Below are 56,636 nucleotides of genomic sequence, written 5' to 3'. Positions count from 1 at the left end.
AGCTCCCACTGGTAGGGCCGTGCGAAGCGCCACAGGCGCAGCAGCGCCCAGGTGGATGGCGGGGTCTCGAGGTCGCGGCTGCACTGGGGGCAGACGTCCTCGCCGGGGGGCAGCGGGGCCTTGCAGGTGGGGCAGACATCGTCGTCGGCCGGCACGGCGGCCTGGCCGGTGGCGAGCAGCGCGCGGCGGGCTTCGAACTGATCGGCCAGCCGCAGGGCGTCGGGATTGTAACCAAGCGTGTAGCGCCAGCTCCCCAGCCGGGCGCGGCCGTCGGCCAGTTCCAGCGAGCCAACCCCGGCGTGGTCGCCATGGGTCAGCGTCAAGGCAGGCGTAATTTCCCAGTCGACGATGTTTTTTTCACCGCCCCCCCGGGCAATCAGCCGGCGGTCGGTCACAACCAGCCACCCTTGGGTAAAATGCAGCCTTGCGTCCAGGTCCAGGTCAAGGCCAGCCAGCACGGTTTCACCGGGCTGCAGGCTCGTGCCGATCTCGGCGCCCCAACGACCTTGCGGGCCGGAGGGGATTGGGACGGACGGGGAGGATTGGGTCATTATTGGCGCGAAATGCGTCCGCGGTGAGTCCACAACAGGGTAGACACGGACATAACTTGAAACAATTTAGGCGGGAAGCCGGCTGGCGGCCCGCGATTTTGCCCGCAAGTATACATAACGCAAACAAACGGGGCGCCTGGTGCGCTGCACAACGTCTTCCGGACTACAGGGGTCAACCCTGATGCCGTTGAAACGTTACTGAAAGGTTAGGCTCCCATTTCTCGGGCATTCGCCCACTGCCTCAAGCTAAATCAATGAAAAAGAAGGACATTGAGATTTTCGATGTCATGTCGCTGCGCGGCCCGAATATGTGGACATATCGGCCAGTGCTGGAGGCATGGGTTGATATCGGCGAACTGGAGGATTTCCCCTCCAACAAGATCCCGGGGTTCTACGAGCGCCTGTCGGCCTGGCTCCCGTCGCTGATCGAGCATCGCTGCAGCATTGGCGAGCGCGGCGGCTTCCTGCAGCGGCTCAAGGAAGGGACGTGGCCCGGCCACATCCTCGAGCACGTGACGCTTGAGCTGCAGAACCTGGCCGGCATGCCGGGCGGCTTCGGCAAGGCCCGCGAGACCCCCGTGCGGGGCGTCTACAAGGTGATCGTCCGGGCCTGGCACGAGGAGGTGACGCGCGCCGCGCTGTTCACCGCCCGTGATCTGGTCATGGCCGCCATCGAGGACCGCCCGTTCGACGTACCCGACGCCGTGGACAACCTGCGCCGCCTGGTCGACGAACATTGCCTCGGCCCGAGCACCGCGTGCATCGTCGATGCCGCCGATGACCGCGACATCCCCTCCATCCGACTCTCCGACGGCAATCTGGTTCAACTTGGCTACGGGGCGCGCCAGCGCCGCATCTGGACCGCCGAGACCGACCGGACCAGCGCCATCGGCGAATCGATCTCGCGCGACAAGGACCTGACCAAGACGCTGCTGGAATCCTGCGGCGTGCCGGTACCGGAAGGCCGCATGGTCGAGAGCCCCGAGGACGCCTGGGACGCCGCCGAGCGCATCGGCGTGCCGGTGGTGGTCAAGCCGTACGACGGCAACCATGGCCGCGGCGTGTTCACCAACCTGATGACGCGCGAGGAAGTGGAAACCGCCTACTCGGTGGCCATCGACGAAGGCAACGGCGTGATCGTCGAGCGCTTCGTGCCGGGCAACGAACACCGCCTGCTGGTGGTGGGCGGCCGGCTCGTGGCGGCGGCGATGGGCGAGACGGCCAGCGTCGTGGGCGACGGCACCTCGACCATCGACGAACTGATCGATTCGCAGATCAACTCCGATCCGCGCCGGGGCAGCACCGAGGACCATCCGCTGAACCGCGTGCGGCTCGATTCCGCCGCACGGCTGGAACTGAAGCGCCAGGGCCTGGTAGATGGCGATTCCGTGGCACCCGCCGGCAAGACCATCCTGATCCAGCGCAACGGCAACGTCGCCTTCGACGTGACCGACCGCGTGCACCCGAGCGTGGCCGCGCATGCCGCGCTGGCCGCGCGCGTGGTGGGGCTGGACATTGCCGGGGTGGACCTCGTGGCCGAGGACATCTCGCGTCCGCTGGCCGACCAGCGCGGCGCCATCGTCGAGGTGAACGCCGGCCCGGGCCTGCTGATGCACATCAAGCCGGCCGACGGCACGCCGCGCCCCGTGGGCCCCGCCATCATCGACCATCTGTTCCCCGCCGCGAAGGATGGCAGCGCCGATGACGGCCGCATCCCCGTGGTCGGCATCACCGGTAACAACGGCAAGACCGTGGTGGCCAAGCTCGTGGCGCGCCTGCTGCAACTTTCGGGCAAGCACACCGGGCTGGCCTGCAGCGACGGCCTGTTCCTGGACCGCCGCCAGGTGGAGACCGGCGACCGCGCCAACTGGGAAGCCGGCCATCGCATCCTGATGAACCGCGCCGTGGAAGCGGCCGTGTTCGAGAACGACAGCGGCATGATCCTGTCGCAGGGCCTGCCGTACGACCGTTGCCAGGTTGGCGTGGTGACCAACTTCGCCCAGCCGGACCACCTCGGCGACTACTACGTCGAGGACGAGGACCGCATGTACAACGTGTTGCGCACCCAGGTGGACGTGGTGCTCAACAACGGCGTGGCGGTGCTCAACGCCGGCGATGCGCGGCTGGTGGAGATGGCCGAGCTGTGCGATGGCGATGTGATCTTCTTCGGCCTCACCGCCGACCTGCCGGCGATTGCCGCGCACCGGGCGGCGGGCAAGCGAGCGGTGTTCGTACGCGAAGGCAAGGTCGTGATGGCCACCGGCCAGAGCGAGATGCCGCTGACCGATGTGTCGGCCATTCCGCTGACCTACGCGGGCCGCGTGGCGTTCCAGATCGAGAACGTGCTGGCGGCCGTGGCCACGGGCTGGGCGCTGGGCATTTCCAACGACCTGATCCGCGCCGGCGTGGTGACGTTCGACGTTGGCCAGGTCGACGTGCCGGGCCGCTTCACGCTGTTCGAACGCCAGGGCGCCACGGTGATCGTCGATGACGCGCACAACGCGCCCGCGCTGACGGCGCTGGCCGCCGCGCTCGACCGCTTCCCCGCCGAGCGCCGCATGCTGGTGTTCGGCGCCGGCGTGCAGCGCCGGGACGAGGACCTCGTCAGCCACGGCAAGATCATCGGTGCCGCGTTCGACCGCGTGTTCCTCTGCGAGGACCAGAGCGTGAAGCGCGACCTGCCCGATGCCGAGGCCCGCGCGCTGGTCAAGAAGGGGCTGTACGAAGGCCGCCGCGTGACCAAGATCATCGACGAAGGCGCCCGCCGCGCCGCCATCGAGACCGCGCTCTCGCAACTGGTGGCCGGCGACCTGCTGGTCATCCAGTGCGACGAGGGCTCGCCCGAGGGCACTGTCGAGCAGGTACACCAGTGGGTCGGCCGTAGCGGCCGCCGCGCCTGATGGCTCGGCCAGAAAAATAACGGAAATACTATGGAAGTCTCCCGTATCCGGGCCCTGCGCGGCCCGAATCTCTGGTGCCGCCACACTGGCATCGAGGCCATCGTGGCCTGCTCGGACACCTCGCACCTGCTGGCCGACCTGCCCGGCTTCGAAGACCGCCTGCGCGCGCGCTTCCCGGCCATCGGCCCGCTCCGTCCTGACGACGAGGCCGGTACGCCGTCGATGGCCCACGCGCTGGAAGCCGCCGCACTCGGCCTGCAGGCCTCCGCCGGCTGCCCGGTCACCTTCAGCAACACCGCGCCCACCGTGGAGCCCGGCACGTATCAGGTAGTGGTGCAGTACAGCGAGGAGGAAGTCGGCCGGCTCGCCTTCGAACTCGCTGAACAGCTATGCCTGGCGGCCCGCGACGACAAGCCCTTCGACCTCGACGACGCGCTGCACCGCCTGCGCGAATTGGACGAGGACGTGCGGCTGGGGCCGAGCACCGGCTCCATCGTCTACGCCGCCGTGGCGCGTGGCATTCCGTATCGCCGCCTCACGCAGGGGTCGATGGTCCAGTTCGGCTGGGGCAGCAAGCAGCGCCGCATCCAGGCCGCCGAGACCGACATGACCAGCGCCGTGGCGGAGTCCATCGCGCAGGACAAGGACCTGACCAAGAGTCTGCTGCACGCCGCCGGCGTGCCGGTGCCGCTGGGCCGCTCGGTGCGCAGCGCCGAGGAAGCCTGGGCCGCCGCGCAGGCCATCAACGGGCCGGTGGTGGTCAAGCCGCGCGACGGCAACCAGGGCAAGGGCGTGGCGGTGCGCATCCGCACGCGCGAAGAAGTGATGACGGCCTACGAAGTGGCGGCCGACATCTCCTCGGACGTGCTCGTGGAACGCTACATCCCCGGTCACGATTTCCGCCTGCTGGTGGTGGGCAAGCACCTGGTGGCCGCCGCGCGCCGCGATCCGCCGCAGGTGATTGGCGATGGCGTGCACACCGTGCGCCAGCTCGTGGAGGAAGTGAACCGCGACCCGCGCCGGGGCGAGGGCCATGCCACGTCACTGACCAAGATCCGCTTCGACGATATCGCGCTGGCAACGCTGGCCAAGCAGCACCTGACCGCCGACTCGGTGCCCGCCAACGGCACGCGCGTGGTGCTGCGCAATAACGCCAATCTGTCGACGGGCGGCAGCGCCACCGACGTGACCGACGACGTCCACCCGGACATCGCCGCGCGCGCCGTGGCCGCAGCCCAGATGGTGGGCCTCGACATCTGCGGCGTGGACGCCGTGTGCGAGACCATGCTCAAGCCGTTCGAGGAACAGGCCGGCGGCATCGTCGAAGTCAACGCCGCGCCGGGCCTGCGCATGCACCTGCAGCCGTCGTTCGGCAAGGGCCGCGCCGTGGGCGAGGCCATCGTCTCAACCATGTTCGCCGATGGCGACGATGGCCGTATTCCCGTGGTGGCGGTGTCCGGCACCAACGGCAAGACCACCACCGTGCGCCTGATCACCCACCTGCTGGCCACGAGCGGCCTGCGCATGGGCATGACCGGCACCGATGGCGTGTATATCCGGGGCGAGCGCATCGACACCGGCGACTGCAGCGGTCCGCGCAGCGCGCGCAACGTGCTGCTGCATCCGGACGTCGACGCCGCCGTGTTCGAGACCGCGCGCGGCGGCCTGCTGCGCGAGGGCCTGGCCTTCGACCGCTGCGACGTGGCCGTGGTGACCAATGTGGGCGAAGGCGACCACCTGGGGCTGTCCTATATCAGCACCGTGGAAGACCTGGCCGTGCTCAAGAGCGTGATCGTCCAGAACGTGGCGCCGCATGGCATGGCTGTGCTGAACGCCGCGGATCCGATGGTGACGCGCATGGCCGACGCCTGCCCCGGCACGGTGACGTTCTTCGCGCAGGATGCCGGGCTGCCGACGATGGCGCTGCATCGCGCACAGGGCAAGCGCGTGGTGTTCGTCGAGGGCGACGAGATCGTGGCGTGCGAGGGCGAGACCCAGGTGCGCATCGCGCTGGCGGACATCCCGCTGACGCGCAACGGCAGCATCGGCTTCCAGGTGGAAAACGCGATGTCATCGATCGCCGCCGCCTGGGCGCTGGGCGTGGACTGGGCCGTGATCCGTCGCGGGCTGGCTACCTTCGTCAACGACGCCGCCACGGCGCCGGGCCGCTTCAACGTGTTCGACTACCGGGGCGCCACCCTGATCGCCGACTACGGCCACAATCCGGATGCCATCCAGGCATTGTGCAATGCGGTGGAATCCATGAAGGGCGACCGCCGCGTGGTGGTGATCAGCGGCGCGGGCGATCGTCGCGACGTGGACATCCGCCGGCAAACCCAGATCCTGGGCGGCGTGTTCGACGAGGTGGTGCTGTATCAGGACCAGTGCCAGCGCGGCCGCGAGGACGGCGAGGTACTGGCGCTGCTGCGCGAAGGGCTGGAAGGCGCACAGCGCACCCAGCACGTGGAGGAGATCCGGGGCGAGTTCCTGGCGATCGACACCGCGCTGGGGCACCTGAAGCCGGGCGACCTGTGCCTGATCCTGGTGGATCAGGTGGAAGAGGCACTCGGGCACATCGCCCAGCGCATCGCGGAACAGTAACGCGCACCTTTGTGCGTCCGTGCGAAGGCCGGCTCCCAGGAGCCGGCCTTTTTTCTTGTGCGTCCACTTGCATCGAAACGGTTGCAGGTGCCACATTACTGTCACCATCGCTCCGATGACCGCCCTGCCCCGCCGGTCTCATCCAGAGGAGGCTTGCCATGCAATCGCCGCAGACCGTAGTGGTCACCTACATCGCCGCCACACCCGAGCAGGTCTGGTCCGCGCTGACGGAGCCCGCGCAGAGCGAACAGTATTTCTTCGGGCGGCGCGTGGAGTCTGACTGGCAGGTGGGCAGCCCGTTCGTGCTGCGCATGGACGACGGCCGGGTGGATTCGCAGGGCGTGGTGCTGCTGGCCGAGCCGCCCTACCGGCTCTCGGTGACGTGGCGCGTGGAGTGGCTCGAGGCCTTCCGCGAGTTACCCGAGGTGGTGGTCACTTGGCAGGTGGATGCGCTGGGGCAGGCGGTGCGGCTGACCGTGAGCGAGACCCATCGCGAGCCGGTGGACGAGCAGATCCTGCAAGGTGGCCGCAACGGCTGGCCGATGATCCTCGCCGGACTCAAGACGCTGCTGGAGACGGGGCAGCCCCTCCAGGTCGAGGTCCCCAAGCCGCCACCGGCGCCCTCCTCCGCCGCCTAGCCCCTCGCCTTCAGTGCCGACCCGGCAGCGAGAGCCGGCGCTCCAGCACGCGCTGCAACACCGATAGCCCGGTACTCAGGATCCAGTAGATGACCGCCACCGCCAGGTAGAGCGGCAGCGGCTGGTAGGTGGCGGCGATGATTTCCTGCGCGGTGCGCAGCAACTCGGTCACGGTGATCACCGACACCAGCGAGGTGTCCTTGATCAGGCTGATCAGGCTGTTGGACAGGCTCGGCACGGCCAGCCGCAGCGCCTGCGGCCCGACGATGTAGCGCAGCGTCTGGATGGGCGTCAGGCCCAGGCTGTAGGCCGCCATCCACTGCCCGCGCGCAATCCCGAGGATGGCGCCGCGCATGCTTTCCGACAGATAGGCGCCCACGTTGAGGCTCAGGGTCAGCACGCCGGCCGGGGTCGGCTCGAGCGCAATGCCCACGCTCGGCAGCCCGTAATAGACCACGAAGATCTGCACCAGCAGCGGCGTGCCGCGCATGATGCTGACGTACACGCGCGCCACCATTTTGAGAATCGGCGCATGGCTAATGCCCATCAGCGCGACCACAATGCCAATCACCAGGCCGAACGCCATCGACAGCACGGCGAACTTCAGCGTGAGCAGGGCGCCCTGCAACAGCACGGGCAGCGAATCCATCACGAGGGCGAGGGCGGACATGGCGGGAGCAGGTCAGGAATCCGGAATGCCGGGATCATACGTGATCCGGCCGCGGAAAAAAAAGGCCGACTCTCGGGAGCCGGCCTTGCTGGTACGGGCTGGGAGCGGGTTGGCCCGGCGGGGGGCGCAACCCTGTCCGCTTACTTCGGCGCCTTGGTCACATCCGAGCCGAACCACTTGGTCGACAGCTTCACCAGCGTGCCGTCCTTGCGCAGGTCTTCCAGCGCCTTGTCGATGGCCTGGGCGAACTTCGGATTGTCCTTGCGGAACGGGATGGCGACCTCGGTATTGGCGCCGGGCACCACGGCGCCCGGGCGCAGCGGCAGGTTGGCGTTCTTGATCAGGTAGTTGACCATCAGCCTGTCATTGAGCGCCGCGTCGATCCGCTGCGAGGCCAGGTCGCGCAGGTACTCAGGCGCGCCGGGATAGGTCTTCACGTCGATGCCGGCCACCGATTTGGCCAGTTCGTTGTAGTTGCTGCCCAGGCTGACGCCCAGCTTGTGGCTCTTCAGGTCGTCCAGCGACTTGAACTCGCGCTTGTCGTCCTTGCGCTGGATCAACTGGGCTGCCGAATAGACGTAGGGCGTGGAGAAATCGAGGGTCTGCTTGCGCTGCGGCGTGACCGCGACCTGGTTGACGATGATGTCGAACTTACCCGCCTGCAGGCCGGCGATGATCGCGCTCCATTCGGTGGTCACGAACTCCGGCTTCACGCCGAGCTTGCCGGCGATGGCGCGCGCCACGTCCACGTCGAAGCCCTCGAGTTCGTTCTTCGCGCCGCGATAACCGAACGGCGGGTACGTGCCTTCCACGCCAATCTTGAGCACGCCGGCTTGCTTGACCGTGTCGAGCAGATCGGCGGCGCTGGCGGCCGTGGCCGTGAAACCGGCAACGCCAGCCAGCAGCGCGGAAGCCAACAGGGATTTGAGCAAGCCAGTACGAATCGAGCGCATAAATTCTCCAGTGTGAGAGGCGGATCAGGCCGGCTGCCCCTTTTGGGGGCGAACCGGAGGCTCCTAAGAGCCTATAACGGGCTCCACACTACCGCAAACACTATCAAACGCGAAATAACGATTCATTATGGCTATATAACCGATCCGCCACCGCACCCAGGGGCCGGGCGGGGCGGACCGCGGCGCCGCCAGTCCCTCCCTGCTTACTGGAACGCCTTGTCGTTCGGCGCCGCGAACAGCGCCTTCATGTCCGGCGACAGCGGGTAGTTCATATTGATGTTGCGCGGCGGAATCGGCGACTGGAACCACTTCGTGTACAGCTTGTCGGCGCGGCCGCTCAGCATCAGGTCCGACACCACGCCATCGGCCAGCTTCTTGAACGAGGCGTCGTCCTTGCGGAACATGCACGCGTAGTTCTCGGTCTGGAGCGGCTCGCCGGCCACGACCCATTCGCTCGCGTTCTTGGCCTTGGTGCGCTCGCCGTACAGCAGCGGCTCGTCCATCACGAAGGCTACCGCACGGCCCGTCTCCAGGATCAGGAACGCCTGGCCATGGTCCTTGGCGCTGGTCAGGTTCATGTTCATGCCCTGCTCGCCGTTCATCTTGACCAGCAGGCGCTCGCCCGTGGTGCCGGCCGTGGTGACCACGTTGCGGCCCTTGAGCTGGGCGAAGTCGGTCACGCCCGAGTCCTTCTTGGTCAGCATCTTGATACCGTAGACGAACAGGCTGTTCGAGAAGGCCACCTGCTTCTGGCGCTCGAGATTGTTGGTCGTGCTGCCGCATTCGATGTCGATCGTACCGTTCTGCATCAGCGGGATGCGGTTCTGCGAGGTGATCGGCGTCAGCTTGACCTGCAGGTTCGGCATGTTCAGCGTCGTCTTGATCTTGTCGACGATCTGCAACAGGATCTCGTGCGAGTAGCCCATGACCTCCTTGCCGTCCGTGTACGAGAACGGAATCGACGACTCGCGGTAGCCGAGCGAGATCACGCCGGTGTCCTTGATCTTCTTGAGCGTATCGCCATCGGCGGCGTGCGCGCCGGCGGCAGCGCAGGCCAGCACGGCGGCGGCCAGCAGGCGGGTGGACAGGCAGGTAGGGGTCAGACGGACACGCAGTGACTTCATGGTTTTCGCTCCTTGATGGGGCTTGGTTTAATCAGCTCGAGGCAATCCCACTTCCGTACTACAAACTTCAACACCCGTTGGGCGCCGGTCAGGCCCGCGCCGCACTGAAATCTTCTGCGCCGATGGCCGGCGCGCGGCCGGCCAACTGGTCCGCCAGCATCCCCGCGCTGCCCATCGCCAGCGTGAACCCGAGCGCGCCATGGCCCAGGTTCAGCCACAGGCCCGGCAGGCGCGACGGGCCGACCAGCGGCAGGCCGTCCGGCGTGGCCGGGCGCAGGCCCGCCCAGGGCTGCAGGGCATCGAGGCCGGCGCCATTGGCCACGCCGCCAAACACGGCGCGGGTCTGGGCGACCAGTGTCTGCGCGCGCTCGCGGTCGATGGTCGGCCCGCCGCGCACCAGATCCGCCATGCCGGCCACGCGCAGCGTATTGCCGATGCGCGCGTAGACGATCTTGTTGGCGAAGTCCGTCACGCTGATATGCGGCGCCCGGGCGCCATCGGCGATCGGCACCGTGATGCTGTAGCCCTTGAGCGGCCACAGCATCGGCCGTACGCCGAGCGGACGCAGCAGCGGCACGCTGCCGATGCCGCCCGCGACGATCACCGCGTCCGCGCGCACCTCGTCATCGGTCGTCCTCACGCCCACCACCTGGACGCCCGATGTCATCAATCCAGTGACACGTGTGCCAAACCGCATCGACACATTGCCCTTCCCTTGCAACAGATGGGCCAGCGAGAGGCAAAAGCGATGACAATCGCCCACTTCTTCGCTCGGCGTGTAGATGGCGCCGGCGATGTCGCCCCGGATGCCGGCCAGCGCGGGCTCCAGCGCCACCGTGGCGTCGCGGTCCAGCGCCTGCTGCTCGCAGCCCAGGCTGGCCTGGTAGTCCAGCAGCCGGCAGGCCGATGCATAGGCGGCTTCGTTGCGATGCACCACCAGCTTGCCGCGCCGCGCGAAATCGAAGCCGCCGCCCTCGCCGCGTGCCTCCGGGCCTTCCACGAAGGCCTGCATCAGGTCCCGCGAATAAAAGGCCAGCCGCAGCAGCTTGCGCGTGGTCGCCTCGCTGGTGGCGGCGTTGCACGCCTGCACGAAGGCCAGCAGCCAGCGCCACTGGGCGGGATCGGCGGTCGGACGGAAGCGCATCGGCGAATCGCGGTCCAGCAACCAGCCCGGCACCTTCGACAGCACGCCCGGCCCGGCCAGCGGCGCCACATAGCTGTAGCTCAGCTGCCCGCCGTTGGCGAAGCTCGTCTCCTCGCCCGGCCCCTCGTGGCGCTCCAGTACGGTGACCTCGTGGCCGTCCTGGGCCAGCCGCCATGCGGTGGTCATGCCGACCACCCCTGCTCCCACAATCGCTATGCGCATCGAACCTGCCTTGCCATCCATATCGAAACGATGGGCCAGAGCGTAGTCCACCGCGCGCGGCTTGCCCAATGCCAATACGTGCCAGAATATGTCCCTAGGCTATGGATGCCGGCCACCCGGGCTTACCCGTAGTGCACGGCCGTCCTGGCCGGTTTCCGCCGCACCTTTCCGGACAATATCCAGCACCACAACGATGCGCCTGCGCCAGATCGAAGTCTTCCGCGCCGTCATGCTGACCGGCACCGTCAGCGAGGCCGCGCGCCTGCTCCACGTCTCCCAGCCCGTGGTGACGCGGGTATTGCAGCACGCCGAGGCCTCGCTGGGCTTTCGTTTGTTCGAGCGCGTGCGCGGCCGGCTGCAGCCCACGCCCGAGGCGACCGCGCTCTATGGGGATGTCGAAAGGCTATATGGGGAGATCGAGCGCGTGCGGCGCGTGTCCGAGAGCCTGCGCCACAAGGGCGCCGGCCGGCTGCGCGTGGCCGCCACGCCGAGCCTGGCCAACCCGCTGCTGGTGCCGGCCGTGCGGCGCTTCTGCGCGCGGCATCCGGAAACGCAGGTCCAGGTGCTGACGCACCATACCAACGAGATCGTGGACGCGCTGCTGGCCAACCAGATCGACGTGGGTTTCGCCTTTTCGCCGCCCCGGCACGAGGCCATCTCCTCGGAGCCGGTGGCCGCCGGCCGGATGCTGCTTGCCGTGCCGCGCACGCTGCCGCTGCCGGCCGGGGGGCGGCGCGGGGCGGTGTCGATGCACAAGCTGATGGACCGCCCCTTCGTCGGCTACGACGACGACACCTCGCTGGGCCTGCTGGTGCGGCAGACGCTGGCGCGCCACGCGCTGGAGCCGCATTCCACGCTGGAGGTGCAGACCTACTCGCTGGCGCTGGCACTCGTCGATGCGGGGCTCGGCCTGACCGTGCTCGACCAGTACACGGCCCTGAGCGCCAATCCGGCCAATGTGGCACTGCACGATATCGAGCCGATGCTGCCTTTCGAGATCCAGCTGCTGCGCGCGAGCCACCGGGGTGCCTCCAGCCTCGTGGACGACATGCGCACCCAGTTCACGGCCGCCGCCGCCGAGCTGGCGGCCACCCTGCCCCACCGGCTCGAAGCCCCGCGCGTGCAGTTCGACGCGCCCGAGAAATGAGCCGCGCCGCCCTCAGAAACGCCGCATTGACAGACCTGCGCGGCGTACACCATCATCAACCCGCCCCGACAGGCGCGTGAAACCCCCATGTTCGTCCTGACCCTGATTCTCCTCGTCCTGATAAGCGCGTTCTTCTCGATTTCGGAGATCGCGCTGACGGCCGCCCGGCGCACCAAGCTCCAGGTCCTGGCCGAGCGCGGCGACCGCCGCGCCACCAAGGTGCTGCGGCTCAAGGAAGAGCCCGGCAACTTCTTCACCATCGTGCAGATCGGCGTGAACAGCGTGGCCATCCTCGCCGGTATCCTGGGCGAGAAACACGTCTCCGACCTCGTCTTCGCCGCGCTGACCCCCTATATGAGCGCCACCCACGCGCTGCGCGTGGCCAATATCGGCTCCTTCCTGGTGGTGACGCTGCTGTTCATCCAGTTCGCGGACCTGATCCCGAAGCGCATCGCCATGACCTTCCCCGAGCGCTGCGCGGTGGTGGTCATTGAGCCGATTCTCACGCTGCTGCGCGTGCTGAAGCCGGTGGTGTGGATCTTCAACGCGGCGGCGGACGCGATGCTGAAGCTGCTCGGCATCCCGACCAAGCCGGTGGACCAGATCACCACCGAGGACATCGCCGCGATGGTCGATGCCGGCGCCGAGGCCGGCGTGCTCCACAAGCACGAGCTGCACCTGATCGAAAACGTGTTCGAACTCGACTCGAAGGGCATCACGGCGATCATGACCCCGCGTGACGACGTGATCTTCCTGACGCTGGACGAGACCGCCGACAGCGTGCGCCGCAAGCTGGTCAGCCAGCCGCACGCGCAATACCCGGTCTGCGGTCACGACCTGGACGACGTGCTGGGCTACATCGACTCGAAGGACATCCTGCAACGGCTGCTGGCCGACGAGAGCGCCACGGTGCTCGGCAACATCGGCCGGCATCACGACAAGAACGTGCTGGTGATTCCGGACACGCTGACGCTGTCCGAGTCCCTGACGCGGTTCCGCGAGATGCACGAGAGCTTTGCGGTGGTGATGAACGAGTACGGGCTCGTGGTGGGCATCGTCACGCTCGACGACATCGTCGGCGCGCTAATGGGGGACATCCTGTATTCGGCCGAGGACGAGCAGATCGTGCGGCGCGACGAGACGTCATGGCTGGTGGACGGCGTGACGCCGCTGGTGGACCTCAAGAAGGCGCTCGAGCTTGATTCGCTGCCCGGCGAGGACTACGTCGATACGGCGGCCGGCCTGGTGATCTACTCGCTGAAGCGGATTCCGAAGAAGTCCGAGTCGATCACCGTGGCGGGCTACCGCTTCGAAGTGCTGGATATCGATCATCACAAGATCGACCAGCTGCTGGTGTCGCGGCTGCCGGGCGCGGTGGCGCCGAGCGCCGCTTCAGCCGGGGACCACTGACTCAGGTCTGAGTCACGTGCGCGTGATGGAGGCGCCGCCGTCCACCAGGGACGCCGTGCCGGTCACGAACGCCGCGTCGTCAGACGCCAGGTACAGCACCGACCGCGCCAGTTCTTCCGGCTTGGCCACGCGCTTGAGAGCGTGGAGTCCGGTGATGAACGCCTGCGATTCGGTCGTATTGTTCATGTCACGATACATTTCGGTGTCCACCGCGCCCGGCAGGATAGCGTTGACCCGCACGCCTTGCGGCCCGTACTCGGACGCCAGCGCCTGCGTCAGGCCGATCAGGCCGGCCTTGCTCGCGGCATAGGCGGCCACGCCCGGGAACGCGAACGAGTAGCCGACGAACGTCGACGTGAAGATCACCGATCCCCCGCCCTGCTTCGCCATCTGCGCGATCTGGTGCTTGGCGCCGAGGAACGCGCCGGTCAGGTTGATCGCCAGCGTGTCGTTCCAGCCGGCTTCCGACACCCCGGTGCTCGGGCCGCCTTCGCCCAACGTGCCCGCGTTGTTGAAGGCGATGTCCAACTTGCCGTACTGCTCGACCGCCAGATCCACCAGGGCGCGGGCATAGTTTTCGTCCCGGACGTCGCCCGCCAGTGCAACCGCCTCGCCACCGGCGGCGCGGATGCGGGCCACGAGGGCGTCCAGTTCCGCCTGCCGCCGCGCGCCAACCACGAGCTTCGCGCCCTCCTTCGCAAACAACTCCGCCGTGGCCAGGCCAATGCCGCTGCTTGCACCCGTGATGATCGCCACCTTGCCGTTCAGTCGTTCCATGATGTGCTCCGGTTTCCGTTGAGTTGATTCGTTGATTTGATCTATCGATTTCGGTTCGCCACACCCAGGTGCGCCGCGTCTGAACCCAGTATGGGCGCTGGGATTAGATAGCGGTATATTGCTAATCACGATTCTGCTTTTCGGAAAAACCGAACAATGTTCAAACTGGAAGGGGTGGCGAGTTTCGTGGCGGTGGCCGAGTCTGGGTCGATCACAGAGGCGGCGCGCCGGCTGCACCTGTCGAAATCGGTAGTCAGCGAGCGGCTGGCGGAGATGGAGCAAGTGCTGGGCGCGCGCCTGCTTCACCGCACCACGCGGCGGGTGAGCCTGACCGAAGACGGCGCCGCGTTCCTGGAACGCGCCACCCGGATCCTGCGGGAAGTGGAGGACGCCGCAGCGGAGATGACCGAGCGGCGCGGCACGCTGTCCGGCCCGCTGCGGATCGCCGCGCCAGTCACGTTCGGACGCCTGCACCTGGGGCCGGCGCTCTACCCCTTCCTGGCCCGGCATCCCGACATCGATCTCTCACTAGATCTGGACGACCGTCGCGTGGATGCGTCATCGGAAGGCTACGACGCGGTGATCCGCCACGGCGCCGTCGGCGATTCGCGGCTGGTGGCGTGGCCCCTGGCGCCGAGCCGCCGGCTGCTCGTGGCATCGCCGGCCTACCTCGACCAATGCGGCGCGCCAGACTCGCCCGAGGCATTGCAGCGCCATCACGGCATCTTCTATACGAATCGGGGCATCGCGGACTGGTCGTTCCTGCAGGACGGCGAAATGACTTCGCTACGCGCCCGCGCCCGCCTGCGGGTCAACAACGGCGACATGATGCTGGACGCGGCGCTGGCCGGCCTCGGCATCGCGCTATTGCCGACCTTCCTGGCCGGCGCTGCATTGAAATCGGGCGCGTTGCGGAGCGTGGACATCGGCGTGCAGACGGCAGCCGAATCGATCTACGTCGCCCACGCGGAAGGCCGACGCGCGTCCGCCAAGCTGCGTGCGCTGGTGGAGCACCTGCGCGAAGCGATCGGCAGTCCGCCGTATTGGGATGTGTAGAGGGAACGCGGGAGGGGACGTGTAGAAAAACAAAACCGACGCCTGCTTGCACAGTGCGTCGGTCTGAGTGTTACTGCTATTTGTTGCTTACCCAGCGAACCGGGCAGCTTCTTATTTGGCGGAGAGGGTGGGATTCGAACCCACGGTACCGTCGCCGGTACGCCTGATTTCGAGTCAGGTACATTCGACCACTCTGCCACCTCTCCGGTAACTTGGTCGACCTTGCGGCGAAACCAAGATTATAGCGATGTTGCGCCCGCCTTTGCAAGCGGCTTGCGCAATAATTTTTACGCCTCCGGTTGCAGCGTTGTGATGCCGCCCATATACGGCTGCAGCGCCTTCGGCACGGTCAGCGAACCGTCGGCATTCTGGTAGTTCTCGAGAATCGCCACCAGCGTGCGGCCCACGGCCAGGCCCGAGCCGTTCAGCGTGTGCACGAGTTCCGGCTTGCCCTGCCCCGCGCGGAAGCGGGCCTGCATGCGGCGCGCCTGGAAGTCGCCCATGCTCGAGCACGAGCTGATCTCGCGGTAGGTGTTCTGCGCCGGAATCCACACCTCGATGTCATAGGTCTTGGTGCTGCCGAAGCCCATGTCGCCCGTGCAGAGCACCACGGTGCGGAACGGCAGTTCCAGCTTCTTGAGGATGGCCTCGGCATGGCCGGTCATCTGCTCGAGCGCGTCCATCGACTGCTCGGGCGGCACCACCTGCACCATCTCCACCTTGTCGAACTGATGCTGGCGGATCATGCCGCGCGTGTCCTTGCCGTACGAGCCTGCTTCCGAGCGGAAGCACGGCGTGTGGGCGACGTAGCGCAGCGGCAGCTTGTCGCCGGCCACGATGGCGTCGCGGACCATATTGGTCAGCGGCACTTCGGCGGTCGGGATCAGGTAGAAGTTCTCGATGGTGTCCTGGCCATCCTCGCCGCCGACCTTGCGCGGCACCTTGAACAGGTCGTCCTCGAACTTGGGCAGTTGGCCCGTGCCACGCATCGACGCGGCATTGACGATGTACGGCACGTACATCTCGGTGTAGCCGTGCTCGAGCGTGTGGGTGTCCACCATCAGCTGCACCAGCGCGCGGTGCATGCGCGCCAGGCCGCCACGCAGGAAGGAGAAGCGCGAGCCGGTCACGCGCGTGGCGGTCTCGAAGTCGAGGCCGAGCTTCGCGCCCACGTCCACGTGGTCCTTGACCTCGAAGTCGAACGTGCGCGGCGTGCCGACGCGGCGTACCTCGACATTGCCGGTCTCGTCGCTGCCCACCGGCACGCTCGCGTCCGGCAGGTTCGGGACCGACATGATCGCGTCGTGGATCTGTTCCTGGATCTCGGCCAGGCGCTGGGCCGACGCCTTCAGCGTGTCGCCAATGCCGGCGACCTCGGCCATCGGGCCGGAGGCGTCTTCGCCCTTGCCCTTGAGCATGCCGATCTGCTTCGACAAGCTGTTGCGGCGCGCCTGCAGGTCTTCGGTCTGCGTTTGCAGTTGCTTGCGTTCGGCCTCGAGGGCCTGGAACGTCGCCACGTCGAGTTGAAAACCGCGCGTGGCCAGCCGTTGGGCCACGGCGTCGATGTCTTTGCGGAGCAGCTGGATGTCGAGCATGTTGCGGGAGCGATGGATGTGCAGTGCCGGCGACATGCCGGCGATGGGCGCCATTTTACTGCACCGGCACCCCCTGCCGCGACGGAGTCAGCGCCCTTTTCCAGCCTTGTTCGGCATTTTCAGAGTCGTCTCACTCTTTCTCACCGCCCTTGTCCGGCCGATGTTCGCGATGCCAGGCCGCGTCGAGGTCGCGCAGATGGCGCAGTTTGTCGCTGATCTTGCCTTCCAGGCCACGTGGTGTGGGCTGGTACCAGTCCTGGCGGCGGAGGTCGTCGGGCAGGTAGTGCTCGCCGGCGGCGTAGGCCTCGGGCTCGTCGTGCGCGTAGCGGTAGGCGTGGCCGTAACCGAGTTCCTTCATCAGCTTGGTCGGCGCGTTGCGCAGGTGCACCGGCACCTGGCGCGACTTGTCCTTGGCCACGAAGGCCCGCGCGGCGTTGTAGGCGTTGTAGCCGGCATTCGATTTCGGGGCGACGGCGAGGTACAGCAGCGCCTGGGCCAGCGCCAGTTCGCCCTCGGGCGAGCCGAGCCGCTCGTAGGTCTCAGCCGCATCTAATGTGATGCGCGCAGCACGTGGATCGGCCAGCCCGATGTCCTCCCAGGCCATCCGCACGATGCGCCGCGCGAGGTAGCGCGGATCGGCGCCGCCATCGAGCATGCGGCAGAACCAGTACAGCGTGCCGTCCGGATCGGACCCGCGCACGGACTTGTGGAGCGCGCTGATCTGGTCGTAGAACGCATCACCGCCCTTGTCGAAGCGGCGCAGGTTCTCGGCCAGCGCGCTGCCCAGCAGCGGCGTGTCGATGCGGTCCTGCCCCGCGTTGCGGGCCGCGCGCGCGACGATCTCGATATTGTTCAGCAGCTTGCGCCCGTCGCCGTCGGCCGAGCCGACGATCAGCTGGAGCGCCTCGTCCTCCCAGGTCAGCCCGCCCAGTTCCTCGCTGGCGCGCAGCACGAGCTGCTTCAGTTCGGCGTCGTCCAGACTCTTGAGCACGTAGACGGCCGCCCGGGACAGCAGCGCGCCGTTGACCTCGAACGATGGGTTTTCCGTGGTGGCGCCGATGAACGTGAACAGGCCGCTTTCCACGTGCGGCAGAAAGGCATCCTGCTGGCTCTTGTTGAAGCGGTGCACTTCGTCGACAAACACCAGCGTGCGGCGGCCGTGGGCGCGGTACTGCTCGGCGCGCTCCACCGCCTCGCGGATGTCCTTGACGCCCGACAGCACGGCCGACAGCGCGATGAACTCGGCATCGAACGCGCTGGCCATCAGCCGCGCCAGCGTGGTCTTGCCCACGCCGGGCGGACCCCACAGAATCATCGAATGCGGCTCGCCGGACGCGAACGCCACGCGCAGCGGCTTGCCAGCCCCCAGCAGATGCTGCTGGCCGATGACTTCGTCGATGGTGCGCGGGCGCAGGCGTTCCGCCAGCGGCTGCCGGGAACGTTCAGGGGGGTCGGAAAACAGCGAATCCGCCACGATGGTTCTACCTCTTGGATCTGGGCGCGCGCGGGCTGGCCGCGGCGCGGAACGTGACAGTGTAGACCATCGCCCGATGGCCTAAAGAATCCCTTCAACCTTGCCGATAACATCCAATGGCCCGCGTATCACCCGACCGGGCGTGGCAGATTCATCGGTTACAAGTTCGAGGATCCCTATGCTGCGTTACCGCATGCTGTTGTTCAAGATGTCCCGCCTCGCGAGCAAGAACAAGCTCAGCGGCGTGGAAGAAATCTCGTTGGCAGGGCAGTTTTCCGAAATGATCGGATCGCAGGAGGAGGCCGACCGCCTGATCGAGGATCTGGTCGACCATGAGAACCCGCAGGTACGCCGCATCGGACTGTCCGCGATCCGGCGCTCGCGCCGCTTCGGCGGTCGGATGCTGATGCCCGCGCTGCTGCGCCGGCTGGCCGATGTGGAAGGCTGGCTGCGCCATGACGCGGTGTGGATCGTCCAGGAAGGCCAGTTCGATGGCGCCGAACTGCGCGCGGCGCTGCGCCGCGTGGCCGGCAACGTGCGGCTGCCGCAGGACGCGGTGCGGGCCAAGGCCAATCCGGCCGATGGTCCGCTGCACGCGGCCGTGCGCGCGCGCCAGGCGCTGGACGTGCTGATCAAGAAATCGGCGGAAGCGCACAATGCTGCACTTGCTGCCGGCGGCGGCCTGCCCGGCGCCACCGATGGCCAGCCCTATGCCCAGGGCTCGGTCGGCCATATCCGCGCCGTGCACCGGCAGTTGCAGCGCAAGATGGCAGGGCGCAAGCTCAACAGCAGCACCAAGCTGCGGTTCAAGAAGGTGGAAAGCCAGTATCCGCCCAACGACAACCGCCGCTTCCTCCTCTGATACCATGGGGCTCGCCTTGACGCTTACCTAGGTCTACCCAGGCTTGCCCAGCTTTTCCAACCCCGCCGGCCCGACGGCCGGCTCGCCAGGAGGAAGCCACTGCCATGGCCATCACGACCCGCATCCGCAAGAAGAAGCAATATCGGAAAGCCGTGTTGAAGTTGCGCGCCGCGATCAAGCGCGGCGACGAGGAAGCGATCAGGATCCGGCGCGAGAAACTGCAGAAGCTGCCGGTGCCGCGCCAGCGCTACGCGCGCGAAGCGCAGGCGTAGCGCCGCGGGCGTCAGCCCTCAGCCCTTGGCCCGGTCGGCCAGCGTCTTCATGGCATCCGCAGGCAGCGGGCCATGGCAGGTCCGCTCGCCACCGGCCACTCCCACCACCAGCCATACCTTGTCCGGCGCATCGGCCGGATGGAGCAGCCATGCCGGTCCACGCGCCGCATTGCTGGCCGGCAGGTCTTCCAGCACCCCGCTGTGCGCCGATTGGAGCAGCGTGGCGCACTGCGAGTGCGCCACGCGCGTGGCCTTGAGGAAGTCCGGATTGCCGAGCACTTCGGGCATGGCCGTATCCGATGCACGCAGGAAGGCATCCACGTCGAACCGATTGGCCGGCGCCTGGGCGCAGGCGGCCAGCAGCAGGACGGCGGCCCCGGCCAGCAGGCGGGGGGTCACGATGGACAGCGAGAACGACGGCGAAAAATCGGCGGGCATGGTGGGCCTCATTGCTTCATCACGTCGGCGCCCTTCGGCACCGTGAAGCGGAACGTGTCCGCCGGCAGCGACGGATTCTTCTGCATCGCCGAGAAGGTCAGCAGCGTGGTATTGCCGAAGGCATCGCGCAACTCCATCGCCTCCAGGTTGCCGGCCTTGAAGCCGATCTGGATCTTCTCGAACTGGGTGTCTTTCGACTTTGGCGTCAGCTCCAGCCATTCCACGCCGTCGCGCGTGGCGCCGTTCTTCACATCGAAATTCTTGCTCAGGTCGTTGCTCCCGAACAGGATGGCGGCCGGGCTCGAGCCCAGCGCGTTGTCCAGCTTGCGCTCGGTCACCTGGTTCAGGTCTTTATCGTAGATGAACAGCGTCTGGCCATCGGCCTGGAGCAGTTGCTCGTAGGGCTTGGTGTAGCGCCACGTGAACTTGCCGGGGCGCGAGAACGCGAAAGTGCCGCTGGACGTGCCGCCGGCCTTGCCTTCGCCGCCCTGCCCCTTGAGCTGTTTCTGGGTGAATTCGCCACGCGCGGTCTTCACGCTGGTCACAAAACTCTGCAGCTGGTCTGTCGCGGCGGCCTGGGCGGCCGATGCGGCAGCCGTCAGCAGCACAAGCGCGGCGCAGGTGGACGCAAGAATGCGATGTCGCATGGAGTCAGCCTTTCCTGAGTAGTGGATGCCCGGTTAGAGCCGGGCGCGGGGCGCCGGATTCCTGTGACCGGGGTAACGGTATGTTACGCGTCACATTTGACGCCGGCCACCCCTCGCCGCCCTTTGCCGCCCCGGACGCGTTCAGTCGTCGTCGCGCGCACCGGCCCCGGCGCCGGCCGGCACCAGGATGTCGCGGTTGCCGTTGCCCGACATGGCCGAGACCAGTCCGGCCTTCTCCATATCCTCGAGCAGCCGCGCGGCGCGGTTGTAGCCGATGCGCAAGTGGCGCTGCACCAGCGAGATCGACGCCCGGCGATTCTTGACCACCACCTCGACGGCCTGATCGTACAGCGGATCGGCCTCGCCGCCCCCGCCGCCAATGCCAGCGCCGCCGCCCAGGCTGTCGCCCGCGCCGTCGCCATCGACCAGCCCGCCTTCGAGAATGCCCTCGATATAGTTGGCCTCGCCGGACGCCTTGAGCTGCTCCACCACGCGGTGCACTTCCTCATCGGAGACGAAGGCGCCGTGCACGCGCACCGGAAACCCGGTGCCCGGCGCGAGGTAGAGCATGTCGCCCATGCCCAGCAGCGCCTCGGCGCCCTGCTGGTCGAGGATGGTGCGCGAGTCGATCTTGCTGCTGACCTGGAACGCGATCCGCGTCGGCACATTGGCCTTGATCAGACCGGTAATCACATCCACGGACGGCCGCTGGGTGGCCAGCACCAAATGCAGGCCGGCCGCGCGGGCCTTCTGGGCGATACGGGCGATCAGTTCCTCGACCTTCTTGCCCACCACCATCATCAGGTCGGCCAGTTCGTCGATGACGATGACGATGGTCGGCAGCTTCTCGAGCGGCTCGGGGGCGTCCGGCGTCAGGCTGAACGGATTCGGCACCTTTTCCTCGCGCGCCGCCGCCTCATCGATCTTCTTGTTGTAGCCGGCCAGGTTGCGCACGCCCAGCTTGCTCATGAGCTTGTAGCGCCGCTCCATCTCGCCCACGGCCCAGTTCAGCGCGTTGCCGGCCTGGCGCATGTCCGTGACCACCGGGCAGAGCAGGTGCGGAATGCCCTCGTAGACGCTCATTTCCAGCATCTTCGGGTCGATCAGGATCAGGCGCACGGCCTCGGGCTTGGCCTTGTAGAGCAGCGACAGGATCATCGCGTTGATGCCCACCGACTTGCCCGAGCCAGTCGTGCCGGCCACCATGCAGTGCGGCATCTTGGCGAGGTCGGCCACCATCGGCTTGCCGGCGATGTCCTTGCCCAGCGCCATGGTCAGGCTGGACGCGCTTTCGTTGTAGACGTGGGAACCGAGAATTTCAGTCAGGCGAACGGTCTGGCGCTTGGGGTTCGGCAGCTCCAGCCCCATGTAGTTCTTGCCCGGGATGGTTTCCACCACGCGGATCGACACCAGCGACAGCGAACGCGCCAGGTCGCGCGCCAGATTGACAATCTGGCTGCCCTTGACGCCGGTAGCCGGCTCGATCTCATAGCGGGTGATGACCGGCCCCGGGTAGGCGGCCACGACCTTGACTTCGACGCCGAAGTCCTTGAGCTTCTTCTCGATCAGCCGCGACGTGAATTCGAGCGTTTCGGCGCTCACCGTCTCCTGATGGGCCGGCACGGCGTCGAGCAGCGACAGCGGCGGCAGGTCGGAGTCCTGGATATCGGCGAACAGCGGCTGCTGCTTCTCGCGCTCCACCCGTTCGTGCTTGGGCACGGCCTGCGGGCGCACGATCTGCACCGGGGTGGCTTCCTCCTGGCGCACGCGCTGCACTTCCACGGTCTCGGTCCGTTCCACCTTGGCCGCGGCACCGATGATGCGGTCCTGCTTCTTCTCGCGGCGGGCCTTGAAGCCGAGGAACAGCGTTTCGACGAAGCCGCCGACGTGTTCGGCCACGGAGAGCCAGGAGAAATGGAAGAACAGCGACAGCCCGATGGCGAACATCAGCAGCAACAGCAGCGTGGCGCCGGAAAAGCCCAGCGCCAGTTGCAGCCAGCCGCCGAGCAGGTCGCCCAGCACGCCACCCGGGGCGCGCGGCAGCGCGGCGCGCAGCGGGTACATGCGGATGGCCTCGAGGCCCATGCTCGATACCAGCGTCAGGCCAAAGCCGATCCAGCTGATCGCCACGCTGTGCTGCGGATCCGGCACGCGCTCGGGGAGTTCGGCGGTCAGGGTGCGCCAGCCGCGCCAGCAGCGGCGCATCAGCAGCACGCTCCACCAGTAGGCGGAGAAGCCGAAGATGAAGAACAGCACGTCCGCCACCCAGGCGCCCACGCGGCCGCCCAGATTGTGGATATCGGCCACCTGGCTGGCGTGAGACCAGCCGGGGTCCGCCTTGCTGTAGCTGGCCAGCACGCACACGAAGCCGAGCGTAACGGCCAGCAGCAGGAACCAGCGCACCTCGCCCAGCAGCTTGGCGATTCGCGAGGGGAGTGCCGACGGGTCGGTCCGGGTAGTGGTGGTAGCGCGGGCCATGCCTTGGGTTCGGATGATCGCTTCAGATCGCTCGGGGTGGACGATGGCGGCCATTTTAACCTTGCGCGCGCTATCGGCCCCATTGGAATTTGCAACAGTCGGCAAACGCCAGCCCACTTATAATGGCGGTTTCGAGTTACACCGGCGCGAACGCAACACGCGCGTACGCCGGCCACAGGAACGCAACATGTCCGCAAAACACGCAAAAGTGCTGATTCTCGGGTCGGGTCCGGCCGGCTACACCGCCGCCGTCTACGCCGCCCGCGCCAACCTCCAGCCCGTGCTGATTACCGGCCTGGCCCAGGGCGGCCAGCTGATGACCACCACCGACGTGGAAAACTGGCCCGCCGACGCCAATGGCGTGCAGGGCCCGGACCTGATGCAGCGTTTCCTGGCCCATGCCGAGCGCTTCAACACCGAAATCATCTTCGATCACATCCACACGGCCAAGCTGACCGAGAAGCCGATCCGCCTGATCGGGGACTCGGGCGAGTACACCTGCGACGCGCTGATCATCGCCACGGGCGCCTCGGCGCAGTACCTGGGCCTGCCGTCGGAAGAGTCGTTCATGGGCCGCGGCGTGTCCGCCTGCGCCACCTGCGACGGTTTCTTCTACAAGAACCAGGAAGTCGCCGTGGTCGGCGGCGGCAACACGGCCGTGGAAGAGGCGCTGTACCTGTCGCATATCGCCAGCAAGGTCACCCTGATCCACCGCCGCGACAAGTTCAAGGCCGAACCGATCCTGGTGGACCGCCTGCTCCAGCGCGTCAAGGAAGGCCGCGTGGAACTGCGCTACGACCATACGCTCGATGAAGTGCTGGGCGATGAGTCGGGCGTGACCGGCCTGCGCATCCGCAGCACCAAGGACACCGCCAAGACCGAGGACCTGAAGCTGGCCGGCGTGTTCGTGGCGATTGGCCACAAGCCGAACACCGACCTCTTCGTGGGCCAGCTGGACATGAAGAACGGCTACATCGTGACCAAGAGCGGCCTGTCCGGCGATGCCACGGCCACCAACATCCCGGGCGTGTTCGCCGCCGGCGACGTGCAGGACCACATCTACCGCCAGGCCATCACCAGCGCCGGCACGGGCTGCATGGCCGCGCTGGACGCCCAGCGCTTCGTAGAGGCACTGCAGTAAGCGCCACGGCCTCCACCCCCTCCGCCATGGACGGCGCGGAGGCCGCTCCCCCTCGCAATCCCCTTATAATCGACGCCGAGCCCCCGGAGAATCTTTCCATGTCGCACGGCGCAAAATCCCCTTCCAAGCGCTTCGGCCTGCACGATCTGGCCGCGGTGCGTGACAATCTCAAGGCTGACGCCGAACGCCGCGAGGCCGAGCGCGTGGCCGCCGAAGCCGCCGCCCGCCGCGCCGACGAGGAAGCCAACGTCTTCCGCAGCAATGTCGGCCAGGTCAGCGCCCTGCGTGACCGTAACCACGTGGCGCATCCGCCCAAGCGTCCCCCGCCCGTCGCCATCCAGACCCAGCTTAACGACAAAGCCGTGCTGGAAGCCTCGTTGTCCGACGAATTCGATGTCGAGAATCTGCTCGATATCGACGAAACCATGTCGTTCCGGCGCCCCGGTATCGGCATCGACGTGGTCCGCAAGCTCCGCCGTGGCGAGTGGGTACCGCAAGACAAAGTGGACCTGCACGGCCTGCGCAGCGACGAGGCGCGCGAGGCACTGGCCGAATTCCTGCGCCGCTCGGTGCGCAACGGCGTGCGTTGCGTGCGCGTGATCCACGGCAAGGGCATCGGCTCCCCGGACAAGCTGCCCGTCCTCAAGGGCAAGGTGCGCAGCTGGCTGGTGCAGAAGGAGGAAGTCATCGCCTTCGTCCAGGCCCGCGAATCGCTGGGCGGGGCCGGCGCCCTAATGGTCTTGCTGCGTCAGCCCCGCGCCTGATGTCGATGCACCTGCCGTTCGATCTGTTGATGGGGCGGCTGCCGCTGATCCTCCATGCGATGGAGGTGGTCGGCGTGCTCGCGTTTGCGATTTCGGGCGTGGTGGATGCGCGCAAGCAGCGGCTCGATGCCGTCGGCACGTTCATCGTCGCGTTCGCCACCGCGTTCGGCGGCGGCACCGTGCGCGACGTCCTGCTGGACCGGCGCCCGTTCTACTGGGTCGAGCACGAGTACTACGTGCTACTGATCTTCGCGATGTCGATCGGCGCGGCCATCGTATTTCGCGTGGTGAGCACGGTGGCCTCGAACCGGGCGATGCTGGTCGCCGATGCCATCGGCCTGGGGCTGTTCTCCGTCACGGGCACCTCGCTGGCGCTGGTGGCGCAGATGACGCCGACCGTGGCGGTGATGATGGGCATCATCTCGGCAGTGTTCGGCGGCGTGGTCCGCGACGTGCTCTGCAATGAAGTGCCGATGATCCTGCGCGACCGCTCGCCCTACGCCACCTGCTCGTTTGTGGGCTGCTGGGTCTATGTCGGCCTGACTTGGCTACGCGCCGACCAGGAGGCGGCGCTGCTGACCGGGGCGCTTGTCACGATCGCCATGCGCCTGCTGTCCGTACAGCTTGGCTGGAAACTGCCAAGCTAGCAGAACCCTCAGAAACGAAAAAAAGCCGGCGCTGGGCCGGCTTTTTTGCGTCTGGACGATGAGTCCCAATCAGACTGCGGCTTCGTCCTGCTCACCGGTGCGGATACGGATCACGCGCTCGATCTCGGTCACAAAGATCTTGCCGTCACCGATCTTGCCCGTGTGGGCAGCCTTCACGATCGAATCGAGCACGGTGTCGAGCTGGTTCTCGGCCACGACCACTTCGATCTTGATCTTCGGCAGGAAATCGACCACGTACTCGGCGCCACGATACAGCTCGGTGTGGCCCTTCTGGCGGCCGAAGCCCTTTACCTCAGTCACGGTGAGGCCGGTCACGCCCACATCCGCCAGCGCCTCGCGCACTTCGTCGAGCTTGAACGGTTTGATGATGGCGGTAATCTGCTTCATGGCTGGCCTCTATTTGTGTTTGTCGGAAGATGACAGATTCTAGCCCGAAACCCGCCTCGGGATTGCGGGTATGGGCACACTTGGCCCCTTCGCCCCGGTTCGATCAGTCCGGAATCCGGGCCAGATCACGCACCCAGACCGCCGATTCCCCGTCGCTCGGGGCGCGCCAGTCRCCACGCGGCGAAAGCGACCCGCCCGAGCCCACTTTCGGGGCATTCGGCACGCAGGACCGCTTGAACTGGCTGGTGCGGAAGAATCGGTCGACGAAAATCCCCAGAACGCGCTTGATCTCGGCAAGTTCGTAGGCGTTACGCGCAACATGCGGCCCGTTCGGCCATTCGCCGCGCGCCACGTCGCCCCAGGCGCTGAGCGCCAGGAAGGCCACCTTGCTGGGCGAAAACCCGAAGCGCAGCGTGTAGTAGAGGTTGAAATCCTGCAATTCATACGGCCCGATGACCTGCTCGGTCTTCTGGCCCGGCGCCTTGTCCTGGCCGTCCGCAGCTGTGCCGCCGGGCACCAGTTCGGGGCTGATATCGGTGTCGAGCACGGCCGTCAGCACCGCTTCCCCGCCCTCCGCCACCTGGCCCGTTTCGGCCACCCAGCGCACCAGATGGCTGATCAGCGTCTTCGGCACGCTGGCGTTGACGTTGTAGTGGGACATATGGTCACCCACCCCATAGGTACACCAGCCGAGCGCCAGCTCGCTGAGGTCGCCGGTGCCAATCACGATGGCGTGATTGTGGTTGGCCAGCCGGAACAGGTGGTTGGTGCGCTCGCCGGCCTGCACGTTCTCGAAGGTCACGTCGTAGACCGGCTCGCCTTTCGCGTAGGGATGGTCGAGATCTTTCAGCATCGCCATGCAACTGGGACGAATATCGATCTCGCGCGCCGTGCAGCCAATCCAGGCCATCAGTTGCCGCGCCTGATCGAGCGTGCGGTCGCTGGTGGCGAAGCCCGGCATGGTGTAGCCGAGGATATTGGCGCGCGGCAGGCCCAGGCGGTCCATCGCGGCGGCGCAGACCAGCAGCGCATGGGTGGAATCCAGCCCACCCGAGACGCCGATAACCACCTTCGAAATCTTGCTCGACGACAGCCGCTGCACCAGCGCCTGCACCTGGATGTTGTAGACCTCCATGCAGCGCTCGTCGCGGCGGCGCGGATCGGCCGGCACATAGGGGAAGCGCTCTACCTTGCGCGCGAGCGGCAGGATCTGCGTCGTGGGCACGTCCACGCGGAAGGAGACGATCTCGAATTTCTCGACTTCCTCGCGATGACGGCGCACCGAATGGCCGAAGGTGGTCTGGTGCATGCGCTCGCGCGAGAGCCGCTCCAGGTCCACATCGGCCGTCAACAGGTGGGAACGGTCCGAAAACCGCTCCGATTCGCCCAGAAGTTCCCCGTTCTCGTAGATCAGCGCCTGGCCGTCCCAGGCCAGGTCGGTGGAGGACTCCCCCTTGCCCGCCGAGGTGTACAGGTAGGCCGCCAGGCAGCGTGCCGACTGCTGCGACACCAGCTGGTGCCGGTAGCCGGACTTGCCGATGACGATATTCGACGCCGACAGGTTCACCAGCACGGTGGCCCCGGCCAGCGCGGCGAACGACGACGGCGGCACCGGCACCCAGACGTCCTCGCAGATTTCCACATGGAAACGGAAGAACGGGATGTTCTCGATCTCGAACAGCAGCCCCGCGCCGAACGGCACCGTGGCACCGAGCAGCGAGATACGGCCCTCGGTGGGGGCGCAGTCCGCCGCGCTGAACTGGCGCGCCTCGTAGAATTCCCAATAGTTCGGCAGGTAACTCTTTGGCACCACGCCCTGGATGGCGCCGTTGGCCACCACCACGGCGCAGTTGAATAGCTGATGTTCCACCACCAGCGGCATCCCGACCACCAGCGCGGCCGGCAGCGACACCGAGGCTTCCACGATGCGCTGGAGCGCCAGTTCGCACTCGCGCAGCAGCGCGCGCTGATGGAACAGGTCGTCGCAGGTGTAGGCCGACAGGCCCAGTTCCGGGAACGCGACCAGCGCCGCGCCGCCTTGCACGGCCTGGCGGGCCAGCTCCAGGGTCTGGTCGGCGTTATAGGCCGGATCCGCCACGCGGCACTCGGGCACGCCCACGGCCACGCGCGCAAAGCCGTGGGAATACAGGTTGAAGAACGGATGAGTCATGTCTGGCCTTCGGATTCGGGACGCCCGCATGCCGGCGCGGCAATCGGCGTGATGCCTGTCATTCTACGATGCGCACCGCGCAACCGTCGTGCACGCCACCTGCGGCCCATGGCTGCGCCGCCGCACGTCTTCCGGTAGACTCGTCCGGCACCTGACGGACGTCAGACGGATCAAATAATCTTCAATTCTTGAGTGGGATCGGGCGGAATGCAGTCGGAATCGTGTCAGCCGGTGAGTGCACAGCCGGACACCCCGGTGGCCAACTACCGGACGGAGATCGTCCTGGACCTGGCCGAGGTGCCAGCCGCCGACTGGGACGCCCTCGTGGCCGCCCAGCCCGACGCCACGCCCTTCCTGCGCCACGCCTTCCTGCACGCGATGCACACCAGCGGCAGCGCCACCGACGACACCGGCTGGTCGCCGCGCTTCCTGACGCTCTGGGTACAAGACGGGGTGCAAGCCGGCCACGGCACGGGCCGCGACCGGCTGGCCGCTGCGATGCCGCTCTACGCGAAATCGCATTCCTACGGCGAGTATGTGTTCGACTGGGCCTGGGCCGACGCCTATCGCCAGCACGACGTGCCCTACTACCCCAAATGGCTGTCCGCCATTCCGTTCACGCCGGTGCGCGGCGCCCGGCTGCTGGCCGAGGACGACATCGCCCGCCGCCTGCTGCTGCGCTTTGCGCTGGCGTTGGCCGAGGAATCGGGCATGTCCTCGCTGCACGTGCTGTTTCCGTCCGACCATGAGGCCGATTTGATGGACGAAGCCGGCATGATGATGCGGCATGGCGTGCAGTTCCACTGGACCAACCCCGGCTACGCCGACTTTGACGCCTTTTTGGCCACGCTTTCGCAGAAGAAGCGCAAGAATATCCGCGCGGAGCGCCGGCGCGTGGCGGAGGCAGGCATCACCTTCCGGCAGCTGCGCGGGGCGGAGATCGACGATGAGGCGTGGAAGTTCTTCAACCGCTGCTATCGCCAGACCTACCGCGAGCACCATTCGTCGCCCTACCTGAATCTGGACTTTTTCCGGCGCATCGGCGAGACCATGCCCGAGAACCTTCTGCTGGTGATAGCCACCCGGGAAGGCCGCGACATCGCCAGTTCGCTGGTCGTGTTCGATGCCGATCCACGCGTCAGCACGCTCTATGGCCGCTACTGGGGCGCGCTGGAGCACCACCCGTGCCTCCACTTCGAGACTGCGTACTACCAGCCGCTCGAATTCTGCATCGCCGAGGGCCTGCGCACCTTCGAAGGCGGCGCGCAGGGCGAGCACAAGATGGCGCGCGGCTTCCTGCCGGTGGCCACGCGGTCCGCGCACTGGCTGGCGCACCCGTCCTTCGCCGATGCAGTGGAGCGCTTCCTGGCCCGCGAGCGCCAGGGCATCGACGCCTATCTCGACGAGTTGAACGATCACAGCCCCTTTGCCCGGGGCGAATAAAAAAACCCGCCAACTGGCGGGTTTTTTATCGATCATCGATCTGGTGCGAACCAGCTTACTTCTTGAAGTTCGCCACGCCGTCGGTGATTTCCTTGTGGGCTTCTTCGATGCCGGCCCAGCCGTCCACCTTGACCCACTTGCCGGCCTCAAGTGCCTTGTAGTGCTCAAAGAAGTGCTTGATCTGGTCGAGCGTGTTTTGCGGCACGTCGGACAGGCCCTTCATGAAGGCGGTAGCCGGGCTCAGCTTGTCCACGGGCACGGCCACCAGCTTGGCGTCCACGCCGGACTCGTCGGTCATCTTCAGCATGCCGAGCGCACGGCAGCGCACCACCGCGCCGGCCAGGATCGGGAACGGCGTCAGCACCAGCACGTCCACCGGGTCGCCGTCACCGGACAGCGTTTTCGGAATGAAGCCGTAGTTGGCCGGGTAGCGCATGCCCGTGCCGATGAAACGGTCGACGAACAGCAGGCCGGTTTCCTTGTCGGCCTCGTACTTCACCGGATCGCTCTGAGCCGAAATCTCGATGATGACGTTGAAATCGTTGGGAAGGTCCTTGCCCGGGGAGACGAGGTTGAAGCTCATGCGAGTTCTCCGAATGCCAGTGTTGTGGGATGGCGGGCATTATAGCGGTTCGCTCCTGACCCCACGCTGACAAGCACTGCAGCCGCGCCGCGCCCGAAGTACCAAGTGCCTTGCGCGGCGCGCACGGTGCGCGATAATGCGGCATTCCCGATTCAGCAGTCGCTCCATACCCGAGCACGGAGATAAGCATGCACGCCCAGCACTTCGTCGCCAACCGCCTGATCGCCCCCGATTCCGGCCTGCGCATCAAGGTTTTCGATCCCTCCAACGGCGAGCCGTTCGCCGAGATTGCCCGTGGCAACAGCACGGACATCAGCGTGGCCGTGCTGGCCGCCCGCCAGGCCGCCGAGGGCGCCTGGGGTGCCATGGCACCTGCAGAGCGTGTCCGCCTGTTGAACCGCGTGGCCGTCAAGCTGATGGACCACGAGGACGAACTGGCCGCGCTGGAGGCCCGCGACACCGGCAAGCCGCTGCGCCAGGCCCGCGCGGACGCCCGCGCCGTGGCCCGCTATTTCGAGTTCTACGCCGGCGCGGCGGACAAGCTGCACGGCCAGACCATCCCCTACCAGCCCGGCTACACGGTGCTGACCGTGCGCGAGCCGCACGGCGTGACGGGCCACATCATCCCCTGGAACTACCCGCTCCAGATCTTCGGCCGCAGCGTCGGCGCGGCCCTGGCCACCGGCAACGCCTGCGTGGTCAAGCCTGCGGAGGATGCCTGCCTGTCCCTGCTGCGCGTGGCCGAACTGGCTGCCGAGGCCGGCCTGCCGGAAGGCGCGCTCAATATCGTCACTGGCTATGGCCACGAGGCCGGCGCCGCGCTGGCCCGCCATCCGGGCATCAACCATATCTCCTTCACGGGCTCGCCCGAGACCGGCAAGATCGTCGCCCAGCTGGCGGCCGAAAACCATGTGCCGGTGACGCTGGAACTGGGCGGCAAGTCCCCGCAGATCGTGTTTGCCGATGCCGACCTGGACGTGCTGCTGCCCGTCATCGTCAACGGCATCGTCCAGAACGCCGGCCAGACCTGCTCGGCCGGCAGCCGGCTGCTGGTGGAGCGCTCTGTCTACGAGACCCTGCTGGACCGGCTCTCGGGCGTGTTCGAGTCGCTGCGCGTGGGGCCGTCCCAACTCGACCTCGAATGCGGCCCGCTGATCAGCCGCAAGCAGCAGCAACGCGTCTGGGACTTCGTTTCCGATGCCCAGCACGCCGGTATTGCGGTGATGGCGCAGGGCCAGATCGTCGGCGAGGCCCCGGAGTCTGGCTACTACCAGGTGCCGATGCTGTTCCGCGACGTGCCGCCCACGCACCGGCTGGCCCAGGAGGAAGTCTTCGGCCCGCTGCTGGCGGCGATGCCCTTCGATAGCGAGGAAGAAGCGCTGCGCCTCGCCAACGGCACCGCCTACGGGCTGGTGGCCGGCCTGTGGACGCGCGACGGCGCCCGCCAGCTGCGGCTGGCCCGCAAGCTGCGCGCCGGCCAGGTCTTCATCAACAACTACGGCGCCGGCGGCGGCGTGGAGCTGCCGTTCGGCGGCACCGGCCAGTCGGGCTACGGCCGCGAGAAGGGCTTCGAGGCCCTGTACGGATTCACCACTCTGAAAACCATCGCCATTCAACATGGGTAACATCAATTTTCTGTCGATCGCGTTCGCCATCTTCTTTTTCTGGATGGCCTGGCATGTCCGGAACAAGCGTGCCACCAACCCGTCCGGCATGCCCCGCCTGCAGGTGTTCAAGCGCAAATGGGGCGACACCGTGGGCGACCGCGTCCACTGGTGCCTCTACGTGGCCCTGCCCTTCCTGCTGGCCGTGATGATGGTGGCCAACGCCCTGCGCGGACGGGGGCCGTTCTCGCACTAGTTAACTAGCAGCATGCCCGCCAGCGGCGCCAAGACCGCGACGGGCCTATCGATATAGGAGACAGCAACATGGCAAGACTGGCTGGCAAGGTAGCCGTGGTCACGGGCGGTGGCTCGGGTTTCGGCGAAGGCATCGCCCATACGTTCGCGCGCGAAGGCGCCGCCGTGATGGTGGCCGACCTGAACCTGGAGGCGGCCGAGCGCGTCGCCGCCGCGATCCGCGAACAATATGGCGAGACCGGTGGCAACGCCCGCGCCGTCCGGGCCGACGTAGCCCAGGGCGACGACGTGGCCGCCATGCGCGACGCCACGCTGGCCGCCTTCGGCGACGTGAACATCGTGGTCAACAACGCCGGCACCACCCATCGCAACAAGCCGATCCTGGAGATCACCGAGGACGAGTTCGACCGCGTCTACGCGGTCAACGTCAAGAGCATCTACTGGTCGGCCCGGCACTTCATCCCCCACTTCCGCCAGCGCGGCGGCGGCAACTTCGTCAACGTGGCTTCCACCGCCGGCATCCGGCCCCGCCCAGGGCTGGTCTGGTACAACGGCAGCAAGGGCGCCGTCATCACGGCCAGCAAGGCCATGGCGGCCGAACTCGGCCCGGACAACATCCGCGTGAACTGCGTCAACCCGGTGATCGGAGCCACCGGCCTGCTCGAACAGTTCATGGGCCTGCCGGACACCCCCGAGAACCGCGCCAAATTCCTCGCCACGATCCCCATGGGGCGCATGTCCACCCCGCAGGACGTGGCCAATGCCTGCCTCTACCTCGCCTCGGACGAGGCGGCGTTCATCACCGGCACCTGTATCGAAGTGGACGGCGGGCGCTGCGTGTAGCGCCCGCCCCCTTCACAACCCGCGGCAACGTCTTATAAGAACCCAATGAGGAGACATTCATGACAACGACCGCAGTGAACCCCGGCGTGCGCGACGCCGGTTTCGAAGACGCCACCTACCGCAAGGTGAGCTGGCGCCTCGTGCCCTTCCTGTTGCTGTGCTACGTGGTGGCCTACCTGGACCGCGTGAACGTGGGCTTCGCCAAGCTCCAGATGCTCAACGACCTCAAGTTCAGCGAGACCATCTACGGGCTGGGTGCCGGCATCTTCTTCATCGGCTACTTCCTGTTCGAGGTCCCCAGCAACGTAATCCTGCATCGCGTGGGCGCGCGCATCTGGATCGCCCGGATCATGATCACCTGGGGCTTGATCTCGGCGTCGATGATGTTCGTGACCACGCCGACGATGTTCTACGTGCTGCGTTTCCTGCTTGGCGTGGCCGAAGCGGGATTCTTCCCCGGCATCATCCTGTACCTGACCTACTGGTACCCGGCGGAGCGGCGCGGGCGCACCACTACGTTCTTCATGACGGCTATCGCGCTCTCGGGCGTGATCGGCGGGCCGCTGTCCGGCTGGGTCATGCAGGCGTTCGATGGCCACAACGGCTGGTCCGGCTGGCAGTGGATGTTCCTGCTCGAAGGCATTCCGTCGATCCTGGTCGGCCTGTGGGTGCTCGCCTACCTCGATGACCGCATCCGCCACGCCAAGTGGCTGACCGAGGACGAGAAGGCGCTGCTCGAGCGCAATATCGCCAACGAGGAGCAGCACAAGGAAGACCCGCCGATCCGCAAGGTGCTGTCCAGCCCGCGCGTCTGGCTGATGAGCGCGATCTACTTCTGCTTCGTGATGGGCCTCTACGGCGTGAGTTTCTGGCTGCCGACGATCATCAAGCAGACCGGCGTGAAGGGCGCGCTGGACATCGGCCTGCTGACGGCGATTCCCTACGGCTGCGCGGTGATCGGCATGATCCTGGTGGCGTATAGCGCCGACAAGCGGGGCGAGCGGCGCTGGCATATCGCGCTGCCGGCGCTGGCCGGGGCGGTGGGGCTGGTGCTGTCGGTGCAGTGGCATGGCGACACCACGCTGGCCATGGTGGCGCTGACGCTGGCCACCATCGGCATCCTGACCACGCTGCCGCTGTTCTGGAGCCTGCCCACGGCCTTCCTGGCCGGCACGGGCGCGGCGGCTGGTATCGCCCTGATCAACTCGCTTGGCAACCTGGCCGGCTTTATCAGCCCCTACGCGGTGGGCTGGCTCAAGGACCTGACCCAGAGCACCGACTCGGGCATGTATCTGCTGGCGATCTGCCTGGTGGCGGGCGCGGCGCTGACGCTGTCGGTGCCGGCGACGATGGTGAATCGCAAGGCTTGACGCTATTGGCTTCGGCCAACGCCGTCCCTCTCCCCCGCCCCTCTCCCGGAGGGAGAGGGGAGAACACCGGGAGCATCTGAAACGCCAACTGTTGTCTCCCCTCTCCCGCTTGCGGGAGAGGGGTCGGGGGAGCGGGCCGGCGCGTCAAGCCCTCAGGCGTCGCCCAGCATCTGAGCCACCGAGCCGGCAGCGTTGCCGGCCTTCTCGCCGATCAGCTGGCGCAGCGTACGCAGCAGTTCATCCTCATTGAACGGCTTGCCCAGATAGACGTTCACGCCGATCTCGGCCGCGTAGCGGCGGTGCTTCTCGGCCGTACGTGACGTAATCATCACCACCGGCATGTGCGTGGTGCGGCTATCGGCGCGGACGTTGCGCGTGAGGTCGAAGCCGTCCATGTTCGGCATCTCGATATCCACGAGCATCGCGTCCGGCATCACCTCCTGCAACTGCCGCAGCGCATCCACGCCATCGCGCGCCAGCACCACCTGGTAGCCCGCGCGCGTCAGCAGCCGCTGGCTGGCCTTGCGCACCGTGAGCGAATCGTCGACCACCATCACGGTAGGCAGCGTCATCAGGCCCGAGACCGGCCGGGCATCCCCTGCCCCGACGAACTCGGCCACCGCGCCGGTGTTGTCGGTCGATGCCAGAAGCGCCGTCGGCGTCACCTCGCCGCGCTCGCGCACGAACCGCTGCGCCAGCACCACCGGGTTGTAGATCAGCACGATCTCGCCGTCGCCGAGCGTGGTGGCGCCGGCAATGCCTTCCAGACGCGCGAGGTGGGGGCCGATGTGCTTCACCACCACTTCGCGGTTGCCGATCACCTCGTCCACATGCACCGCCACGCGGTCCGCGCCCGAGCGCACCACCACCACGGGCGAATACTTCCGGCCCGAGGCAATCGCCGCGCTCTCTTCGAGCAGCGTGCCGAAATAGTAGAACGGCGCTTCCACACCGGCGCCCGGACCCGTCGTCGCGCCGAAGCGGCCGGCGTTGTAGGCCTCCAGCAGCGGCTTTTCGCGCAGCTGGTGGACCTGGTCGATCATGCCGCTCGGCATCGCATACAGGCGGCCGCCCAGCGAGACCAGCAGCACCTGCGTGATGGCCGTGGTCAGCGGCAGGTGCACCGTGAAGCTGGTGCCCCGACCCGCCTCGGTGGAGAGCGTGATCCGGCCGCCCAGCGCCACGGTTTCGGCCCGGACTACGTCCATGCCCACGCCGCGCCCGGCCAGCTCGGACACCTCGTCCGCCGTCGAGAAGCCCGGCGTGAAAATCATCTCGGTCAGGCGCGCGTCGCTGGCGTCTTCCTCGTGCGTCAGCAACTGGCGGCTGATGGCCCGCTCGCGGATACGCCCGAGGTCCAGCCCGCCACCGTCGTCGAAGAAGGTCAGCACCACCTCGTTGCCTTCCTGCTGCACTTCCAGCGTCAGCGCGCCCGTGGTGGACTTGCCCGCCGCGCGGCGTGCGTCCGCCGGCTCGATGCCGTGCACCACGGCATTGCGGATCAAGTGCTCGATCGGGCCGGCCATGCGGTCCAGCACCGAGCGGTCGATCTCCACCGTGCCGCCCTTGATCAGCAGGCGCACTTCCTTGCCGGTTTCGGTGGCCGACTGGCGCGCCACGCGGTACAGGCGCTCGGCCAGTGCATCGAACTGCACCATGCGGGCCTGCATCAGCCCGCGTTGCAGGCCGCGCGTGAGCCGGGCCTGCGCGGCGAGGTCACCCGAGGCGCGGTCGAAGCCGCGCTGCAGGTTCTGCTCCACCGTGGCCACGTCGTTCACGGACTCGGCCATCATCCGCGTCAGTTCCTGGAACCGCGTGAAGCGGTCGAACTCGAGCGGATCGAAGTCCGGGCTCTGCTGCGTATCGGCAATCCGCGACGCCATCTGCGTCTCGGCCTGGATTTCGATCTCGCGCAACTGGGTGCGCAGACGCCCCACGTTGTCGTTCAGTTCGCCGAGGTAGGCGCGCAGCGCTTCCAGCTCGCTGTCCAGCCGGGCGCGCGTGGCGCCGACTTCGCCGGCGTCGTTGATCAGCGTGTCCAGCGCCCGGGCCTGCACGCGCACCAGCGCGCGCTGGCGGTCGGCCTCCGGGGCCTTGGTAGCAGTGGCCGGCAGTTGCGGAGCGGCCGTGGCCAGTGCGGTGCCCGGGGTGTCGGTCGATGCCGTGATGGCAGCCGGCGCATCGGCCGAGGCAGCGGGCACTGCGTCCGGCTCGATCAGCCCGTTCACCACATCGGCATCGTCCACCGGCAGCAGGCGGCCGTTCTGGAGCGCGTCCACGTGCGCGAGGATCCGGTCGTACCAGGCGTAGAGCTTGCCGAACAGGTCCGGCGTCACGCGCTGGCCGCGCACGGAGGCTTCCAGCAGCGTTTCCATTTCATGCGCGGCCTGCCCCAGCGCCATCGCGCCGGCCATGCGGGCGCTGCCCTTGAGCGTGTGCAGCGCGCGCAGCACCAGCCCGCCCTGCTGCGTCTCCTCGGGCGTGGCTTCCCAGGTGCGCACCAGCTTGCCGAGTTCGGGCAGGCTGCCGTGCGCCTCCTCCAGGAAGATGTCGACCAGATCGGCGTCCAGCGACGAGGCGTCGAGCGATTCGTCCGACTGCGGCACCTCCGGCGACTGCGCGGAGACATGGGCGACAGCCACCTGCTCATGACGCGGCGCCGTCGGCATGGCGATGACCACGGCGTCGTGCGCCGGAGTGACCGGGCTGATGGGCGTTAGCGTCGGCGGGGCCACCGGCGGCAGCGAGGTGATCGGCGTCAGCTTGGCCGGCGCATCGGTCACGGCCGGCAGTGCCGGGGTCGGCGCGGCCGGTTCGGTAACGGGCGGCAGCGGCGACAGCGGCGACAGCGGCGTGGCCTGCAGGATCTGGGTATTGCCGAATAGCTGCGCGACCGAGCCTTCCTGGTCCGCCTGCGCCTGCTCGCCCGTCACCGTGGCGCGCGGGCGCATCAGCGCGCGTTCGCCGAAATCGTTCAGGTCACGGCACAGCGCCGGGTCGGCATCGGGCCAGACCCCGGCGGCGAACTGGTGCAGCATCGCGCGCAGCCGCTCCACGGCCTGCTCGAGCAGGCGGAAGTCGCCCGGATGCATCACCACGGGGTGGCGGCCCAGCAGCAACAGCAGTTGTTCGAGGGCCTCGGCGATGTCCCGCACCGGCTCCAGCCCCACCGTGGAGGCACTGCCCTGCAGCGTATGCGCCACGCGCAACGCCAGCTCGCTCGGGCACGGATGGTTCTCGTGCTTCCACTCGGACAGGTCGGTGGCGAACTGGCGCACCAGATCGTCGGCCTCCTGCAGGTAGACGTTGTAGAGCGCCAGCCCGATGCGCACCGGGCCAATCACCTTGTAGTGGTCGTCGTCGCTGGCCAGCCCGCCCGAGAGGCGGAACGGCAGCACATTGCTGTCCTCGGCCTCGGCCGCCGGCTGCTCAGGGGCGACCGGCTGCGCCGGGGCGGCCTGCCCGGGCGCGTTGGCCTGGGCGTGGGCCAGCAGGGCATCGAGCGAATCGATGGCATCTTCCGGCGCGGCGGCGGGCGCATCGGCAGACAGATCGGCCTGACCGGGCTCGCGCACGGCCTGAGCTTCCGCCACAAGCGCGGCGATGTCGCGCTGGGTGCCGGCGTCGGCCTGCAGGGCGACGGCCCATTCGCGCAGCAGATCGTGCGCGTGGTGCAGCAGCGCCAGCAGCGCGGGCATCGGCTCGCGTGCCTCGGCAATCCACAGGTTCATCACCTGTTCGATAGCCCACGCGGCCTCGCCGTAGCGGTTCAGGCCGACCATGCGGCTGGAACCCTTGAGCGTGTGGAAGGCGCGGCGTGTGCGGCTCAGCACGTCGGCGTCGCGCAGCGCGTCGAGCCCGCCGGGCAAGTCGGCGGCGATGTTGCCGAGCACTTCCTCGGCTTCGGACAGGAAGATCTCGAGCAGTTCGGCGTCGACCCCGGCGGCGTCGCTGGGCATCGGGGCGGACGGCGCGGCGGACGAGGCCAGCCCGGCGGCGGGCATCGGGTCGGCCAGCGCCACGATCATGCGTTCGGCGGCGGAGTCGCTGCCGGCCAGCCACGCGTGCAGCTGCGTGGTGGCGTCGGTGACCTGGCGGCGCAGCGCGGCATCGTCGTCGATGGCGGCCTGGTCGCTCACAGCCTGCAAGGCGGCGCGCAGGCGCTGGATCTCGGGCGAATCGGCGCCGGCGGCTACGCGGATGGCGTCCATCGCGGCGTGGCGCGCGGCGGCCAGCGCGGTGGCGGGCACCTCGTCGTTCCGGCGCGGCGCGAGGGCGCCGTCGTCGGTGGCATCGGCCTGACGGCGGCCGAATTCGAGGATGTCGGCAAAGGCATGCACCGCGCCGAGTTCGGCGGCAATCTCGGACAACTGGGCCACGCGGGCCGGCTGGGTGTCGATGCCACGCAGCACGTCCAGCCGCGCCAGCACGGCGCGCGTGGCGGCCAGTGCGGCGGTGGCGGCTTCGTCGATGCCTTCCGGCATCGCGGCGCTACCGATCAAACGCTCCAGCGTGGCCAGCAGCCCGCCAAACGCCTGCGCGGCATCGCCGAGCGTGTTGACGGCATCGGGCTTGGCCGCGTTGCGGTCGAAGGTATCGAGCCAGGACTCGCCGCTGTCGAGCTGGGCGCGCAGCCGGGTCACGGCCTCGGCGCGCAGCGCCTGGGCGTTGGCGGTCTCGACCATCGTGGCGAGCCAGTCAGGCGCGGTGGCGGCGGGGTCGGCCAGGCAGGCGGCGAGCTGGTCGCAGCGGGCGGCGAATTCGGCGGCGGACGCATGGCCGGACTGCCCATGCACGCGCCACGGCATGGCCAGCGCGCGCGCGAGGAACAGCGCCACGCCGGTTGGCCCCAGGGCGGCGCCAGTCTCGCCGGGCACGTTGCGCTGCCCGGCATGGGCAGCGAAATGGGCAACAGCGGCGCTCAGGCAGTGCTGGAGCGCGGGCTGGGCCAGCGGTTGCGCGGCCTCGGCCAGCGAAGCCAGCGCGAGTTCCCATCCGGCCTGATCGTCGGCAGCCGCGCGCTCGATCGCGGCCGCGGCGTTCTGGAGGTTGCGCGTGTCGATCGGATCGAGCCAGCCGTAGTAGCGCCGGCGATAGTCGGCACGCGCCACGGCGTGGGCCGGATCGACGCGGAAAGCCTGCAGGCCGCGCGCGATGTCGGCGCGCAGCACCTGCACGGCGGCCTGTACCGCCGGCGGCGTGGTGTCCTCAGGGCCATCGGGCGTCAGGCCGGTGCTGACCAGCAGGAACACGGCATCGTTGAGCAGCGCCTGCGGCACGCGCACCTGCCCTTGCAGGTACTGGCGCAGCAGCAGGTGGGCGCGCGCGGCGAAGCGCTTGGCGAGCAGGTCGGACGGCAGCAGCCCGTGCGCCAGCGCGCGGAACACCATCGACAGCGTCAGCCAGATGCCCCGGTCCGGGGTATCGGTGGTGCGGCGCGCGTTCTGTTCGTGGTTCCGAACATCGTCCAGCGCCGTTTGCAGCGGCAGGTAGGCTTCGCGCAGCAGCGCGCCGTCCGTGCAGGGCGTGGGCAGGCGCAGCGCCTTGAGCAGCGCGGCCTCGAAGCGCTGGCGCGCGCGCGTGACCGACGACGTGGAGCGCGTGGGCAGCACGATGCCGGGCAGCATCTGCAATTCCTCCAGCCACAGGTCGGCCGGATGGACGCGCTCCTCCTTCATCAGGACAAGGGCGTCGGCGTAGGGCTGGAACAGGCGCAGCGGATCCTCGGGATCGCCGGCCATCAGGTCATCGACATACTCGGCCAGGGCCTGCACGCCGCGCCGGAACACGCCGAGCGTCTCCGGGCTGGCGGCGACGGTACCGGCGTCGATGGCTTCCAGCAGGCGGCGCATGGCCTGGCAGTGCGCATCCACGCCACGCAGGCCGACGATGTGTACCGCCCCGGCAGCCTGGTGCAGCTGCTGGCCGGCCAGGCGCAGCGACGTGGTGTCGCGCGCGCCCAGCGCCTCGGGGGCCTGCTGGATCTCGTCCACATAGTGGCCAAGCTCGGCGGCGGCATCGTCCAGCGCGGTACGCAGGCTCGGCGCGAGCCAGGCCAGCACCGACAGGTCGCGCTGCGGCACGGCGGCCGGCGTGGCGGCCTCGCCCTGCACCGGCGGTTGCGGCGCGGCCGGGTCAGCCACGTCGCTCGATACGGAAAAATTCAATGACATGACACAATCCGTTGCGCCCGCGCGCGGGCCTCGATGCAGGTTTTATGCAAGTCAGGCGATCTTGAACCGCGACACCGAGTTACGCAGTTCTTCGGTCAGTGCCGTCAGCTGGCGCACCGAGGTGGCGGTCTGGCGCGTACCGGACGTGGTCTGGGCGGTCACCTGGAGAATGCCGTCGATGTGGCGCGCCACGTTGGTGGCCAGCCCGGCCTCGTGCGAGGTGGTCTGCGAGATCTGCTCGATCAGCTCGGCCAGCTGGCGCGACACGCGGCCAATCTCGACCAGTGCGGCACCGGCGTTATCGGACAGCCGCGCCCCTTCCACCACGCCCTGCGTGCTGCGCTCCATGGCGTGCACGGCGTCCTGGGTATCGGTCTGAATCGTGCGGATCAGCGCGCCGATCTGCTTGGTGGCCTCGCCGGAACGTTCGGCCAGACGCTGCACTTCTTCCGCCACCACCGAGAAGCCGCGGCCTGCCTCGCCGGCCGAAGCCGCCTGGATGGCGGCGTTCAGTGCCAGCACGTTGGTCTGCTCGGTAATGTCCGAGATCAGCTCGACGATTTCGCCAATCTCCTGCGACGACTCGCCCAGACGCTTGATCCGCTTTGACGTTTCCTGAATCTGGTCGCGGATGCCGTTCATGCCGGTAATCGCGTTTTCCACAGCCTGCTGGCCCTGCTCCGCAGCGGCCAGCGAGGCGCGGGCCACGTTGGCGGACTCCGCCGCGCCGCGCGACACCTGCGTGATGCGGTCTGCCATCTCCACCACCGACTCGCCGGTCTGGCGGATCTGGCGCGATTGCTCTTCGGTCGTGGCAGCCAGCTGCACCGAGGTTTCCTGCACCTGGCTCGAGGCCTGCTGCACGTCCACGGCGGTCTGCTGCACCCGGCCGACCAGTTCCTTCAGTTCTTCCACGGTGTAGTTCACCGAGTCGGCGATGGCGCCGGTGATGTCCTCGGTCACGGTGGCCTGACGCGTCAAGTCACCGTCAGCGATGTCCTGCAGCTCGTTCATCAGCTGCAGAATGGCCTTCTGGGTGGCGTCGTTGTTACGCTTTTCGTCGAGGCGGCGGGCTTCGGCCTCGCGTTCGCGCGCCTCGGCTTCCAGCGCCCGGACGCGCGAGTCGCGCAGGTAGAGCGCGGCCAGCCCGGCCAGGAAGATCAGCGTGGACAGCGCGGAGACGATGGTTGCGCCGAGGGTCCAGGGGCGGTAGCGGGCGCCGTCCGAGTAGGCGGTCTGGAGCGTGGACAGCTCGCCGCGCAGGGCCTCGTTGTCGTTGAAGATCTGCTGCTGGGCGCGCTTGGCGGCAATCAGGCCCGGCAGGTTCTGGAGAATCGTCTGCGTGGTCTTCTGCACGGCCTCGAAGCGCTGCGAGAGCTGCTGGAGGTAGCTGCGCGTCTCGGCGTCGGTGGCGGCGGTCAGGCGCAGGGCGTCCGAGCCGTTCATCAGGCCGTCCAGCGTTTCGCGGAAGGTGTTGGTGTCCTTGCCGAGCAGGAACGCGGTCTCGGGGTTGACGCCTTCGCCGGAGAGGAACTCGTTCAGGTTCTTACCCAGGCGCTGGGTCAGCATCACGAGCTGCGCGGAGGCGGCCACCTCGCGGGCGTTGGAGCCGGCCTGGAGCTTGATCGCGGCCACCTGTTCGGCGGCCTCGAGCAGTTCGGGGTTCGAGGCGTTGAAGATCTGGAGCGTCTGGCCGATGGTGGTCAGAATCGGCTGCTGGGCCAGCACGTCGCCGGCGCTCTTCTCGGAGCGCTTCCACGAGTTCATGGCGGTCTCGAGCAGCGGAATCGCCGTGCCCGTGGTGGCGCTGACGTGCTTCTCGTCGCTGCCGTTCTGGAGCGCCAGCAGGTCGGCCGTGAGCTGTTCCTTGGACTGGCGCAGCTGCGTGAAGGCCTGTGCGTTGCCCAGCAGTGCCACCGGCACCGCCTTACCCAGACGCTGCGAGTGCATCAGCATGTTACCGGCGATTTCGATCTGCGCCGCGCCGTTGGTGGCCTGGCGGTTATCGAGATACACCGAGGCCAGCAGTGCCACCAGCGACACCACCACGCCCACCGTCAGCGTACGCTGCTGCGACGCGAACGGCATGCGCGACAGCCAGCCGGACAGTTGCTCCACCGGGGTACGGCCCAGGCCGCCCTTGTCAGCGCCAGCGCTGCCCTTGGCGAACACCGACCGGCGCGGCGCCACGGCTTCGGCGGCGGCTCCCGCGGCAGCCGTCCGGCGTCCCAGGCTCATCTTCTTGATACCCATAGCAACCCTCTGTCCGTTTGTTTTTTGATTCGTTGGTACTGCGTCTTGATGTTCCGCTATCGACTGTCAGCTATCGGCTTTCGACCATCGGCTCAGGCCACCACGCGGCCCACCTGGAGGAACGCCGGGGCGTCCAGCAGCTGGCGGATGTCCAGCACCTGCCAGTCGCGCCCGTCGCGGTCCGCGAAGCGCGGGCCGTGCCATTCGGCGGCGAGATCCGCGTGCCCCGCCGGGGCGTCGCCGTGCGGCAGCGAGAGGTCGCCGGCATGGCGCAGCCCCACCACCCGCGTGGCGATGATCCCGCACGCGCGCTCCACGTGGCGCGACAGCACCACGATCTTGCTGCCCGGCTGCACGGGCGTGTGCCCCTCGCCGCAGAACAGGCCGAAATCGATCACCCCGAGCAGGTTGCCCCGCGCGTTGACCAGTCCGCGGTACCACGGCTGGGTCAGCGGCACGCCGGCCGGCTGGCGCATCTCCAGCACCTCGCCGGTATCGGGCAGCGGCAGCAGCCAGTGGCGCTGGCCCACCAGCACGCCGAGGTAGCTGTCCACGGCGGGCAGGTTGCGCGCGTCGCGCAGGCGACGGGCCAGCATGGCCTGATAGTCCTGCAAGCGGGTCTGGCGGGCACGGATGTCTTGGCGCGGCGCGTTCATGGTCGGCATACCGGTGGATAAGAGACCGCCTGGCAGATGGCGGACACAGCGTCACCCCTGCCCGCGTCGCAGCGGGCGGCGTGACGGCAAACCCCGGGCCCCATCGGCCCGGCAGGCAGTTCGGTGCGGCTCAGTGCGCCAGCGCGGCGATCTTCGACAGCAGCTCGTCGCTGTCCACCGGCTTGACGATGTAGTCCGATGCGCCCTGGCGCATCCCCCAGATGCGGTCCGTGTCGAGGCCCTTGCTGGTGCACATGATCACGGGAATGTCCTTGAAGCGGTCGTCGCGCTTGATGGCGCGGGTGGTCTGGTAGCCGTTCTGGCCGGGCATGACCACATCCATCAGGATCAGGTCGAAGGCTTCCGCCTCGAGCCGGGCCATGGCCTGGTCGCTGTTGCCGGCCACCGAGACCTTGAAACCCTTCTTGCCGAGCAAGTCGGACATGAACAGCGCTTCGGTGGGGGAATCGTCGACGATAAGGATTTTGCTGATGGTCATTGGTGTGTTTCCTGGATGCTTTTGCGTGGCGGCGTTCAGGGTCAGGCCGCCACGACCGCACCCTCTTCCTGCGCACAGCCGCCAAGGCAGGTCTCTACGGCCTGCATCAGGGCTTCACGGGAAAAGGGCTTGGCGAGATGGTCGTGCGCGCCGACGAGCTTGCCGCGCGAACGGTCGAACACGCCGTCGCGGGACGACAGCATGATCACCGGGATCGCGTGGAACCTCGGGCTTTTCTTGATCAGGGAACAGGTTTGGTAGCCGTCCAGCCGGGGCATCAGGATGTCGCAGAAGATGACGTCCGGGTGCATGTCGCCGACCTTGGCGAGCGCCTCGAAGCCATCCTCGGCGAGCATGACCTGATAGCCTGCCTGCGACAGGAAGATCTCCGCCGTCCGGCGGATGGTGCTGGAATCGTCGATCACAAGGATCTTGCGGCGCAATGCCGCGGCTGCCTTGACGGCACCGGCGTCGCCGGTGTTGACCCCATCGACGGACGTGTTTTCTTCTGTTTGAGCGACCCGCATACTGTTCCCGCGACCAGCTGCCCGCACGAATGCAGGCGCCGGTATTCACTTGAGAACACCCGCACGGCAGCGCTTGGCGCGCCGGCGGCCCCCGATTTCCAAATTCCCAATCAAAAAAAGCCCGGTCAATCCGACCGGCGCCGGCGGCGCGACCCGTGCGTCCGCCCGACGTATTGCTGTGTTATTGCTCTGATAGTGCTAGTTTTGCCGCAAAGTGTGACGACTCGCGGTGGGGCCGTCAATCCGGTTCGTCCGGCGCGGCCCGCCGATCTGTCGCTTTGGCGCGACGCGTCGGGGTTTTCGGGGTGGATGACGGCCAGGCGTCAGATCGCCACCATCTCGAAGTCTTCCTTGCGCGCGCCGCACTCCGGACAGGTCCAGTTGATCGGCACGTCTTCCCATTTGGTGCCCGGCGCGATGCCGTCTTCCGGCGAACCGGTGGCCTCGTCGTAGATCCAACCGCAGATCAGGCACATCCAAGTCTTGTATTCCATATGCAGGCTCTTGCCACTCTCCATTAAAATTCCAGCGCAGATGGTACATAAACCGCGCCGCCGGCGCCACCCATGGGGCGGCGCAATCCTGCCAATATCGTCGCGTTCGCGCATGTTAGCGTGCAGATGCCGTTCAAACGGCGCGTATTTCGCCCAGATTGCCTGCTTTTCCGGCATCTGACCGCTAGCCGCCCGGCTCCGGCCCCCGGCAAGCCCATTTTCATCCTGTATCGGATTACAACTCCTGCCATGTCCCGTAACCAGCAGCTTTTCGACCGCGCCCAGCAGACCATTCCCGGTGGCGTGAACTCGCCCGTGCGCGCTTTCCGCTCCGTGGGCGGCACGCCGCGCTTCATCACCCGCGCCGAGGGCGCCTATATGTGGGATGCGGACGGCCAGCGCTATATCGACTACATCGGCTCCTGGGGGCCGATGATCCTCGGCCATGCCCATCCGGCCGTGGTCAAGGCCGTGCAGGACACCGCCGCCGGCAGCTTCTCCTTTGGCGCGCCCACCGAGGGCGAGATCGAGATGGCCGAGGAAATCTGCAAGCTGGTGCCGTCGATCGAGCAGGTGCGGCTGGTGTCGTCCGGCACGGAGGCCACCATGAGCGCGCTGCGGCTGGCGCGCGGCTTCACCGGGCGCGACCTGATCATCAAGTTCGAGGGCTGCTACCACGGCCACGCGGACAGCCTGCTGGTCAAGGCCGGCTCGGGCCTGCTGACCTTCGCGGACACCACCCAGAACGCGCCGTCCTCGGCCGGCGTGCCCGCCGACGTGACGCGCCACACCATGGTGCTCGAGTACAACAACGTCACCCAGCTCGAGGAAGCCTTCGCGCGCCACAAGGGCGAGATCGCCGCCGTGATCGTGGAGCCGATAGCCGGCAACATGAACCTGGTGCGCGCCACGGCCGCTTTCCTCCAGTCCATGCGCAACCTGTGCAGCGAGCACGGCGCCGTGCTGATCTTCGACGAAGTGATGACCGGCTTCCGCGTGGCGCTGGGCGGCGCGCAGGCCCACTACGGCATCAAACCGGACATGACCTGCCTGGGCAAGGTGATTGGCGGCGGCATGCCGGCGGCAGCGTTCGGCGGCCGGCGCGACATCATGGCCAAGCTGGCGCCGCTGGGCGGTGTCTATCAGGCCGGCACGCTGTCCGGCAACCCGCTGGCCGTGGCCGCCGGCCTGACCACGCTGAAGCTGATCCAGGCGCCGGGCTTCCACGACCAGCTGGCCGCGCAGACGCGCAAGCTGACTGATGGCCTGACCGCCGCTGCCCGTGCCGCCAACGTGCCGTTCGCCGCGGACGCCATCGGCGGCATGTTCGGCCTCTATTTCACCCAGACGGTGCCGACCAGCTTCGCCGAGGTAACCAAGGCCGACGTCGGGCGCTTCAACCGCTTCTTCCACGCCATGCTGAACGAGGGCGTGTACCTGGCGCCATCGGCGTTCGAAGCCGGCTTTGTCTCGGCCAAGCACGACGACGCGATCATCGCCACTACCGTGGAAGCGGCCGCCCGCGCCTTCCAGGCCGGCTAAGCGGCTGTCGAGTGACCCAAGAGGCGCGCCCGGCGCGCCTCGCTCTCCCCTTACTCTTCCTTCACACTCAGGGCGGCGCCCCAATGCCGTGCGCTACACTTGGATTTTGCCGATCCCGGCCATTCCAGGAGTCATCGATGCGCGCTGCCCTCCCATCCCTGTTCGTCCTGCCCTCGCCCGCCGCCCTTGGCCGCTGGCTCGCCATGGCCCTGCTGGCCAGCCTGCTCAGCGCCTGCGGCTACAACGATTTCCAGTCGAAGGACGAGGCCGTCAAGGCGGCATGGGGCGAAGTCGTCAACCAGTACCAGCGCCGTGCGGACCTGATCCCGAACCTGGTCGCCACGGTCAAGGGCTACGCCAGCCATGAGCGCGAGACGCTCGAGGCCGTGACCAAGGCCCGCGCCCAGGCCACCAGCATTCAGGTGACGCCGGAGACACTCAACGATCCCGAGGCCTTCGCCCGCTTCCAGCAGGCACAGGGGCAGCTGACCAGCGCGCTGTCGCGCCTGCTGGCGATCTCCGAGAACTATCCCCAACTGAAGGCCGACGCCGCGTTCCGCGACCTGCAATCGCAGCTCGAAGGCACCGAAAACCGCATCACCGTGGCGCGGCAGCGCTATATCGCGGCGGTGCAGTCGTACAACGTGCTGGCGCGCAGCTTCCCGACCAATCTCACGGCCAAGGTGTTCGGCTACCCGGTCAAGCCGTCGTTCACGGTGGAGAACGAGAAGGCCATCTCCACGCCGCCGGCCGTCAAGTTCTGACGCGGCGCATCGCCATCATGCGCGCCGCCCTGCTCCGCTTTTTCGGCATCTGGCTATGCCTTGCGGCGATGTTCGCCGCCCATCCCGCCCGGGCGGCAGACGGCTTTGTCGCGGTGCCGCCGCTCACCCAGCGCGTGACCGACCTGACCGGCACGCTGGCCCCGCAACAGCGCGCCGCGCTGGAAAACGTGCTGGCCGAGTACGAGCAACAGCGCGGCAGCCAGATCTTCGTGCTGATGGTGCCGACGACCGAGCCCGAGACCATCGACCAGTACAGCATCCGCGTGGCGGACGCGTGGAAGGCGGGGCGCCAGAGCATCGACGACGGGGTGATCCTGCTGATCGCCAAGGACAACCCGCCCGGCTTGCGCAAGATGCGCATCGAGACCGGGCGCGGCGTGCAGGGGTCGCTGACCGACGCGGTGTCCTCGCGCATCCTGCGCAACGTGATGGCCCCGCATTTCCGCCAGAACGACTTCTACGGCGGCCTCGCGGCGGGCATCTCGGCCATCCAGTCCGCCATCGACAAAGAGGCGCTGCCTGGGCCCGAGCGGAAAGCCGGCAATGCAGCGACCTCTGCCCTCAACGACTGGCTGCCCGTGCTGTTCCCGCTCGCCATCGTCGTATTTTTCTTTCTTTCAGCGATCCTGCGGCGCGGACGCGGCCCGCAGATCGTGACCGGCCGGCGCGGCTGGCCGACCACCACGGCTGGTGGATTGGGCGGGCTGGGCGGGTATGAGGTCGGGCGCCGCTGGGGCGGAGGTGGTGGCGGCTTCGGCGGAGGCGGCGGTGGTGGCGGTGGATTCAGCGGCGGAGGCGGCGGCGGCTTCGACGGCGGCGGCGCCTCGGGTAACTGGTAATCGGGAGGCTGGCTGATGAAAGCAATCAGGGAGAAGTCTCTCAAGCGGGCGCTACGGCACCTCGGCTCGACATCATCGGCGGCGCGCAAGGCGTTCCCCGCCGAGGCCCAGCACCAGTTGCAGGTGGCCGTGCACGCCGGCGAACAGCATCATCGCGGGGAAGTCCGCGTGGTCATCGAGGCAAGCATGCCGTGGGAACTGGCCTGGCGCGGCACCACGCCACGCGAACGCGCCCGGGCGCTGTTCGGCGCACTGGAGGTGTGGAACACCGAGGACCACACGGGCGTGCTGCTCTATATCAATCTGGCTGACCACGCGGTGGAAATCCTCGCGGACCGGGGGATTGACGCGTGCGTTAGCGCGCGGGTGTGGGAGAAGGTTTGCGCCGGGCTGACGGTGGGGCTACGGGAGTCGCTGTCGGTACGGCCAGTGCTGGATGCGGTGGGGGAGATCCATGCGCTGCTGATGGAGCATTTTCCTTCGGGGGATGGGTTTAATCGGAATGAGTTGGACGATCGGCCGATGGTGCTCTGAGGTTTGGGGTGTTGGCTTTTGGGCTCAAAACCCAACACCGCCCCTCAAACCTTCCCTCCCCGCTTCTCCATCAAATACCACCCCGCCGCCACAACCTGCAGCCCCACCAACCCACCCCAAACCACCCAATGCGCCACAACCGGATAACGCCCCCCGGATGACGGCCAGAAATCGAGCACAAACCCAATCCCCACCTGAAACACAAAGGTCGCGAGGAAAACAGTCAACGTCATGGCTGTCGTCGCCCGCCCGATCAGCGCGTCGGGAAAACGTCGCGCCAGCAGTGCGTAGGTCAGGATCCCGCTGGAGCCGAACACCCCGTAGGCCGCCCACAGCACGGCGAGCGGCACGAACGGCAGCCGCGCCATCAGCAGCAGCTGCACGACGATGAAGCCGATCATCCCGAAGCCGGCGAACGCGTAGAGGCTCACCCCGCGCCGCTCCAGGTGCCGGGCGGCCCAGCCCGCGCCGACGCAGCCGGCCATCATGGCGAAGCCGATCACCGACACCAGCCGCGCGCCCTCGGACGGCGCCAGCCCCTGCACATCGCGCATGAACGCGCTGACCCAGAGCGTCTGCACGGCCAGGAAGATGCCCTGGTTCAGCAGCGTCAGCGGCACCACCCGCCAGAACTTCTCGCTGACCAGGATCAGCCGCGTGCCGCGCAGTTGCTCGGCGAAGGTTTCCTTGCCCGGGCGCCGGGCGTCCGGCACGCCGAACCAGAGCAGCACGGCCATGGCGAACGACAGCGCCGCCAGCCCGACGCTAATGGTGCGCCAGTCCGTCCAGGCCAGCAGCCAGGACAGCGGGCTGCCGACCACCACTGCGCCCAGCCCGCCGATCGCCATCACCAGCCCGTTCAGCAACGGCATGCGTGACAGCGGGAACCACATCGACAGCGCCTGGATGGCCGCGCCGAGGCAGACCGACACCCCCACGCCGATCATCGCCCGCCCGGCGGCCAGGCCGGCCATGCCCGGGGCGAAGGCGAACACCAGCGACCCGGCGACGGCCAGCAGCAGCAAGGCGGCCTCGGTACGGCGCGGGCCGTAGCGGTCGAGCAGGATGCCGGCCGGCAGTTGCGCGCAGGCAAAGCCGAGGAAATAGAAACTGGTGAGCAGCCCCAGATCGGCCGCCGACAGGCCTAGCTCGCGCGTCAGGAACGGCGCGAAGCCGAGATTCACGCCCCGGAAGATATATGAGACCAGAAACCCAAGCGAAAACACCGCGAGCACGCGCCAGCGGGGGTTGGCAGCCTGGTTCGGTTGGGAAGCGAGGGAATCGGAGGGGGTTGTCGGGGAGGCGCCTGGCATGATCTTCACCATCGTGGTGCAAAACCTGCGAAAGATACCACGCCCCCAGCAAGCCAGCAGGCCGTGTAACGCTTGCAAATCATTGACGGTGTCTGTTTCCAAGCTGTAACAGTGCCAGGCCCACCGCAATACGATGTGTCCTCTGCATTACCCCAAGATCGAAACGAGAATCGTTGATTTCAGGGTCCAGTTTCAACTTTGAAACGTTTTGGCCCGCAGGCCATTTTTGGCGAATTTCGGTCCACCCTTAGGTCACGAGGATGAGGCCACGTGGCGGAGACAATTCTTCTGCAATTGGCCTCGCCCAAACGACCGATCCGCAGGCCCTTGCTATCGCCCGCTCCGGGGCGGTCCAAACGCATCACCGGCGGTTCCGGTGTACCGCGTTTCAGTTAGGTGTGTCCCCCACACCGCCAGTCCATACGGATGAGTCCCGTCGTCTATGCAGTAATCGGCGCTCCATGGATGTAACGTTTTTGGCCATTTTGGCCTCTACGTCTTTCCCCGGGGAAAAAACGCGTGGACGCCGGGTTGTCTGCACATTTGCCCGCTCATATAGGAATTGCACTGCCTATTTCCAGCGAAAACCCGCAACCGGGTGCATGAGCCGACTCGTAACCATCTAGAAACATTTGGTTACATCGTCTCGCAAACGACGCATGGTCCAACCCCCACCCCTATACAAATCAACGTCTTAGCGTCCGTGGCACGTTCGTCGCGAATGTACCGCAACCACGGAATGCCAGGCCAACCTGCAAAGACAGGCGCCAGGCGGATCCAGAGAACAAGTGGGAACGGGGAAGGCGGTGACGCGAGTCAGCGCCCAGGGAGGAAAAAGCGACCGGCCAGCTGCATGGTCGGTCCGGCCCAGCGGCACGCCGCGAAGCCTCGCAGTCTTGCAGCACTTTCAGGCGCGTTTCGGTCCCTGGAGAGGTTCGGACCGGTACGCGGCACCCGCCCAGGATGCATGCCGCAGGGAGTGGCCATGCATCGGGTGACAAGCGCTAGACCGGCCTTGCCGGGCGTGCGCGAGCCTGAGCCAGGTGGAATCGGAAAGATGTCACGACAGTGCGGCTCTTTCGGTTTGGCCTCGGTCGGAAGTTCGGCCGAAACCTTGTGCCCGATCTCCAGCGGGCGCTTTTTTCCCCACCAACCGTGAAGTGAAGGAGAAAGACATGTCCACCATGTTCGATGGCATCAAGCGTTTCGTTCGTGAAGAAGACGGCGCAGCCGGTGTGGAGTACGCCCTGCTGCTGGCCTTCGTGGCCCTCGTGATGGTGACCTATGGCACCACCGTGAAGACCGCCGTCGGCACCATCTGGAATTCGATCGCCACCGCGCTCGCCGCGGCCTGAACGACTTCCGGCACCCCCGGACCGGGCTCCGCGCCATGGGCCCCGGTCCGGCCAGATTCCTGACATGCCGATCGCATCGATCGCACCGATCCACGGGAAGGCCGCCATGTTCTCCGTTGCCGCAGCCGCCAATCTGAGCCTCGTCGCCATGGTGATCGTCGCTGCCGTGAGCGATGCCCGCTCGCGCCGCATCCCGAACTGGCTCGTGGCCGCCGGACTGACGCTGGCCCTGGTGGCGCAGGTTGCCACCCACGGCCCGGCGGACGGCGCCGTGGTCTGGGTCGGCGGGGCCGCCACCGGCGCGGTCATGCTGCTCGCGGTCTACCTGATGGGCGGCATGGGCGCCGGCGACGTGAAGCTGATGGGGGCCGTGGGGGCCTTTATGGGCGTGGCGGGCGCCGCGCATGTGGCCGTGGTCGGCTTCCTGGCCGGCGGTGCGCTGGCCATCGCCGCCCTGCTGCTGCGCCGCATCGCCGCGGCACGCCGGATCGCCGCACGCAAGCCCGTCCGGCTGCCGTACGGCGTGGCCATCGCCACGGCCACGCTGCTGGTGAAGTGGGAGCTGTTCTGAACAACACGGAGACGGCGCGCCTCCGGCTTGCGCGCCACTAACGAGAAGGTCCCGATGCTGTGACAACAGGGACCAGGAACGGGGGAATCGCCATGCACCACAGCAGCCGCATGCATGCGCCACACAGAGACGCCAGGCCCTGCGCCTCGGCACACCGCCACGGCTCCGGGTCGCGCCCAGACCACCACATGACAGCCGCCAGCGGCCAGGACCCGGCCCGCCGGACCGGACGCCAACGCGCCACCAGGCACGCCGGGCGCCCCGCCATTCCCGCCACGTGCCCGCGCACCCTGGCACATCGCACCATCTTCTTCTGAGCAAGGGAGCCGAAAATGAAGAACCTGCGCATCCTGTTCATGCTGCTGATCGCCACCATCGCGGGGCTCAGCGCCGTCATGCTCGCGTCCCGCTGGCTGCTGCAGCAAGGCAGCAACGGCATCACCAAGGTGGCCGTGGCCGCCGCCGACATCAGCCTGGGCCAGCAGATCACCCCCGAGGCCGTGAAGCTGGTGGACTGGCCCGCGGCCAGCCTGCCGCCCGGCGTGGTCCAGGACGCCACCTCGCTCGCCGGCCGCGTCACCAAGGCCAGCCTCTCGCGCGGCGAGCCGGTGCTGGAGTCCAAGCTGACGCCGATGGGCACCAAGGGCGGCCTCTCGGCGGTCATCGCCGACGGCAAGCGCGCCATCACCGTGCGTGTGAACGACGTGGTCGGCGTGGCCGGCTTCGCCCTGCCCGGCAGCTTCGTCGACATCATCGTCAACACCCAGAAAGACAAGCAGGACAGCAAGGCCAGCGCCGAACGCACCGACCAGTCGATCTCGAAGATCGTGCTCGAGAAGATCCTGGTGCTGGCCGTGGCCCAGGAGGTGAACCGTGACGAGACCAAGCCGAAGGTGGTCAACGCGGTCACGCTGGAAGTGTCGCCCGACGAGGCCGAGAAGCTCGACCTGGCACGCAGCGTGGGCTCGCTCTCGCTGGTGCTGCGCAACCAGATGGACCCGCGCCCGGCCGAGACCGCCGGCGCCACCAAGAATTCCCTCCTCAAGGAACCCGTGATCGCGGCGGCCGCCCCCGTGACCAGGACAGTACAGGTGGTGCGGCACGTGGCGGAGAAAGCCTTCTCCGGCACCTGCATCGGCGTCATCAGCGGCAACCAGCGCAATCAGGAATGCTTTTGAACCACGGCTCACGCGTCTGAGAAAGGCAGGCCCACGCGGTAACTGCCCCCAATGACTGCGCGAACCCACCGGGGGAACATCATGGATCGCATCACCACGCATCAAGGCGCAGCGCGCCGTATCGCACCGCAACTGCAGGCCACCGTGCTCGCGTTGACGGCTCTGGGCATGCTTTGGGGTACGCCTGCCCGGGGGCAGGCTGGCATGGAGGCGGCGATGGCCACGGCCAACGCCGCCGGCCCCACCCGGCCGGTTCGCCTCGCGGCGGTTGGCAATATGCAGGGCAACGTCCAGGGCGGGGTCGCCGCCGAGGCGGCCGCGCCCCGCGACGCCGCGCCGGCACGCGGACCGAACTGCGTCGGCGCCATGCGCGAACGGCGCGAGGTACAGGTGCCGGTCGGCAAATCGACGATGATCGAGATGCCGGAGGCGGTCAAGGCCCGCTCCCTCGGCAACCCCAACGTGGCGCAGGCCATGCTGGTCTCCCCGCAGACGCTCTACGTGCTGGGCCAGGAAGTGGGCACCACCAATATGATCGTGCAGGGCCGCAGCGGCTCGTGCAGCGTGATCGACCTGGTGGTCGGCGCCGATCCCGGCGGGCTGCAGGCCACGCTGCGCGACCTGATGCCCGACGCACGCCGCGTGCGAGTCTCGTCCGCCGCAGACAGCCTCGTGCTGAGCGGCACGGTGCTGGACTCGGTGCAGGCGCAGAAAGTGCTGGACATCGCCAACGCCTTCGTCATGCGCCAGACGCGCGGCCCGGCGCAGAATCCGCAGGGCGCGGCCCAGGGCCAGCAGCAGAACGGGACCATGTCCAACAATCCCGCCAACACCGGCATGCCGATGCGCAGCCCGCGCATCATCAACATGCTGGTGGTGGAAGCGCCCCAGCAGGTCATGCTCGAAGTGAAGGTGGCCGAGGTCTCCAAGAGCCTGATCGACCAGATGGGCTCCGCCGCGAACCTGAACGCCGCGTTCGGCAGCTGGAGCTTCGGGCTGCTGGCCAACTTCCTCTCCGGGGCCCCGGACCTGCTCTCCTTCAGCAAGGCCAACAACCTGCCGCTCAAGTTCGCGCTCGATGCGCAGAAGGGTGACGGGCTGGTCAAGATCCTGGCCGAGCCGAACCTGATGGCGATCAGCGGGCAGGAGGCGAGCTTCCTGGCCGGCGGCAAGGTGTTCATCCCGGTGCCGCAGAGCTTTGGCGGCACGGGCACCACCATCATCCTGCAGGAGGAAACCTTCGGTGTCGGGCTGAAGTTCACGCCGACGGTGATGGAGAACGGCCGCATCAACCTCAAGGTGGCGCCCGAAGTGTCCGAACTCTCGCCGACCGGGGTAGCGCTGACCGCGCCGAACGTGTCGGGCACGTCGATCCTGCCGCTGATCAACACGCGGCGGGCCTCCACCACGCTGCAGGTCTACGACGGTCAGAGCTTCGCCATCGGCGGACTGATCAAGAACAACATCACGGGCAGCCTCAAGGCGCTGCCGGGCGTGGGTGAACTGCCGGTGGTGGGCACGCTGATGCGCAGCACCAACTTCCAGCAGGACCGCACCGAGCTGGTGTTCGTGGTCACGCCGCGCCTGGTGAAGCCGCTGCCGGCCAACTACCCGCTGCCGACCGACACCTTCGGGCCGACCACCCCGGGCGAGGTCTACCTGAACGGCAACATGGAAGGCCACCCCGCCCGCCCGGCCCCGGCCGCGATGCCCGCCCCGGCTGCGGCCCCTGCTGCGGCCCCGATGACGGCCCCTTCCGCCGCGCCCACCACCAGCGTGCCCGCCCCCACCGCCGCAGGCGCCGCCGGCGAATAAGCGCAGACCCGAACCAGGAGCACATCATGACGACCAACTTCCTCCGCCCCGCCGCGCTCGCCGCCCTGCTCGGCACCGTCGCGGGTCTCTCGGGCTGCATGGCCACCACGCCGATGTATGACAAGCAATTCGGCGATTCGGTGCGCACGCTGCGGGCGATGCAGATCCTGAACCCCGATGCCTCGAACAACACCGACCCCGTGACGGGCATCGACGGCCGCGCCGCCACGGCGGCGATGGACCGCTACGGCACCCAGTTCCGCACGCCGCAGTCCGACGCCAACGCCTTCACGATCGGCGTGGGCGCCTCCGGCGGTCTCAACAATATGGGACGGTAGGCCACGCGGCCGCCGCACGCTGTCTCCAGGAGAGAAGCCATGGCAAAGATCGCCGTTGTATCCGCCGACGATGCGCACCTGCACTACGTGGCGGGCCTGATCGCCCAGAGCGCCAACCACGTGGTACAGCGTGTGCGGGCCACGCCGGCCGCCGCGCTGGCCGACCCCGCGCTCACGCTCGGCACCGACCTGCTGATCGTGGACGCGCCCGAGGTCGGCGCGGACGACATCGTCCAGCTGCGCCGCATCACCACCGAGCATCCGGAAACACTGTGCATGCTGTTGACGGCGCACCCGTCCGCCGACCTGTTGATGCGAGCCATGCGCGCAGGCGTGCAGGGCGTGCTGCCGTGGCCACCCGAGGCCCAGGAGTTCCGCGACGAGCTCCAGCGCTGCACCAGCCACGCGCTCAGCAACGGTCGGGCCGAAGGCCAGGTGCTGGCGTTCGCGGCCTGCAAGGGCGGCAGCGGCACCACCTTCGTGGCGGCCAACTTCGCCCACGTGGTGGCTACCCGGCACAAGAAGCGCGTGCTGCTGGTGGACCTGAGCCAGCAGTACGGCGACGCCGCCTTCCTGATGACCGACCAGACCCCGCCCGCCACGCTGTCCGACGTCTGCCGCCAGGTGGACCGGCTCGACGCCGCGCTGCTGGAAGCCTGCGTGACCCACGTCTGCCCCGGCTTCGACGTGGTGCCCGCCGCCGGCGACCCGATCAAGGCAGGCGAGATCAAGGCCGCGCACCTGGAACGCATCATGGCCGTGGCGCGCCAGCAGTACGACGCGGTGGTCTTCGACATCGGCCAGGACATCAACCCCGCCACCCTCGTGGTGCTGGACCACAGCAACCTGATCTACGCGGTGATGCGCCGCAGCCTGGCCCACCTGCGTGCGGGCCGCCGGTTGTTCGACCTCTGCCAGTCGCTGAGCTACCACACCGACCGCGTGCGCCTGGTGCTCAACGGCGACGACCGGCACGCCAGCATCGCCCAGCGCACGCTGGAAGACGCCTTCGGCGTGCGCGTGAGCCATGTGCTGCCGCACGATGCCAGCCCGGTCCGGGACGCGAGCGAGCAGGGCGTGCCGGTGACGCAACTGGCACCGAACAGCGCCATCGCCCGCGCGCTGGCCGACATGGCCCGGCAGCTCTACCCCGACACCCAGCCGCGCCGCGACAACCTGTTGCGCAAGCTGTTCGGCCAGAACAATCAGGTCCATGCCCCGGCGCGCGCCTGACCGGCACCGCCACGGCGACACCAGGAGTCCGAGATGTCACTGCGAGAACAACTCTTCCGCCAGGCCGGCGAAGCCCTGCCCGAGCGCGTGGCGCGCGCCAACGGCGCCGCCGTCCATGGTGTCAACGGCAGTAGCCACGCCCCCAGCGGCACGGCCGGCTCGGGCGCGGTGACGCCCGCCTACCAGCAACTGGCGCTGGAGATCCACCAGACATTGGTCGATCGTGTGGAACTCAGCCGCCTCCAGCACATGCCGCCCGAACAGGTCCGGCGCGAGCTGGCGCAGCTGGTGGAGCGGATCATCGAGGAAGGCAACCATCCGGTGAACGAGTCGGAGCGGCGCCG

General features: G+C 67.6%; 48 protein-coding genes and 1 tRNA gene (2 of these 49 cut by a window edge). 27 read left to right on the top strand and 22 right to left on the bottom strand.

Features of this window, described 5'->3' with window-relative positions; translation table 11 throughout:
• A protein-coding gene (locus AC1DFU_RS21535; protein ID WP_092298377.1) for a cyanophycin metabolism-associated ABC transporter crosses the window boundary here: on the bottom strand, positions 1-551 show its 5' portion. The gene continues 1,750 nt to the left of window position 1, outside the view; only the first 551 of its 2,301 coding nucleotides appear in the window; it begins with the start codon at positions 549-551; its stop codon lies beyond the left edge, outside the window.
• A 254-nt stretch (positions 552-805) separates the two neighbouring features.
• On the opposite strand from AC1DFU_RS21535, the gene cphA (AC1DFU_RS21530) reads away from it, so the two are divergent.
• The 3 genes from cphA (AC1DFU_RS21530) to AC1DFU_RS21520 all read left to right on the top strand — a co-directional run bounded on the left by cphA (AC1DFU_RS21530) (position 806) and on the right by AC1DFU_RS21520 (position 6,690).
• Positions 806-3,451 carry a cyanophycin synthetase gene (gene cphA, locus AC1DFU_RS21530; RefSeq protein ID WP_092298374.1) on the top strand — a complete coding sequence of 882 codons (2,646 nt, stop codon included), beginning with the start codon at positions 806-808 and terminating at the stop codon, positions 3,449-3,451.
• Positions 3,452-3,481: 30 nt separating this feature from the next.
• Positions 3,482-6,052 carry a cyanophycin synthetase gene (gene cphA, locus AC1DFU_RS21525; RefSeq protein ID WP_092298371.1) on the top strand — a complete coding sequence of 857 codons (2,571 nt, stop codon included), beginning with the start codon at positions 3,482-3,484 and terminating at the stop codon, positions 6,050-6,052.
• A gap of 158 nt (positions 6,053-6,210) precedes the next feature.
• A complete protein-coding gene (locus AC1DFU_RS21520; RefSeq protein WP_092298368.1) occupies positions 6,211-6,690 on the top strand; it encodes an SRPBCC family protein in 480 nt (159 codons plus the stop codon).
• Between the two features lie 10 nt (positions 6,691-6,700).
• Here the strand turns inward: AC1DFU_RS21520 and AC1DFU_RS21515 are convergent, their stop codons facing one another.
• The 4 genes from AC1DFU_RS21515 to AC1DFU_RS21500 all read right to left on the bottom strand — a co-directional run bounded on the left by AC1DFU_RS21515 (position 6,701) and on the right by AC1DFU_RS21500 (position 10,803).
• Positions 6,701-7,360, bottom strand: a complete 660-nt coding sequence (locus tag AC1DFU_RS21515) for an amino acid ABC transporter permease (protein ID WP_092298365.1) — start codon at positions 7,358-7,360, stop codon at positions 6,701-6,703.
• Positions 7,361-7,500: 140 nt separating this feature from the next.
• Positions 7,501-8,313 (bottom strand): transporter substrate-binding domain-containing protein, encoded by an 813-nt coding sequence (locus AC1DFU_RS21510; RefSeq protein ID WP_092298362.1) that lies wholly within the window; start codon positions 8,311-8,313, stop codon positions 7,501-7,503.
• A gap of 203 nt (positions 8,314-8,516) precedes the next feature.
• Positions 8,517-9,437: a glutamate/aspartate ABC transporter substrate-binding protein gene (locus AC1DFU_RS21505; protein WP_092298359.1), complete on the bottom strand. Its 921-nt coding sequence runs from the start codon at positions 9,435-9,437 to the stop codon at positions 8,517-8,519.
• 88 nt (positions 9,438-9,525) lie between these two features.
• Positions 9,526-10,803 (bottom strand): D-amino acid dehydrogenase, encoded by a 1,278-nt coding sequence (locus AC1DFU_RS21500; RefSeq protein ID WP_441591885.1) that lies wholly within the window; start codon positions 10,801-10,803, stop codon positions 9,526-9,528.
• Positions 10,804-10,996: 193 nt separating this feature from the next.
• Between AC1DFU_RS21500 and AC1DFU_RS21495 the strand changes: the two genes are divergently transcribed.
• Together AC1DFU_RS21495 and paeA are read left to right on the top strand one after the other, a co-directional pair.
• Positions 10,997-11,950 carry a LysR family transcriptional regulator gene (locus AC1DFU_RS21495; RefSeq protein WP_441591883.1) on the top strand — a complete coding sequence of 318 codons (954 nt, stop codon included), beginning with the start codon at positions 10,997-10,999 and terminating at the stop codon, positions 11,948-11,950.
• Between the two features lie 87 nt (positions 11,951-12,037).
• A complete protein-coding gene (gene paeA / locus AC1DFU_RS21490) occupies positions 12,038-13,360 on the top strand; it encodes a polyamine export protein PaeA (protein ID WP_092298353.1) in 1,323 nt (440 codons plus the stop codon).
• Between the two features lie 12 nt (positions 13,361-13,372).
• Here paeA and AC1DFU_RS21485 read toward each other — a convergent pair whose 3' ends face one another.
• Positions 13,373-14,137, bottom strand: a complete 765-nt coding sequence (locus tag AC1DFU_RS21485; protein WP_092298350.1) for an SDR family oxidoreductase — start codon at positions 14,135-14,137, stop codon at positions 13,373-13,375.
• Positions 14,138-14,293: 156 nt separating this feature from the next.
• Here AC1DFU_RS21485 and AC1DFU_RS21480 point away from each other — a divergent pair, with 156 nt between their 5' ends.
• A complete protein-coding gene (locus AC1DFU_RS21480; RefSeq protein ID WP_441591881.1) occupies positions 14,294-15,193 on the top strand; it encodes a LysR family transcriptional regulator in 900 nt (299 codons plus the stop codon).
• 116 nt (positions 15,194-15,309) lie between these two features.
• Here AC1DFU_RS21480 and AC1DFU_RS21475 read toward each other — a convergent pair.
• From AC1DFU_RS21475 to AC1DFU_RS21465, 3 genes are all read right to left on the bottom strand, one after another.
• Positions 15,310-15,399: transfer RNA gene (locus AC1DFU_RS21475), tRNA-Ser, on the bottom strand.
• A gap of 81 nt (positions 15,400-15,480) precedes the next feature.
• Entirely contained in the window at positions 15,481-16,788 is a 1,308-nt protein-coding gene (gene serS / locus AC1DFU_RS21470; protein ID WP_092298474.1) for a serine--tRNA ligase, read from the bottom strand.
• 130 nt (positions 16,789-16,918) lie between these two features.
• Positions 16,919-18,262: a replication-associated recombination protein A gene (locus AC1DFU_RS21465; RefSeq protein WP_092298343.1), complete on the bottom strand. Its 1,344-nt coding sequence runs from the start codon at positions 18,260-18,262 to the stop codon at positions 16,919-16,921.
• 178 nt (positions 18,263-18,440) lie between these two features.
• Here AC1DFU_RS21465 and AC1DFU_RS21460 point away from each other — a divergent pair, with 178 nt between their 5' ends.
• On the top strand, positions 18,441-19,124 hold the full coding sequence (locus tag AC1DFU_RS21460) for a hypothetical protein (RefSeq protein ID WP_092298340.1): 684 nt from the start codon (positions 18,441-18,443) through the stop codon (positions 19,122-19,124).
• Between the two features lie 104 nt (positions 19,125-19,228).
• Entirely contained in the window at positions 19,229-19,396 is a 168-nt protein-coding gene (locus AC1DFU_RS21455) for a hypothetical protein (RefSeq protein WP_176860900.1), read from the top strand.
• An 18-nt stretch (positions 19,397-19,414) separates the two neighbouring features.
• Here the strand turns inward: AC1DFU_RS21455 and AC1DFU_RS21450 are convergent, their stop codons facing one another.
• The 3 genes from AC1DFU_RS21450 to AC1DFU_RS21440 form a co-directional block, all read right to left on the bottom strand.
• Positions 19,415-19,834: a hypothetical protein gene (locus tag AC1DFU_RS21450; protein WP_441591878.1), complete on the bottom strand. Its 420-nt coding sequence runs from the start codon at positions 19,832-19,834 to the stop codon at positions 19,415-19,417.
• Positions 19,835-19,842: 8 nt separating this feature from the next.
• On the bottom strand, positions 19,843-20,481 hold the full coding sequence (gene lolA, locus AC1DFU_RS21445; RefSeq protein ID WP_092298337.1) for an outer membrane lipoprotein chaperone LolA: 639 nt from the start codon (positions 20,479-20,481) through the stop codon (positions 19,843-19,845).
• Positions 20,482-20,622: 141 nt separating this feature from the next.
• Complete coding sequence (locus AC1DFU_RS21440) at positions 20,623-22,959, bottom strand: DNA translocase FtsK (RefSeq protein WP_092298468.1); 2,337 nt, start codon at positions 22,957-22,959, stop codon at positions 20,623-20,625.
• A 187-nt stretch (positions 22,960-23,146) separates the two neighbouring features.
• Here AC1DFU_RS21440 and trxB point away from each other — a divergent pair, with 187 nt between their 5' ends.
• From trxB to AC1DFU_RS21425, 3 genes are all read left to right on the top strand, one after another.
• Entirely contained in the window at positions 23,147-24,100 is a 954-nt protein-coding gene (gene trxB, locus AC1DFU_RS21435) for a thioredoxin-disulfide reductase (RefSeq protein ID WP_092298334.1), read from the top strand.
• A 98-nt stretch (positions 24,101-24,198) separates the two neighbouring features.
• Positions 24,199-24,864: a Smr/MutS family protein gene (locus AC1DFU_RS21430; protein WP_092298331.1), complete on the top strand. Its 666-nt coding sequence runs from the start codon at positions 24,199-24,201 to the stop codon at positions 24,862-24,864.
• Between the two features lie 5 nt (positions 24,865-24,869).
• The gene (locus AC1DFU_RS21425) at positions 24,870-25,511 is read left to right on the top strand and encodes a trimeric intracellular cation channel family protein (RefSeq protein ID WP_177219978.1); all 642 of its coding nucleotides are present in this window, start codon (positions 24,870-24,872) and stop codon (positions 25,509-25,511) included.
• Positions 25,512-25,580: 69 nt separating this feature from the next.
• Here the strand turns inward: AC1DFU_RS21425 and glnK are convergent, their stop codons facing one another.
• Positions 25,581-25,919, bottom strand: a complete 339-nt coding sequence (gene glnK, locus AC1DFU_RS21420) for a P-II family nitrogen regulator (protein WP_061957551.1) — start codon at positions 25,917-25,919, stop codon at positions 25,581-25,583.
• A 103-nt stretch (positions 25,920-26,022) separates the two neighbouring features.
• Complete coding sequence (locus AC1DFU_RS21415; RefSeq protein ID WP_441591874.1) at positions 26,023-28,089, bottom strand: NAD(+) synthase; 2,067 nt, start codon at positions 28,087-28,089, stop codon at positions 26,023-26,025.
• A gap of 207 nt (positions 28,090-28,296) precedes the next feature.
• Between AC1DFU_RS21415 and AC1DFU_RS21410 the strand changes: the two genes are divergently transcribed.
• The gene (locus AC1DFU_RS21410; protein WP_441591872.1) at positions 28,297-29,532 is read left to right on the top strand and encodes a GNAT family N-acetyltransferase; all 1,236 of its coding nucleotides are present in this window, start codon (positions 28,297-28,299) and stop codon (positions 29,530-29,532) included.
• A 55-nt stretch (positions 29,533-29,587) separates the two neighbouring features.
• Here AC1DFU_RS21410 and ppa read toward each other — a convergent pair whose 3' ends face one another.
• Entirely contained in the window at positions 29,588-30,115 is a 528-nt protein-coding gene (gene ppa, locus AC1DFU_RS21405) for an inorganic diphosphatase (RefSeq protein ID WP_092298318.1), read from the bottom strand.
• Positions 30,116-30,303: 188 nt separating this feature from the next.
• Here ppa and AC1DFU_RS21400 point away from each other — a divergent pair, with 188 nt between their 5' ends.
• The 4 genes from AC1DFU_RS21400 to AC1DFU_RS21385 all read left to right on the top strand — a co-directional run bounded on the left by AC1DFU_RS21400 (position 30,304) and on the right by AC1DFU_RS21385 (position 34,187).
• A complete protein-coding gene (locus tag AC1DFU_RS21400) occupies positions 30,304-31,740 on the top strand; it encodes an aldehyde dehydrogenase family protein (protein WP_092298315.1) in 1,437 nt (478 codons plus the stop codon).
• Positions 31,733-31,975: a hypothetical protein gene (locus tag AC1DFU_RS21395; RefSeq protein ID WP_092298312.1), complete on the top strand. Its 243-nt coding sequence runs from the start codon at positions 31,733-31,735 to the stop codon at positions 31,973-31,975. Before AC1DFU_RS21400 ends, AC1DFU_RS21395 begins: the two co-directional genes overlap by 8 nt.
• 68 nt (positions 31,976-32,043) lie before the next feature.
• Positions 32,044-32,817 carry an SDR family oxidoreductase gene (locus AC1DFU_RS21390; RefSeq protein ID WP_092298309.1) on the top strand — a complete coding sequence of 258 codons (774 nt, stop codon included), beginning with the start codon at positions 32,044-32,046 and terminating at the stop codon, positions 32,815-32,817.
• A 59-nt stretch (positions 32,818-32,876) separates the two neighbouring features.
• Complete coding sequence (locus tag AC1DFU_RS21385) at positions 32,877-34,187, top strand: MFS transporter (protein WP_092298306.1); 1,311 nt, start codon at positions 32,877-32,879, stop codon at positions 34,185-34,187.
• A gap of 152 nt (positions 34,188-34,339) precedes the next feature.
• Here AC1DFU_RS21385 and AC1DFU_RS21380 read toward each other — a convergent pair whose 3' ends face one another.
• The 6 genes from AC1DFU_RS21380 to AC1DFU_RS21355 form a co-directional block, all read right to left on the bottom strand.
• On the bottom strand, positions 34,340-40,360 hold the full coding sequence (locus AC1DFU_RS21380; RefSeq protein ID WP_441591869.1) for a hybrid sensor histidine kinase/response regulator: 6,021 nt from the start codon (positions 40,358-40,360) through the stop codon (positions 34,340-34,342).
• Positions 40,361-40,411: 51 nt separating this feature from the next.
• The gene (locus AC1DFU_RS21375; RefSeq protein WP_092298300.1) at positions 40,412-42,613 is read right to left on the bottom strand and encodes a methyl-accepting chemotaxis protein; all 2,202 of its coding nucleotides are present in this window, start codon (positions 42,611-42,613) and stop codon (positions 40,412-40,414) included.
• 92 nt (positions 42,614-42,705) lie between these two features.
• Entirely contained in the window at positions 42,706-43,269 is a 564-nt protein-coding gene (locus tag AC1DFU_RS21370) for a chemotaxis protein CheW (RefSeq protein WP_092298465.1), read from the bottom strand.
• A gap of 130 nt (positions 43,270-43,399) precedes the next feature.
• Positions 43,400-43,768 carry a response regulator gene (locus AC1DFU_RS21365; RefSeq protein ID WP_092298297.1) on the bottom strand — a complete coding sequence of 123 codons (369 nt, stop codon included), beginning with the start codon at positions 43,766-43,768 and terminating at the stop codon, positions 43,400-43,402.
• A 41-nt stretch (positions 43,769-43,809) separates the two neighbouring features.
• Positions 43,810-44,295 carry a response regulator gene (locus tag AC1DFU_RS21360; protein WP_092298294.1) on the bottom strand — a complete coding sequence of 162 codons (486 nt, stop codon included), beginning with the start codon at positions 44,293-44,295 and terminating at the stop codon, positions 43,810-43,812.
• A 323-nt stretch (positions 44,296-44,618) separates the two neighbouring features.
• Positions 44,619-44,789, bottom strand: a complete 171-nt coding sequence (locus AC1DFU_RS21355; protein ID WP_092298462.1) for a rubredoxin — start codon at positions 44,787-44,789, stop codon at positions 44,619-44,621.
• A gap of 249 nt (positions 44,790-45,038) precedes the next feature.
• Between AC1DFU_RS21355 and hemL the strand changes: the two genes are divergently transcribed.
• The 4 genes from hemL to AC1DFU_RS21335 all read left to right on the top strand — a co-directional run bounded on the left by hemL (position 45,039) and on the right by AC1DFU_RS21335 (position 48,489).
• On the top strand, positions 45,039-46,331 hold the full coding sequence (gene hemL, locus AC1DFU_RS21350) for a glutamate-1-semialdehyde 2,1-aminomutase (protein ID WP_092298291.1): 1,293 nt from the start codon (positions 45,039-45,041) through the stop codon (positions 46,329-46,331).
• Positions 46,332-46,468: 137 nt separating this feature from the next.
• Complete coding sequence (locus AC1DFU_RS21345) at positions 46,469-47,095, top strand: LemA family protein (protein WP_092298288.1); 627 nt, start codon at positions 46,469-46,471, stop codon at positions 47,093-47,095.
• Between the two features lie 17 nt (positions 47,096-47,112).
• A complete protein-coding gene (locus tag AC1DFU_RS21340; RefSeq protein WP_441591866.1) occupies positions 47,113-47,955 on the top strand; it encodes a TPM domain-containing protein in 843 nt (280 codons plus the stop codon).
• A gap of 15 nt (positions 47,956-47,970) precedes the next feature.
• Positions 47,971-48,489, top strand: a complete 519-nt coding sequence (locus AC1DFU_RS21335) for a TPM domain-containing protein (RefSeq protein WP_441591864.1) — start codon at positions 47,971-47,973, stop codon at positions 48,487-48,489.
• Positions 48,490-48,533: 44 nt separating this feature from the next.
• On the opposite strand, the gene AC1DFU_RS21330 is transcribed toward AC1DFU_RS21335, so the two are convergent.
• The gene (locus tag AC1DFU_RS21330; RefSeq protein WP_092298460.1) at positions 48,534-49,802 is read right to left on the bottom strand and encodes an MFS transporter; all 1,269 of its coding nucleotides are present in this window, start codon (positions 49,800-49,802) and stop codon (positions 48,534-48,536) included.
• A gap of 1,175 nt (positions 49,803-50,977) precedes the next feature.
• Here AC1DFU_RS21330 and AC1DFU_RS21325 point away from each other — a divergent pair.
• The 7 genes from AC1DFU_RS21325 to AC1DFU_RS21295 all read left to right on the top strand — a co-directional run.
• Entirely contained in the window at positions 50,978-51,157 is a 180-nt protein-coding gene (locus AC1DFU_RS21325) for a Flp family type IVb pilin (protein ID WP_369823509.1), read from the top strand.
• Between the two features lie 64 nt (positions 51,158-51,221).
• Positions 51,222-51,728: an A24 family peptidase gene (locus tag AC1DFU_RS21320; protein ID WP_441591861.1), complete on the top strand. Its 507-nt coding sequence runs from the start codon at positions 51,222-51,224 to the stop codon at positions 51,726-51,728.
• A 332-nt stretch (positions 51,729-52,060) separates the two neighbouring features.
• Positions 52,061-52,906 carry a Flp pilus assembly protein CpaB gene (gene cpaB / locus AC1DFU_RS21315; protein ID WP_441591859.1) on the top strand — a complete coding sequence of 282 codons (846 nt, stop codon included), beginning with the start codon at positions 52,061-52,063 and terminating at the stop codon, positions 52,904-52,906.
• 81 nt (positions 52,907-52,987) lie between these two features.
• On the top strand, positions 52,988-54,721 hold the full coding sequence (locus AC1DFU_RS21310) for a type II and III secretion system protein family protein (protein WP_092298276.1): 1,734 nt from the start codon (positions 52,988-52,990) through the stop codon (positions 54,719-54,721).
• A 26-nt stretch (positions 54,722-54,747) separates the two neighbouring features.
• Positions 54,748-55,059, top strand: coding sequence for a hypothetical protein (locus AC1DFU_RS21305; protein ID WP_092298273.1), 312 nt, complete (start codon positions 54,748-54,750; stop codon positions 55,057-55,059).
• A 39-nt stretch (positions 55,060-55,098) separates the two neighbouring features.
• Positions 55,099-56,292: a CpaE/TadZ family protein gene (locus AC1DFU_RS21300; RefSeq protein ID WP_441591857.1), complete on the top strand. Its 1,194-nt coding sequence runs from the start codon at positions 55,099-55,101 to the stop codon at positions 56,290-56,292.
• A 33-nt stretch (positions 56,293-56,325) separates the two neighbouring features.
• Positions 56,326-56,636, top strand: the 5' portion of a protein-coding gene (locus AC1DFU_RS21295) for a TadA family conjugal transfer-associated ATPase (protein ID WP_441591855.1). It continues 1,105 nt past the right edge of the window; only the first 311 of its 1,416 coding nucleotides appear in the window; the start codon lies at positions 56,326-56,328; its stop codon lies beyond the right edge, outside the window.

Source organism: Cupriavidus sp. 10L45, from assembly GCF_056395225.1.
The sequence above is the reverse complement of the archived record's forward strand: the minus strand, read 5'-3'. Positions and strand labels throughout refer to the sequence as shown.

What these genes read in the sequence shown, in the direction of transcription:
- cphA (WP_092298371.1), top strand. Translation starts at nt 3,482, where the DNA reads ATGGAAGTCTCCCGTATCCGGGCCCTGCGCGGCCCGAATCTCTGGTGC.
- AC1DFU_RS21400 (WP_092298315.1), top strand. Translation starts at nt 30,304, where the DNA reads ATGCACGCCCAGCACTTCGTCGCCAACCGCCTGATCGCCCCCGATTCC.
- AC1DFU_RS21480 (WP_441591881.1), top strand. Translation starts at nt 14,294, where the DNA reads ATGTTCAAACTGGAAGGGGTGGCGAGTTTCGTGGCGGTGGCCGAGTCT.
- AC1DFU_RS21390 (WP_092298309.1), top strand. Translation starts at nt 32,044, where the DNA reads ATGGCAAGACTGGCTGGCAAGGTAGCCGTGGTCACGGGCGGTGGCTCG.
- glnK (WP_061957551.1), bottom strand. Translation starts at nt 25,919, where the DNA reads ATGAAGCAGATTACCGCCATCATCAAACCGTTCAAGCTCGACGAAGTG.
- AC1DFU_RS21505 (WP_092298359.1), bottom strand. Translation starts at nt 9,437, where the DNA reads ATGAAGTCACTGCGTGTCCGTCTGACCCCTACCTGCCTGTCCACCCGC.
- AC1DFU_RS21340 (WP_441591866.1), top strand. Translation starts at nt 47,113, where the DNA reads ATGCGCGCCGCCCTGCTCCGCTTTTTCGGCATCTGGCTATGCCTTGCG.
- AC1DFU_RS21360 (WP_092298294.1), bottom strand. Translation starts at nt 44,295, where the DNA reads ATGCGGGTCGCTCAAACAGAAGAAAACACGTCCGTCGATGGGGTCAAC.
- AC1DFU_RS21300 (WP_441591857.1), top strand. Translation starts at nt 55,099, where the DNA reads ATGGCAAAGATCGCCGTTGTATCCGCCGACGATGCGCACCTGCACTAC.
- AC1DFU_RS21520 (WP_092298368.1), top strand. Translation starts at nt 6,211, where the DNA reads ATGCAATCGCCGCAGACCGTAGTGGTCACCTACATCGCCGCCACACCC.
- hemL (WP_092298291.1), top strand. Translation starts at nt 45,039, where the DNA reads ATGTCCCGTAACCAGCAGCTTTTCGACCGCGCCCAGCAGACCATTCCC.
- AC1DFU_RS21375 (WP_092298300.1), bottom strand. Translation starts at nt 42,613, where the DNA reads ATGGGTATCAAGAAGATGAGCCTGGGACGCCGGACGGCTGCCGCGGGA.
- lolA (WP_092298337.1), bottom strand. Translation starts at nt 20,481, where the DNA reads ATGCGACATCGCATTCTTGCGTCCACCTGCGCCGCGCTTGTGCTGCTG.
- AC1DFU_RS21330 (WP_092298460.1), bottom strand. Translation starts at nt 49,802, where the DNA reads ATGCCAGGCGCCTCCCCGACAACCCCCTCCGATTCCCTCGCTTCCCAA.
- AC1DFU_RS21410 (WP_441591872.1), top strand. Translation starts at nt 28,297, where the DNA reads ATGCAGTCGGAATCGTGTCAGCCGGTGAGTGCACAGCCGGACACCCCG.
- AC1DFU_RS21515 (WP_092298365.1), bottom strand. Translation starts at nt 7,360, where the DNA reads ATGTCCGCCCTCGCCCTCGTGATGGATTCGCTGCCCGTGCTGTTGCAG.
- AC1DFU_RS21495 (WP_441591883.1), top strand. Translation starts at nt 10,997, where the DNA reads ATGCGCCTGCGCCAGATCGAAGTCTTCCGCGCCGTCATGCTGACCGGC.
- AC1DFU_RS21380 (WP_441591869.1), bottom strand. Translation starts at nt 40,360, where the DNA reads ATGTCATTGAATTTTTCCGTATCGAGCGACGTGGCTGACCCGGCCGCG.
- AC1DFU_RS21485 (WP_092298350.1), bottom strand. Translation starts at nt 14,137, where the DNA reads ATGGAACGACTGAACGGCAAGGTGGCGATCATCACGGGTGCAAGCAGC.
- paeA (WP_092298353.1), top strand. Translation starts at nt 12,038, where the DNA reads ATGTTCGTCCTGACCCTGATTCTCCTCGTCCTGATAAGCGCGTTCTTC.
- AC1DFU_RS21385 (WP_092298306.1), top strand. Translation starts at nt 32,877, where the DNA reads ATGACAACGACCGCAGTGAACCCCGGCGTGCGCGACGCCGGTTTCGAA.
- AC1DFU_RS21395 (WP_092298312.1), top strand. Translation starts at nt 31,733, where the DNA reads ATGGGTAACATCAATTTTCTGTCGATCGCGTTCGCCATCTTCTTTTTC.
- AC1DFU_RS21325 (WP_369823509.1), top strand. Translation starts at nt 50,978, where the DNA reads ATGTCCACCATGTTCGATGGCATCAAGCGTTTCGTTCGTGAAGAAGAC.
- AC1DFU_RS21425 (WP_177219978.1), top strand. Translation starts at nt 24,870, where the DNA reads ATGCACCTGCCGTTCGATCTGTTGATGGGGCGGCTGCCGCTGATCCTC.
- AC1DFU_RS21365 (WP_092298297.1), bottom strand. Translation starts at nt 43,768, where the DNA reads ATGACCATCAGCAAAATCCTTATCGTCGACGATTCCCCCACCGAAGCG.
- AC1DFU_RS21310 (WP_092298276.1), top strand. Translation starts at nt 52,988, where the DNA reads ATGGATCGCATCACCACGCATCAAGGCGCAGCGCGCCGTATCGCACCG.
- cphA (WP_092298374.1), top strand. Translation starts at nt 806, where the DNA reads ATGAAAAAGAAGGACATTGAGATTTTCGATGTCATGTCGCTGCGCGGC.
- AC1DFU_RS21510 (WP_092298362.1), bottom strand. Translation starts at nt 8,313, where the DNA reads ATGCGCTCGATTCGTACTGGCTTGCTCAAATCCCTGTTGGCTTCCGCG.
- AC1DFU_RS21335 (WP_441591864.1), top strand. Translation starts at nt 47,971, where the DNA reads ATGAAAGCAATCAGGGAGAAGTCTCTCAAGCGGGCGCTACGGCACCTC.
- ppa (WP_092298318.1), bottom strand. Translation starts at nt 30,115, where the DNA reads ATGAGCTTCAACCTCGTCTCCCCGGGCAAGGACCTTCCCAACGATTTC.
- AC1DFU_RS21305 (WP_092298273.1), top strand. Translation starts at nt 54,748, where the DNA reads ATGACGACCAACTTCCTCCGCCCCGCCGCGCTCGCCGCCCTGCTCGGC.
- AC1DFU_RS21460 (WP_092298340.1), top strand. Translation starts at nt 18,441, where the DNA reads ATGCTGCGTTACCGCATGCTGTTGTTCAAGATGTCCCGCCTCGCGAGC.
- AC1DFU_RS21430 (WP_092298331.1), top strand. Translation starts at nt 24,199, where the DNA reads ATGTCGCACGGCGCAAAATCCCCTTCCAAGCGCTTCGGCCTGCACGAT.
- AC1DFU_RS21450 (WP_441591878.1), bottom strand. Translation starts at nt 19,834, where the DNA reads ATGCCCGCCGATTTTTCGCCGTCGTTCTCGCTGTCCATCGTGACCCCC.
- AC1DFU_RS21500 (WP_441591885.1), bottom strand. Translation starts at nt 10,803, where the DNA reads ATGCGCATAGCGATTGTGGGAGCAGGGGTGGTCGGCATGACCACCGCA.
- serS (WP_092298474.1), bottom strand. Translation starts at nt 16,788, where the DNA reads ATGCTCGACATCCAGCTGCTCCGCAAAGACATCGACGCCGTGGCCCAA.
- AC1DFU_RS21345 (WP_092298288.1), top strand. Translation starts at nt 46,469, where the DNA reads ATGCGCGCTGCCCTCCCATCCCTGTTCGTCCTGCCCTCGCCCGCCGCC.
- cpaB (WP_441591859.1), top strand. Translation starts at nt 52,061, where the DNA reads ATGAAGAACCTGCGCATCCTGTTCATGCTGCTGATCGCCACCATCGCG.
- AC1DFU_RS21355 (WP_092298462.1), bottom strand. Translation starts at nt 44,789, where the DNA reads ATGGAATACAAGACTTGGATGTGCCTGATCTGCGGTTGGATCTACGAC.
- AC1DFU_RS21320 (WP_441591861.1), top strand. Translation starts at nt 51,222, where the DNA reads ATGCCGATCGCATCGATCGCACCGATCCACGGGAAGGCCGCCATGTTC.
- trxB (WP_092298334.1), top strand. Translation starts at nt 23,147, where the DNA reads ATGTCCGCAAAACACGCAAAAGTGCTGATTCTCGGGTCGGGTCCGGCC.
- AC1DFU_RS21455 (WP_176860900.1), top strand. Translation starts at nt 19,229, where the DNA reads ATGGCCATCACGACCCGCATCCGCAAGAAGAAGCAATATCGGAAAGCC.
- AC1DFU_RS21370 (WP_092298465.1), bottom strand. Translation starts at nt 43,269, where the DNA reads ATGAACGCGCCGCGCCAAGACATCCGTGCCCGCCAGACCCGCTTGCAG.
- AC1DFU_RS21440 (WP_092298468.1), bottom strand. Translation starts at nt 22,959, where the DNA reads ATGGCCCGCGCTACCACCACTACCCGGACCGACCCGTCGGCACTCCCC.